Below are 55589 nucleotides of genomic sequence, written 5' to 3'. Positions count from 1 at the left end.
CGGCGAATTTCGCGCCGTGGACGCACGCTCAAAGCCGTCAACGCACGCGCGAGTCCCTGATCGCACGCTGACCGCCCTGAACGCACCCGCGAAGCCCAGCGCCGTACACCCGACGGGCTCAGCTGACGGACAAGCCCGTCAGCTGAGCCGCTCGATGATCATCGCCATGCCCTGCCCGCCACCGACACACATGGTCTCCAGACCGAACGTCTTGTCGTGTGTCTGCAGGTTGTTGATCAGCGTGGTCGCAATCCGCGCGCCGGTCATGCCGAACGGGTGCCCCAGCGCGATCGCCCCGCCGGAGACGTTCAGCTTGTCCTCGTCCATGCCCAGCTCGCGCGCCGAGCCTAGCACCTGCACCGCGAACGCCTCGTTGATCTCGTAGAGGTCCATGTCGTTGATCGACATACCCGCCCGCGCCAACGCTTTCTTGCACGCCTCGATCGGGCCCAGGCCCATGATCTCCGGCGAGAGACCGCTGACGCCGGTGGACACGATCCGCGCCAGCGGCGTCAGACCGAGCTCCTTGGCCTTGGTGTCACTGGTGATCACCAACGCGGCGGCGCCGTCGTTCAGCGGGCACGCGTTGCCCGCGGTCACGGTGCCGTTGGGCCGGAACACCGGCTTGAGCTCGCTGACCTTCTCGTAGGTGGTGCCGGCACGGGGTCCGTCGTCGGTGCTGACGGTGCTTCCATCCGGCAGGGTCACCGGGACGATCTCGCGCTCGAAGAACCCGCTCTTGATCGCTTCCTCGGCGCGGTTCTGGCTGCGCACGCCCCAACGGTCCTGGTCCTCGCGGCTGACGCCGGTGAGAATGGCGACGTTCTCGGCGGTCTGCCCCATCGCGATGTAGACGTCGGGCAGGTTCCCATCGGCCCGCGGGTCGTGCCATTCGTCGGCGCCGCCCGCCGCGGCGGCGGTGCGCTCCTCGGCCTCGCCGAACAGCGGGTTCTTGGTGTCCGGCCATGAGTCGGAGTTGCCCTTGCCGAACCGCGACACGGTCTCCACACCGGCGGAGATGAACGCGTCGCCCTCGCCGGCCTTGATGGCGTGGAACGCCATCCGGGTCGTCTGCAGCGACGAGGAGCAGTACCGGTTGACGGTGGTGCCGGGCAGGAAGTCGTAGCCGAGTTCGACGGCGACGACGCGCGCCATGTTGAAGCCGGACTCGCCGCCGGGCAGGCCGCAGCCCAGGATGAGGTCGTCGATCTGGTGGGGGTTGAGCGCGGGCACCTTGTCGAGTGCCGCCCGCACCATCTGGGCGGCCAGGTCGTCGGGCCGCATGGACACCAGCGACCCCTTCATCGCGCGACCGATCGGCGAGCGGGCGGCGGAGACGATAACGGCTTCAGGCATGACGGTTCCCTTCAAATCCTTCCCGGATTCCGGCGGGCTCGCTTCACAAACCGTTGACTCGACGCCGGCGGACTACGACAAATCTAGTCGTTGCGAACCGGCGGGCACGAGGACGGGGCGGGTCCTGGTGCCGGCCGCCGCCACAGCCGTGACATCACGCTGGTTCGGGTGTGCCGCTGACCCAGCACCGGCGGGGTCGTCGACGCCGCCAATTCCAACGGCGGGATGTCGACTTTCTCGCCCAGCGCCTCACATAGCGCCCGCAGCAGCGCGTCGGCCGCGATCGCGTAGGCCGGGGCGGACGGATGGAAGCCGTCGGGGGAGAACATCACCTGCGGCGTCGACCGGAACTGCGGTGTCATCAACTGCCCGAGCGGTACCGGCATGCCGCCGGCGGCCCGCACCGCTGCCGCCTGGGCGCGCGCCAATTGCGAGCAACGCTCGTGTGCCAGCGACCGAAGCGGTTGGGGAATGGCGGTGATGACGCCCAGGTCCGGGCAGGTGCCGGCGATCACCACCGCGCCGCGGGCGCGCAGTTTGCGAACGCTGAGCCCCAGGCGCTGCGCCGACTGGCTGACGCCATTGAGGGCCGTCACGTCGTTGGCGCCCACCATGATCACCGCGGCGTCCGGCGGCGCCCCGGCCACGAACATCGCATCCACTTGGCCGCACACGCCTTTCGACGTGGCGCCAACGATGGCCTTGGTGCTCAGCCGGATTCGCTTGCCGGTCTGTTCGGCGAGGCCGCGCGCGATCTGCACCCCGGGCACTTCCTCTGCGCTCACGCAGCCGTACCCGGCGGCCGTGGAATCACCGAAGATCATCAGATGCAGGTCGACGGGCATGCCGCGGTGCCACCGCTCCACCGGCCCGCCGCCGCGGGTGTACACGCCGTCGGCGCGCGGCGGGATCTCCCATGATTTGGGGATGACGGTGCGCGCGTGCGTGGCCTGGCCGACGAGCAGGTTGCGCGCGCCCAGATAGGCAGTTCCTGTCGAGGCGAGGGCGCCTGCGGTGGCCAGGGCGATCGCCGAACGACGGGGCACCCGCATGGTCACGGATTCCAGTTTAGATGGGCTTGCATGTTTGCGGGGTCGGCCAGCCAACAATCCGGTCACAGCCCGAATCGAACTTGGTAACAAATCGGACTCTTTAAATGTTCTCTTAAGAAGTGGCTGTCAAGCTGAGTCCGCGGGGTTGGCTGAGTGCCTTGAGCGCACGGCTGAACCAGACTCTCAGCTGCCTCGTCACATGCTGTATCGCACTACGACGGCGTAGGAAGTGTTGAGCATGAGCGCACCCGGTAACGTATCCGGCTCGCCCTGGACTGCCCTTCGTCCTTATCAAGTTCTCAAGGCGCGTCGCGCCGAGACGCGCCGATACGCGATGAGCGACGGCGCGCCGGTCGAGGTCCTCGAATCCGGGCCCAGCGTTGCTGCGCGGTTGGCCAACCTGACGTCGCGGGTGACCATCCGGCCGGTGCTGTCCGTCGGCAGCCACGCCCCCAACTTCCCCTGGCCCTGGGGGCTGATCGACCTGGCGGCCCGGGTGGTGCTGCCGGTGTCGGCCACCGTCCGCGAGACGGTGAAGCTGCCCAACGCCTCGGCGCAGCTGGTGCGAGCGCCCGGCGTGCTGCCCGCCGACGGCACCCGCCGGGTGGTGGTCTACTTCCACGGCGGCGCGTTCCTGACGTGCGGGGCGAACTCGCACGGCCGGCTGGTCGAGGCGCTGTCACAGTTCGCCGATTCGCCGGTCCTGGTGGTCAACTACCGGCTGCTGCCCAAGCACTCGATCGGGATGGCTCTCGACGACTGCCACGACGGCTACCAGTGGTTGCGGTTGCGGGGATACCAGCCCGATCAGATCGTGCTGGCCGGCGACTCCGCCGGTGGCTACCTGGCGCTCGCGCTGGCACAACGCCTCCAGGAGGAAGGCGAGGAGCCCGCGGCGCTGGTGATGATCTCGCCACTGCTGCAGCTGGCGAAGGACGACAAGCAGGCCCATCCCAACATCAACACCGACGCGATGTTTTCGCACCGGGCGTTCGACGCGCTGGCCGAACTGGTCGCCAGCTCGGCCGACAAACACAAAGTCGCGGGGAAGCCCGAGGAGATCTACGAGCCGCTCGAGCACATCAAGCCCGGACTGCCGCGCACGCTGATCCACGTCTCGGGGTCCGAGGTATTGCTGCACGATGCGCGGCTGGCGGCGAGCCGGTTGGCCGCGGTCGGGGTGCCGGCCGAGGTGCGGGTGTGGCCCGGCCAGATTCACGACTTCCAATTGGCCGCGCCGATGGTCCCGGAAGCGGTTCGGTCGCTGCGCCAGATCGGCGACTATATCCGCGAGGCCACCGGCTAGCGCAACCGCCATGGCGCCAAGGGCAAGCACGTCGTGCACCCCCGGAACGTGCCTGACACGATGAACGCATGCGGATCGCCCAGCACATCAGTGAGCTCATCGGCGGCACGCCGCTCGTTCGCCTGAATTCCGTCGTTCCCGAGGGCGCCGGCATCGTGGCGGCCAAGGTCGAGTACCTCAACCCCGGGGGCAGCTCGAAAGACCGGATCGCGGCCAGGATGATCGATGCCGCCGAGGCGGGCGGCCTCCTAAAGCCCGGCGGCACCATCGTCGAACCCACCTCCGGTAACACCGGCGTCGGCCTGGCGCTGGTCGCGCAGCAGCGCGGGTACAAGTGCGTGTTCGTCTGTCCCGACAAGGTCGGCGAGGACAAACGCAACGTGCTGCTCGCCTACGGCGCCGAAGTGGTGGTCTGCCCGACCGCCGTGCCGCCCGAGCACCCGGACAGTTACTACAGCGTTTCCGACCGGCTGACCCGGGAGATCGCCGGCGCGTGGAAGCCAGACCAGTACGCCAACCCGGAGGGCCCAGCCAGTCACTACGCCACCACCGGCCCGGAGATCTGGGCAGACACCGACGGCAAAGTGACCCATTTCGTCGCCGGCATCGGGACCGGCGGCACGATCACCGGCGCGGGCCGCTACCTCAAAGAGGTATCCAACGGGTCGGTGCGGATCATTGGCGCGGACCCCGAAGGGTCGGTGTATTCGGGTGGTACCGGCCGGCCCTACCTGGTTGAGGGCGTGGGCGAGGATTTCTGGCCGGACGCATACGACCGCACGGTGCCCGACGAGATCATCGCGGTGTCCGACTCCGACTCGTTCGACATGACCAGGCGGCTGGCCCGCGAGGAGGCGATGCTGGTCGGGGGGTCGTGCGGGATGGCAGTGGTGGCCGCGCTGAAGGTGGCCGAGGAGGCCGGACCCGACGCGCTGATCGTGGTGTTGCTGCCCGACGGGGGCCGCGGCTACATGGCGAAGATCTTCAACGACGCCTGGATGTCCTCCTACGGGTTCCTGCGCAGCCGCCTCGACGGCTCGACCGAACAAGCCAGGGTCGGTGAGGTGCTGCGGCGCAAATCGGGCGAGCTGCCCGATCTGGTGCACACGCATCCGTCCGAGACCGTGCGGGACGCCATCGGCATCCTGCGCGAGTACGGCGTGTCCCAGATGCCCGTCGTCGGCGCCGAACCGCCGGTGATGGCCGGCGAGGTGGCCGGCAGTGTCTCCGAGCGCGAGCTGCTGTCGGCGGTCTTCGAGGGTCGGGCCAAATTGGCCGACGCGGTCTCGCAACACATGAGCCCGCCGCTGCCGATGATCGGCGCGGGGGAGTTGGTCAGCGCGGCCGGCAAGGCGCTGCGTGACTGGGACGCGTTGATGGTGGTCGAGGAGGGCAAACCGGTCGGGGTGATCACCCGGTATGACCTGCTCGGCTTCCTTTCGGACGGGCCTCGTGGACCGGCGGGGCGACGCTGACGACGCGGCCGTTCGGCGCGCGGCGATGTCTCGCCGGGCCGCTGTGCGCTCGGGTACTGTAATGCCGCCTGGCTCAGCTGGTCCGCAGTGGAAGGGGTGCTCATGACCGATCAACCGCCGCCCGGCGGCGCCTACCCGCCACCTCCGCCCGGATCATCCGGCGGTCAGGAGACCCCGCCCCCGGCACCGGCCGGCGCTTCCTACCCGCCGCCTCCGCCGCCGCCCGGTGGTGGCTCCTATCCGCCGCCCCCGCCGTCCTCCGGTGGGTACGCCCCGCCCCCTCCCGGGCCGGCGATCCGCACGTTGCCGACGGAGTCCTACACGCCGTGGCTGAGCCGATTCCTGGCGTTCGTCATCGACATCCTTCCGTACGCCGTCGTGCACGGCATCGGCACCGGGATTCTGGTCGCCACGCAGCAGACGGCCTGCGTCACCGACGTCACGCAGTACGCCGTCAACCAGTACTGCGCGACGCAGAACTCGGCGCTCGGCCTGGCCGCGCAGTGGCTGGCGTCGCTGGTGGGGCTGGCGTATCTGATCTGGAACTACGGCTACCGCCAGGGCACCACCGGGTCGAGCGTCGGTAAGTCGGTGATGAAGTTCAAGGTGGTCAGCGAGGTCACCGGCCAGCCCATCGGGTTCGGAATGTCCGTGGTGCGTTCGCTGGCGCACTTTGTCGACGCGATCATCTGCTTCATCGGTTTCCTTTTCCCGCTGTGGGATTCGAAGCGGCAAACGCTGGCGGACAAGATCATGACGACCGTCTGCCTGCCGCTCGACGGAACCGAGCAGCAGCCGGGCTAGTCGTGCGGGCGCGGTAGCCCAGGCGGCCGTCGCCTAGGCTGATCGTCGATGAGCGCCGACCGCACCGGACACTTCACCGGACTCGCCACCAAAGCGATTCACGCCGGCTACCGGCCGGACCCGGCGACCGGGGCGGTCAACGCACCGATCTATGCCAGCAGCACCTTCGCCCAGGACGGCGTCGGCACGCTGCGCGGCGGGTTTGAATACGCGCGCACCGGAAACCCGACGCGCGCCGCGCTCGAAGCGTCGCTCGCGGCCGTCGAAGAGGGCAGCCACGGGCGGGCGTTCGGCTCGGGCATGGCCGCCACCGACTGCGCCCTGCGGGCGATGTTGCGGCCCGGCGACCACGTGATCATCCCCAACGACGCGTACGGCGGCACCTTCCGGCTGATCGACAAGGTGTTCACGCAGTGGGGCGTTCAGTACACGCCGGTCGCGCTCTCCGACCTGGACGCCGCCCGCGCGGCGATCACGCCGCGGACCCGGCTGATCTGGGTGGAGACGCCCACCAACCCGCTGCTGTCCATCGCCGACATCGCGGCGCTCGCCGAAATCGGTAAACAGTCCTCGTCGAAGGTGTTGGTGGACAACACTTTTGCCTCGCCGGCGCTACAGCAGCCGCTGACGCTGGGTGCCGACGTGGTACTGCATTCGACCACCAAGTACATCGGTGGCCACTCCGACGTGGTGGGCGGCGCGCTGATCACCAACGACGCCGAGCTGGACGCGGCCTTCGCGTTCCTGCAGAACGGCGCCGGCGCGGTGCCCGGCCCGTTCGACGCCTACCTGACCATGCGCGGCCTGAAGACCCTGGTGCTGCGGATGCAGCGACACAGCGAAAACGCCTCGGCCGTAGCGGAATTCCTCGCCGGGCAGCCGGCGGTGAGCGCCGTGCTGTATCCCGGCCTAGCGGGCCACCCCGGGCACGAGGTCGCCGCTCGACAGATGCGCGGGTTCGGCGGCATGGTGTCGGTGCGCATGCGTGGCGGCCGCCAAGCCGCCCGGGACCTGTGCGCCCGCACCGAGGTGTTCATCCTGGCCGAATCGCTCGGCGGCGTGGAGTCGCTGATCGAGCACCCCAGCGCCATGACGCACGCGTCGACGGCCGGTTCGCAACTGGAAGTGCCCGACGACCTGGTGCGGCTGTCGGTCGGCATCGAAGACGTGGCGGACCTGCTGGCCGACCTGGAGCAGGCCCTGGGCTAACCACGCGAGCAGACGCAAAATCGCACGCGCAGGGCGCGATGGATGCGATTTTGCGTCTGCTCGCAAGTGGGTGGCGCCCCCAACTCGCAAGGGGGAGGTGCCCCCGCCCGCGGCTGGGTTAGGAGTGGTAGGGCTCCGCGCTGACGAGCGTGACTTCGACGGTGTTGCCGTTGGGCACGACATAGCTGCGGGTCTCGCCCACCTTGGCGTCGATCAGGGCGCCGCCCAGCGGTGAGTTGGGCGAGTACACCTCGAGCTTGCCGTCGTTGACGCCCTCCTGGCGGGTGGCGATCAGGAACGTCTCGGTGTCCGACTTGTCGCCGTTGTAGTAGACCTTGACCACCGAACCGGGCAACGCGACGCCGGACTGCTTGGGCGCCTCGCCGACCTTGGCGTTGTTGAGCAGGTCCTGCAGCTGACGAATGCGGGCCTCCTGCTGGCCCTGCTCCTCGCGGGCGGCGTGGTAGCCGCCGTTCTCGCGAAGGTCGCCTTCCTCCCGGCGGTCGTTGATCTCCGCGGCGATGACCGGACGATTCGCGATCAGTTGATCGAGCTCCGCCTTCAGCCGGTCATGTGACTCCTGGGTCAGCCACGTCACCGAAGTGTCCGTCATCTCGTCGCGCTCCTCGTTTTGTTGTTCCGCGTAACCGCGTAAGCGTGTTGAACCCCACTGCCGGAGGTATCCGGGTTCTCTGCCCGAGTGCTGCCGATCCGTTGTGCTCACGGCCTTAATGCAGCAATACACGGTCCCATCAGGAACCGTGCATTCACCCATGTTACCACCGCGCAAACACTTGATGACCCCAAATTCGCAGTTCGGCTGTTGTTAGGGGCTCACGCCGGCCGCAGATAGCCGGGCACGTCGGTGCCGCATCCGTAGATGTCGGCCGTCACCGGCGGTTTGCTGGACTTCACCGTGGTGGTCAGCTGCACGGTGGCCGCCTCGGACGGGGGGACCAGCACCTCCCGCCGGCCGGTCTCGCTGCCGTCCTTCGCCCGGACCCGCACGATGCAGTCCACCGGCCGCGACGGATCGGATCGGGTCACGCTGATCGTTACCGACGCGGTCTGGTCGTCGATCAGCCGATAGCCGGCCAGCGTGCCCGTCACGGGGCTGGTGCCGAACCGGTGGTAGCCGACCACGGCGATCACCAGGCCGGCCGCGACCACCAGCGCGCCGAGGCCGACGATCACCCAACGCCGGGGCACCCGGGAGCGGCCGTAGCGGCTCTCGGGACGTGAGGCGGAGGTTTCGGTCATTTGGTGGGTATGCCTGGATGGTCGGCTGCCGGAGGCTGGCCGGCAGCATGCAACGATCTGAAGAACTGGAATTATAGGTTCGCAACCGGCGACCAGTTGACCGACAAGGGGGCACGTGAGCGAGCTGCGGTTGATGGCGGTGCACGCCCACCCCGACGACGAGTCCAGCAAGGGCGCGGCCACGCTCGCCCGCTACGCCGACGAGGGCCACCGGGTGCTGGTGGTGACGCTGACCGGTGGCGAGCGGGGCGACATTCTCAACCCGGCGATGGACCTGCCCGAGGTGCACGGCCACATCGCCGAGATTCGCCGCGACGAGATGGCGAAGGCCGCCGAGATCCTCGGTGTCGAGCACACCTGGCTCGGCTTCGTTGACTCCGGCTTGCCGCAAGGGGACCCGCCGCCCCCGCTGCCGGAAGGCTGCTTCGCGCTGGTGCCGCTGGAGGAGTCGGTCGAGGCATTGGTCCGCGTGGTCCGCGAGTTCCGCCCGCACGTGATGACGACCTACGACGAGAACGGCGGCTACCCGCATCCCGACCACATTCGCTGCCACCAGGTTTCGGTCGGCGCCTTCGAGGCGGCCGGGGACTATCGGCGTTTTCCGGACGCGGGCGAGCCGTGGACGGTGTCCAAGCTCTACTACATCCACGGGTTCCTGCGGGCCCGCATGCAATTGCTGCACGACGAGGCCGTCAAACACGGTCAGGAGCCTCCGTTCAAGAAGTGGCTCGAGCATTGGGACGCCGCGCACGATCCCTTCGAGTCCCGGGTGACGACGCGCGTCGAATGCTCGGCGTATTTCAGCCAACGCGACGACGCGCTGCGGGCGCACACCACTCAGATCGACCCCGAGCACGACTTCTTCGCCGCGCCCATCGAGTGGCAGCAGCGGCTGTGGCCGACGGAGGAATTCGAGCTGGCGCGCTCGCGAGTCCCCGTCCGGCTACCCGAGGACGACCTGTTCGCCGGAATCGAGAGTGACCGGTGAACCACCTAGTTGCGGTGGCGAGCGCGTTGGCGGACGGCGCGCCGCAGCACACCGGGCCCGACTTCGGCAAGGCCAGCCCGATCGGGCTGTTGATCGTCGTGCTGCTGTTGATCGCCACGCTGTTGCTGCTGCGGTCGATGAACCGGCAGCTCAAGAAGGTGCCTGAGTCGTTCGACCCCAAGCACCCCGAGCCCGACCAGGCTGCCGACGAGGGCACCGACGCCGTCGACCCGGCCGACGGGCGCACCCCGGGCCAACCTAATCCTGCGGAGCGGCCCCCGGGACCCGGCGATGAGCCCGGCTGACGCCGCCACGACGAACACCCTGGGGTTGGCCACCAGCCCGTATTTGCGCCAGCACGCCGACAACCCGGTGCACTGGCAGCAATGGACCCCGCAGGCCCTGGTGGCCGCGGCCGAGCGGGACGTGCCGATCCTGCTTTCCATCGGCTATGCGGCCTGCCACTGGTGTCACGTCATGGCCCACGAATCGTTCGAGGACGACGAGGTGGCCGCCGCCCTGAACGCCGGATTCGTCTGCATCAAGGTCGACCGGGAGGAGCGCCCGGATCTCGACGCCGTCTACATGAACGCCACCGTCGCCCTCACCGGGCACGGTGGTTGGCCGATGACGTGTTTCCTGACGCCGGACGGCCGGCCCTTCTTCTGCGGCACCTACTATCCGAAAGATAGTTTTCTGCAACTACTTTCGGCTGTCTCCGCCACCTGGAGCCAGCGCCGTGGCGAGGTGGAGGAGGCGTCCGACGCGATCGTCGGCGAGTTGCGTGCAATGGCGGCCGGCCTGCCTTCCGGCGGCCCGGACATCGCGCCGGCGCTGTGCGACCACGCGGTGGCCGCGATCCTCGACGACCAGGACACCGCGTGCGGCGGCTTCGGCGGTGCGCCCAAATTCCCGCCGTCGGCGATTCTCGAGGCGCTGCTGCGCAACTACGAGCGCACCGGATTGCCGGCGGCGCTGGACGCGGTCGCGCGCACCGGCGATGCGATGGCCCGCGGCGGCATCTACGACCAGCTCGCCGGTGGCTTCGCCCGCTACAGCGTCGACAACGCTTGGGTGGTACCGCATTTCGAGAAGATGCTGTACGACAACGCGTTGCTGCTGCGCGCCTACGCGCACTGGGCCCGGCGCACCGGGGACCCGTTGGCGCGCCGGGTCACCGCCCAGACCGCGCGATTCCTGCTCGACGACCTGGCCGACGGCGCCGTGTTCACGTCGTCGCTGGACGCCGACGCCGACGGCCGCGAGGGCTCGACGTATGTGTGGACGCCCGAGCAGCTGACCGAAGTGCTCGGCCCCGACGACGGACCCTGGGCCGCAACCGTTTTCGCGGTCACCGCGACCGGAACCTTCGAACACGGAACTTCGGTGCTGCAAGCCCCCGCCGATCCCGGTGACCCGCAACGGCGGGAGCGGGTGCGGGCCGCCCTGTTGGCCGCCCGCCTGACCCGAACCCAGCCCGGGCGTGACGACAAGGTCGTCACGTCCTGGAACGGCCTGGCGATCACCGCGCTGGCCGAGGCCAGCGTCGCGTTGGGAGACCCCAAACTCGCCCGGGCCGCGCGAGAGTGCGCGACGGCGCTGCTGGGCTCGCACCTCGTCGACGGACGGCTGCGGCGGGTCAGCCTGGGCGGGGTGGTCGGCGACAGCGCCGCCGTCCTCGAGGACCACGCGATGCTGGCCACCGGCCTGCTCGCGCTCTACCAGCTGGATGCCGACGCCGCGTGGCTGACGGCGGCGGCCGAGCTGCTCGACACCGCGCTGCGGCACTTCGCCGACCCGCAGCAACCGGGTCGCTGGTACGACACCGCCGACGACGCCGAGCGGCTGATGGTGCGGCCCGCCGACCCGCTGGACGGCGCAACCCCGTCGGGCGCGTCCTCGATCACCGAGGCGCTTTTGACGGCCGCGCATCTGGTCGACGGGGAGCGTGCGGAGCGGTACCTGCGCGCGGCGGCCGGGGCGCTCGGAGCGCACTCGCTACTGCTGGAGCGCGCGCCGCGTTCGGCGGGACACTGGCTGGCGGTGGCCGAAGCAGCGGTTCGCGGGCCGCTGCAGATCGCGGTCGCCTGCGATCCGTCGCGGTCACCGCTGCTGGCGGAGGCGCGCCGGCTGGCGCCCGGCGGGGCGATCGTCGTGGGCGGCGAAAAGGACTCGTCGGCGTTGCTGGCCGGCCGGGACCGGGTGGCCGGCGCAGACGCCGCCTACGTGTGCCGCGGCCGGGTGTGCGACCTGCCGGTCACCACCGCCGAAGACCTCGCGGCGGCGCTGGCGGCGCCACGGTAGCGTGAGGTTTCATGCCGAGCGTCGAACACATCACCGATGCGGTCAACCGTTACCTCGAACTGGTCGCCAAGGGCGGCGCCGACGATGTGGTCGAGCTCTACGCCGATGACGCCACGGTCGAGGATCCCGTCGGCGGCGAGGTGCACATCGGGCGCCAGGCGATCCACGGCTTCTACTCCGCCGTCAACGACGTTCAGCGCGAATGCGAGCTGGTGACGCTGCGGGTGGTCGGCAACGAGGCGGCCTTCCATTTCCGCGTGACGATCATCGCGGCGGAGCACCGCACGGTGATCGAGCCGATCGCCGTGATGGCGTTCGACGGGGACGGCAAGGTCGCTCACATGAAGGCCTACTGGTCAGCCGCCGACGTCACCCACCTGTAGCTGCCAGCCAGGCGCCGGTCCCGGTATAGAAGACGGCGAACCACATGGCGATGTAGTGCAGGATCGCCGCGACGACGGTGAAGGCGTGGAAGATCTCGTGGTAGCCGAACGTGCTGGGCCACGGGTCGGGCCAGCGCAGCGCGTAGAAGATGCCGCCGACGCTGTAGAACACACCGCCGGTGGCCAGCAGCACCATCGCGGCCACACCCGCCTCGTGCAGGATCGTGGGACAGAACCACACGGCCACCCACCCGAGCACGATGTACAGCGGTACGCCCAGCCAGCGCGGCGACGTCGGCCAGCACACCTTGAGCAGGATGCCCGCCGCCGCACCGCCCCAGACAATGCATTCGACCAGCATCCCCGTCTTCTGCGGCATCGCCAGGCGGGCGAACGGCGTGTAGCTGCCGGCGATGAAGACGAAGATCATCGAGTGGTCGAGCCGCTTCATCAGGTTGCGGGCCGCGTCGGACTTCCACTGCACCCGGTGATAGGTGGCACTGACGGCGAACATCGCCACCGTGGCCGCCGCATAGACCAGCGTCGAGTGCCCGGCGCGCGGTGAGGACGCCGCCCACGACACCGAGACCAGGGTGGCGCCGGTGATGATCGCCAGCCACGCCGAGTAGAAGTGGATCCAGCCCCGCATGCGGGGCTTGGTTAAGACCTTGGCCGCGCTTTCGACAAGCTGTTCGACCGTATTGCCGGGCGTGATGGCCTCGGCTCCGCGCTCTGGGGTGGCGGGCGTCCTCGTCTGGCTGCTCATATCTCCTGGGGCCTCGTTGTGCAGGTCAAGAAACTGCCAGTGGGCTAATTACCCGCCACAGTAATCGGCAACCGCCGTCCGGTGGTGAGCGCAGCGCGGTGAGATCGCCGAATTGGCAGGGGGGATTTGGTGTAGCTCACAGTAGGCTGGGTCTCCGTGGAAATTATCCCGCCGCGTCTCAAAGAGCCGCTGTATCGCGTCTACGAGCTGCGATTGCGGCAGGGTCTGGCGTCGTCCAAATCCCACCTGCCCCGCCACATCGCGGTCTTGTGCGACGGCAACCGGCGGTGGGCGCGCGACGCCGGCTACACCGACGTCAGCTACGGCTACCGCATGGGCGCCGCCAAGATTGCCGAGATGCTGCGCTGGTGCCAGGAGGCCGGCATCGAGATGACCACGGTCTACCTGCTGTCCACGGAGAACCTGCAGCGCGATCCCGAGGAGCTGGCCGGGCTCATCGAAATCATCACCGACGTCGTCGAGGAGATCTGCGCACCGGCCAACCGCTGGAGCGTCCGCACCGTCGGCGATCTGGAGTTGCTCGGTGAGGAACCAGCCCGGCGGCTGCGCGGCGCGGTGGAGTCGACGCCGGTCGTGGCGCCGTTCCACGTCAACGTCGCGGTCGGTTACGGCGGCCGCCGCGAGATCGTCGACGCGGTGCGGGCGCTGTTGAGCAAGGAACTTGCCAACGGTGCGTCCGGCGATGAGCTCATCGACGCGGTCACCGTCGACGGCATCTCCGAAAACCTTTACACCTCCGGGCAACCGGATCCTGACCTGGTGATCCGCACGTCGGGCGAGCAGCGCCTCTCGGGATTTCTGCTATGGCAGAGCGCGTATTCGGAGATGTGGTTCACGGAGGCGCACTGGCCCGCCTTCCGCCGGGTCGATTTCCTGCGTGCGCTGCGTGACTACAGTCAACGGCACCGTCGGTACGGCAAGTAGCACGTGCCGATCGCAAGCGCGGCGGAGCCGGGCGCAGCGGGTCGGCACGCATTAGATCCCGTGCCGATCGCAAGCGCGGCGGAGCCGGGCGCAGCGGGTCGGCACGCATTAGATCCCGTGCCAGACTGGGTGCATGGCTGCGCTGTCGGCGGTGGTTTTCACGCTGAGCGGGTGGCTCGGGCTGTACCTGCTCGCGCGCGATCCGCGGAAGCCGGTGCTGGTTTTGGCGGCGATTGGGCTGTGCGGTTTTGCGCTGGTGGTCGCGCTGGACGCGGTGCGGACCGTCGGTCCGGAGTGCGCGCACCTGCTCAGCCGCGTCGAGATCTACCTGGTGGCAATCCCCGGTGTGGCGTGGTTCGCCGTTCTCCTCGAGCTGTCCCGGCCCAGCGACGGTGCGAGGGCGCGCACCCGAGAGGTGCTGCTGGTGGCCGGCGTTGCGACGCTGACGCTATTCGGGGCGATGCTGGCCGGCAGCGTCGAGGGGCCACTGCGCACGGGCCACTGGGTGATGTTCGCGGCGATCTCGGTATCCACCTTCGCCGCGATGGCCGTCGCGCTGCGGCAGCCCCGCCGGCCGCGGTCGGCCGTTGGGCTCGCGGTCGTCGCGACCCTGTTCTTCGCGCTGGGCAACGCCATCCTGATCATTCCGCTGGGTCTGGTGCCCAGCTGGGTGGCGCTCGCGTCGACGAGCATCGACGTCTTCTCCCTCGGGATCGCCGTCGCCCTGTGGGACGCCTTCGACGAAGGCCAGGCGTTGCGCGCCGACATGCTCCGCTCGTTCGCCGGTTCGGTGGCGGTTGCGGTGTTGTTCGGCGCCCAGGCGCTGATCGGCCTCGCGCTGACCCGTGACGACCGCGCCGCGCAGACCGCGCTCACCGTGCTGCTGTTCACCAGCCTGGGGGTCGCGATCGCCGTGCAGGTGCTCGCGGATCCGCTGGCCGGGGTGCTCGACCGGCTGGCATTCGCGAAATCGCCTGCGCTGCGCGAGGATCGGGCGGCGCTGCGCAACACCGGCGCGGCGTTGCCGCTGCGCTCGGCGGATCCGCTCGTCCACGTCGACGACGCCACCTTCGCCAGGCTCACCCGCCGCGCCTTGGCGCATTACGCTGACCTGAGCAAGCTGGTCGCCAGCCCATTGACCGCGCTGCCGGTGATCGACGAGCGGCTCGCCGCGCGGGGCGCACCCGACCATCCGCTGGAGCGGGCCAACGAGCTCAAGGCGGTTCTCGCCGAGGCGATCGGGCGGCTCAAACCACGCGACGCCGGCGATTTCGGGACCACCGAGCAGTGGCGTCACTACAACTCGCTGTACTTCCCCTACGTCGCCGGAGTGCGCGCTTATGCGCAGAGCGCCACCGCCGCGGGGCTGGATCCGATCGCGCGCCAGGCCTGGCAGTGGTTGGTGACCGAGGTGCCGCAGCGCTCGCTGCACAACTGGCAGAATGCCGCCGCCCGGCTGATCGCCGCCGACCTGCGGGCCCGCGTCCCGGTGCCCAGCGACTAGCAGCTGACCCTTGCGTCGCGTCGGTCACTCCCGCCACCCAGATCGTCATGCCCACAGAATCTGTGACTGCTGTGGCTGTTGAGCGCCAGACTGGCGTCTGTCAAATAACAATCGGGGTTCGGACCCCAGGACGGGAATAGCCGAGTGAACTCGATGGTCGGTGTATGCGTGGCAGTAGTTGGCAGTGTCACGAGTCGATATGGCAGTGGGCCGGCGGCACGCTGATGTTCGACCCCAATGGCCATCGCGAGGAGTAATCACATGATGTATGCATCTGGCGCAGCCGGTCTGGCAACCCGACCCCTGTACGACGCGACCGACTCGCTGCTGCGTTTCGCCATGCGCGCCGACGCCACTTTTACGGGACTGTGCGGTTTGGCCATCGCCTTTCTCGCCGACCCACTTTCATCGCTGACGGGCCTGACGTCGTTGCAGGAGTACACCCTCGGCGCGCTCTTCGTGCTCAGCGGCTTGGCCGTGTTCGTCGTTGCGGCGGCGCCGAACCTGCGCCGCGTCGGCATCGGCGTCATCGCGGCCAACAGCGTGTTCACGCTGGCAGCAATCGCGGCCGCGGGCGCGCTGCCGCTGTCCGCGACCGGAATCGCCGCGACGCTGGCCGTCGGCCTGTACACCGCGGCGTTCGCCGGGCTGCAGTACCTGGGGGTGCGCCGCCTCGAAACGGCGTGACCGCTAGAGCTTGCGCAGCCGGAGCCGGTTGATGGAATGGTCGGCGTCCTTGCGCAGCACCAGGGTGGCCCGGGGCCGCGTGGGCAGGATGTTCTCGACCAGGTTCGGCCGGTTGATGGACCGCCAGATCTCGCGCGCCGCGGCGACGGCCTTGGTGTCGTTGAGCGCGGAGTAGTGGTGGAAGTGCGATTCCGGGTCGGCGAAGGCGGTGCCGCGCAGCGACAAGAACCGCGACACATACCACTGCTCGATGTCCTCGATCCGGGCGTCCACGTACAGCGAGAAGTCGAACAGGTCCGACACCATCAGCGTCGGGCCGGTTTGCAGGACGTTGAGCCCCTCCAGGATCAAGATGTCGGGATGGCGGACGACGTGCTTGGCGTCGGGGATGATGTCGTATTTCAGGTGCGAGTAGACCGGCGCGCACGCGTAGTCGGAGCCGGATTTGATTGACGTCACGAACCGCATCAGCGCCCTGCGGTTGTAGCTTTCCGGAAAACCCTTGCGGTGCATCAGGTTTCGCCGACTGAGTTCGGCGTTCGGGTATAGGAAGCCGTCGGTGGTCACCAGGTCGACCCTCGGGTGGTGATCCCAGCGGGCCAGCAGGGCCTGCAGCACGCGGGCGGTGGTGGATTTGCCCACCGCGACGCTGCCGGCCACGCCGATCACGAACGGCACCGGCCGGTCCGGGTTTTGCTGCGGCTCCCCGAGGAACTCCGCGGTGGCGGCGAACAACCGCTGGCGAGCGGCGACCTGGAGGTGGATGAGTCGGGCCAGCGGCAGGTAGACCTCTTCCACTTCGAGGAGGTCAAGCTGCTCGCCGAGACCGCGCAGGCCTACCAATTCCTCTTCGGTCAGGGCCAGCGGCGTCGACATGCGAAGCGCGCGCCATTGCTTTCGGTCGAACTCCACATAGGGGCTCGGCTCGCTAAGCCGCGGCATAGTGCAAGTGTTGCAGGGGCGGACGCGCACCCGACGGCTGGGCTGGCTAAACCGTCGCTGGATAGACTGGCGCCGTGACTGCTGCACCCGACGCCCGGCCCGCTCGCGCCGGCACGGCCTCCCTCATGTCCTCCCCGCTCGCCGAGGTCGACCCCGACATCGCCGAGCTGCTCGGCAAGGAGCTGGGCCGCCAGCGCGACACGCTGGAGATGATCGCCTCCGAGAACTTCGTGCCGCGCTCGGTGCTGCAGGCCCAGGGCAGCGTGCTCACGAACAAATACGCCGAGGGTCTGCCCGGCCGGCGGTACTACGGCGGCTGCGAGTACGTCGACGTCGTGGAGAACATCGCCCGCGACCGGGCCAAGGCGCTCTTCGGTGCCGACTTCGCCAACGTGCAGCCGCACTCCGGCGCGCAGGCCAACGCCGCCGTGCTGCACGCGCTGATGACGCCGGGGGAGCGCCTGCTGGGCCTCGACCTGGCCAACGGTGGCCACCTGACACACGGGATGAAGCTGAACTTCTCCGGAAAGCTCTACGAAACCGGTTTCTACGGTGTGGATCCGACGACGCACCTGGTCGACATGGACGCGGTGCGCGCCAACGCTCTTGAGTTCCGCCCCAAGGTCATCATCGCCGGATGGTCGGCCTACCCGCGGATCCTGGACTTCGCGGCCTTCCGCTCGATCGCCGACGAGGTTGACGCCAAGCTCTGGGTGGACATGGCGCACTTTGCCGGTCTGGTCGCCGTCGGCCTGCACCCCTCGCCGGTGCCGCACGCCGACGTGGTGTCCACGACGGTGCACAAGACGCTCGGCGGCCCGCGTTCCGGCCTGATCCTGGGCAAGCAGGAGTATGCCAAGTCCATCAACTCCGCGGTGTTCCCCGGCCAGCAGGGCGGCCCGCTGATGCACGTCATCGCGGGCAAGGCCGTCGCGCTCAAGATCGCCGGCACGCCCGAGTTCGCCGACCGCCAGCAGCGCACCCTGTCCGGTGCCCGCATCATCGCCGACCGGCTGACCGCACCCGACGTCACCAAGGCCGGCGTGTCGGTGGTCAGCGGCGGCACCGACGTCCACCTGGTGCTGGTCGACCTGCGCAACTCCCCGCTCGATGGCAAGGCCGCCGAGGACCTACTGCACGAAATCGGCATCACGGTCAACCGCAACGCGGTCCCCAACGACCCGCGCCCGCCGATGGTGACGTCGGGCCTGCGGGTGGGCACGCCCGCGCTGGCGACCCGCGGCTTCGGGGATGCGGAGTTCACCGAGGTCGCCGACGTCATCGCCACCGCGCTGGCAGCGGGCGCCGCGGCGGACCTGTCCGCCCTGCGGCAGCGGGTGACCCGGCTCGCCCGTGACTTCCCGCTGTACGACGGCCTGGAGGAGTGGACGCTGGTCGACCGCTGACCCGGGTGGGGACCAAAGTCACCAGTTGTCACGACACGGGCCGGGTGATTTCACGAACCTGTGTACGGGAGTTACAGTAACCGCATGGCACAGAAACCTGTAGCTAACGCGCTGACCCTGGAACTCGAGCCGGTGTGCGAGGCCAACATGGACCGCCACCTCAACACCGAGGAACTCTGGTTCGCCCACGACTACGTGCCGTTCGACCGGGGCGAGAACTTCGCCTTCCTCGGCGGACGGGACTGGGAACCGTCGGATGCGACGCTGCCGCGCGAGTACACCGACGCCTGCGAGATCCTGCTGCTGCTCAAGGACAACCTGGCCGGGCACCACCGCGAACTCGTCGAGCACTTCATCCTCGAAGACTGGTGGGGCCGCTGGCTGGGCCGGTGGACTGCGGAGGAGCACCTGCACGCCATCGCGCTGCGCGAATACCTGGTGGTCACCCGTGAGGTCGACCCGACCGCCAACGAGGAGGCCCGGGTCTCCTACGTCATGAAGGGCTACCGCGCGGACACCTACACGCAGGTGGAAACCCTGGTTTACATGGCCTTCTCCGAGCGCACCTACGCCGTATTCTGCGAGAACCTGGCCGCGAAGCTCGAAGAGCCCATCCTGGCCGGGCTGATCGACCGCATCGCGCGCGACGAGCGACGGCACGAACTCTTCTTCTCCAACCTCGTCGAGCACTGCCTGCAGTACACCCGCGACGAAACAATCGCCGCCATCGCGGCCCGCGCCGCCGACCTGCAGGTGCCCGGCGCGGACATCGACTCCTACCAGGACAAGCTGCGCAACGTCGCCGATGCGGGCATCTTCGACCAGCGGCAGCTGCGGCAGGCGATCTCGGACCGCATCACCGCGTGGGGTGTGGCCGACGAGCCCGCCCTCAAGCAGTTCGTCATCGGCTAGCCGATTCTCGCGCGTGACCGTGTAAACGTCGGCGCGCCTGCGCTGCTGCAAAGCGGCGACGAGAGTAGCGTCGTTCTCGATGGTCAGCGTCATGCTCAGCTGCCAGGGCGGCACCTCCCGTCATCACAACGGAAGGACCGGCCCCGGTCCTGGTGTCGCAGTTCCCGCCGACATGCCTGTGCGGGTCCGCGCGGGCTTTTCCCGCTCGAGGAGCGCTACGTGACCGAAATCCGGACCTACGTGATCGACACCTCCGTGCTGCTGTCCGACCCGTGGGCGTGTAGCCGGTTCGCCGAGCACGAGGTGGTGGTGCCGCTGGTGGTGATCAGCGAACTGGAGGCCAAACGCCATCACCACGAGTTGGGGTGGTTCGCCCGTCAGGCGTTGCGGCTGTTCGACGATCTGCGGCTCGTGCACGGACGCCTCGATCAGCCCATTCCCGTTGGGGCGCAAGGCGGTACGCTTCACGTCGAGCTCAACCACACAGATCCGGCGGTGCTGCCCGCCGGTTTCCGCAGCGACAACAACGACTGCCGGATCTTGAGTTGCGCCGCCAACCTCGCCGCCGAGGGCAAGCGAGTCACTTTGGTGAGCAAGGACATTCCGCTTCGCGTCAAGGCCGCTGCGGTCGGCCTGGCCGCCGACGAGTATCACGCCCAGGATGTGGTGGCCTCCGGGTGGTCGGGCATGCGCGAGATCGAGACCGCCACCGAGGACATCGACGCGCTGTTCGCCGAGGGCGAGATAGACCTGGCCGAGGCGCGGGATCTGCCCTGCCACACCGGAATTCGGCTGCTCGGCGGAAGCTCGCACGCGCTGGGCCGGGTCAACGCGGACAAGCGTGTCCAGCTGGTGCGCGGCGACCGCGAGGCGTTCGGCCTGCGCGGCCGGTCCGCCGAGCAGCGCGTGGCGCTCGATCTGCTGCTGGACGAATCCGTGGGCATCGTGTCGCTCGGCGGCAAGGCGGGCACCGGCAAGTCGGCGCTGGCGCTGTGCGCCGGTCTGGAAGCGGTGCTGGAACGGCGGACCCAGCGCAAGGTGGTGGTCTTCCGCCCGCTCTACGCCGTAGGTGGCCAGGAGCTGGGCTACCTGCCCGGCAGCGAGAGCGAGAAGATGGGGCCCTGGGCGCAGGCCGTCTTCGACACGCTCGAAGGGCTGGCCAGCCCCGCCGTGCTGGAGGAAGTGCTCTCCCGGGGCATGCTCGAGGTGCTGCCGCTGACCCACATCCGGGGCCGGTCACTGCACGACTCGTTCGTGATTGTCGACGAGGCCCAATCGCTGGAGCGCAACGTCCTGCTGACGGTGCTGTCCAGGCTGGGTGCCGGGTCGCGGGTGGTGCTGACGCACGACATCGCCCAGCGCGACAACCTGCGGGTCGGCCGGCACGACGGGGTCGCCGCGGTGATCGAGAAGCTCAAGGGTCACCCGCTGTTCGCCCATATCACGCTGCTGCGCAGCGAGCGCTCGCCGATCGCCGCGCTGGTCACCGAGATGCTCGAGGAGATCGCCGGGCCGCAGTGAGAGCGCCTCGAGGTGGATCGGATGCGTATCCAGGGCTTTTAGTGTGCGGCCAGGGCGGGAAACCGCGCCGAGCCCGACCCTGAGCGCACACTCAACGCCGTGCGCGCACCCTCGACCCCCGCTCGACGCCCCGGTCGCAAAACCACCGGCAGGTAAACTTCGACGGTGCCGAAACGACCCGACAGCCAGGCCTGGCGCTATGGGCGCATGGTGGTCGGTGTCGTCGCGGCCGTCGCGGTGCTGGTGATCGGCGGGCTCACCGGTCACGTGACCCGCGCCGACAACCTCAGCTGCTCGGTGGTCAAGTGCGTCGCGCTGACGTTCGACGATGGGCCTGGGCCGTTCGACGAGCGACTGCTGCAGATCCTCAAGGACAACGACGCGAAGGCGACCTTCTTCCTGATCGGTAACAAGGTCGCCGCCAACCCGGCGGGCGCCAAGCGGATCGCCGACGCGGGCATGGAAATCGGCAGCCACACGTGGGAACACCCCAACATGGCGACAATTCCACCGGAAGACATCGCCCCCCAATTCGCCAAGGCCAACGACGCGATCACCGCCGCGACGGGGCGGACGCCGACGTTGTATCGCCCCGCGGGTGGGCTGTCCACCGATGCCGTCCGGCAGACCGCGGCAAAGTTTGGCCTCGCGGAAATCCTTTGGGACGTAATCCCTTTCGATTGGGCCAACGACTCGAACACGGCGGCGACGCGCTACATGCTGATGACGTACATCAAGCCGGGTTCGGTGGTGTTGTTCCACAACACCTACTCGAGCACCGTCGACTTGGTCTACCAGTTCCTCCCGGTGCTCAAGGCCAACGGCTACCGGATGGTGACGGTCAGCGAACTGCTCGGCACGCGGGCGCCCGGGAGCAGCTACGGCAGCCGCGAGAACGGGCCACCCGTCAACGAGCTGCACGACATCCCAGCGAGCGACATTCCCACCCTGCCGAACACGCCGTCGCCCAAGCCGATGCCCAACTTCCCGATCACCGACATCCCGGGCCAGAACTCGGGTGGCCCGAACAACGGTGCCTAGCACCAGCGTTGGGGCGCGGGCGGCCACCTGGCTCCGGAATGGTCGACGTCCCGGAGCGGCGGCGGGGCAGCGAAAGTCCGTCCGCGGATTGGCGATTGAATACGGGGCATACCTCGCCCTGTCCTACGTCCTGGCCGTCGTCGAGGCGGCCGCCATCTTGATCCCGCTGCGGGGCCACACGTCCATCGGCGCCAACTCCGACTTTGCGCAAACCAACACGGTGGCGGTCGTGGTGCTCGTCCTGTTGGGCATCACCGGCGTCGCAGTGGCCGGGATGCTGAGCGCGATCCCGACGCTGCGCTGGTATGCCGCGGGCGCCGAACCCGACCAGGCGCAGCGGGAAGCCGCGATGAAGCTGCCGGGGCGGCAGTCGGCGACCCTGTTCGGGGCCTGGGCGGTGACGGGCGGCATCTTCATGTTGCTGAACCTGGGCGACGGCGCGCAGCTGTTGCTGCCGATCTTCCTCGGGGTGCTGCTCGGCGGGTTGGCCGCCGGCGGCACGGCGATGCTGCTGGCGCAGCGTGTCCTGCAGCCGATCATGCGCGCCGCCACGCTGGGCTGCGAGCCGCGGATGGCCGTGCCGGGCGTGTACGCCCGGCTGGTCCTGCTGTGGTTTCTGTGCAGCGCCTTCCCGATCGGGGTGATCGCGACGCTGGTCGTCCTGCGCTCGTACGGCTGGCTGATTGAGAAGTCGACGTCGCTGGACGTCCCGATCCTGGTGGTCTCGCTGGCGGCGCTGGTGCTGGGGCTGCCTACCATGCTCTTGACCTCGCGATCCATCTCCGATCCGCTCGGCGAGGTCGTCGACGCGATGGCGGAGGTCGAGCACGGTCGCATCGGAACCTACGTCGGGGCCTACGAACGGTCCCAGATCGGGCGGCTGCAAACGGGTTTCAATCGGATGGTGGCCGGGCTGGCCGAGCGCGACCGGCTGCGCGACCTGTTCGGGCGCCACGTCGGGGCGGACGTCGCCCAGCGCGCCATCAGCGAGGGCGCCTCGCTGTCGGGAGACGTGGTCGAGGCGGCGGTCCTCTACATCGACTTGGTGGGTTCGACGCAGCTGGCCGAAAGCCGCCCGCCCCAAGAGGTCGCCGAGATCCTCAATGACTTCTTCCGGATCGTCGTGCACGCCGTGGACGAACACCAAGGGCTGATCAACAAATTCGTCGGCGACGCCGCGTTGGCCGTCTTCGGAGTGCCGTTGCCCAGCAGCGAGCCGGCGTCGGCCGCCCTGGCGACCGCTCGCGCCCTGGGGGCCCAATTGCGCCGCCTGCCGGTCGATTTCGGCATCGGTGTGTCGGCGGGCCGTGTCTTTGCCGGCAACATCGGCGCCGAGAACCGGTACGAGTACACGGTGATCGGCGATGCGGTCAACGAGGCCGCGCGGTTGGCCGATCTCGCCAAGACCGCCGATCGGCGGATCCTGTGCGCGGCAGGGGCAATCGAGCGGGCCGGGGAAGCCGAGCAGACGCATTGGGCCCAGTGCTATTCCACCGTCCTGCGGGGACGCTCGGAAGCCACCCAGGTCTCGGCGCCCGCGTCGAGCTAGGACCCGGGAAGCCGCGTCAGGACTTGTTGACCTTGAGCGCGGCGATGATCTTGGCCATGATGCCCGCCGACGCTGCGTCACCAATCGGGGTGCTGCCGATGAAGGCGGTGACCGGCTTGGTGTCGACGGTGATCACGGTGACGGAGTCGCCCTTGACGTTGCGGCTGGTGTCGGCGATCGTGACGTCGGCGTCCACGCGGGCGGCCTTGGTTCCGTCAACGGTGATCGACGAGGACTTCGCCGGACCGAGAGTGGGTTGCGCGTTCGCGTAGCCGGGGCCGTTGGCGATGCACTGCAACAACTTCGACGCCTGCGCGGTGAGGTCCATGCTGGTGACGAAGTTGGTGACGCCGACCTCGGCCGTCATCATCCACTGGCTGGCCCCGGGCACTTCCTGGGCGACGCCGACGGCGCCGATCAGGTTCGGGTTCTGGTCGTCAGAGAACACCGTCCAGTTGGGTGGCACCGAGCTGGCCGGGAACGAGAGCTTGCCCGCGGCGATCGAGTCGGTTCGCGGAATCTCACCGCCGGACACGTTCGGGGTGCAATCGGTGGCGGTCTGCTGGCCCCTCGGTTGGCTGCTGGTGCTGGTGGACGTCGAGGGCGCGGCGGTCGGGGACTTGCCGTGGCTGCCGCCGCGCATCACGATCAGGGTCGCCACCAATGCGATGACGGCCAGGATGACGAGGCCACCGATGATCAGCCAGGGCAGCTTCGAGCCGGGTCCGCGCGGCGGCGGCCCCGGCGGATAAGGCCCGGGCGGGAAGGGCTGTCCCGGTTGCGGATACCCCTGAGGCGGGTACTGGTAGGGGCCAGTCGGCGGATACGGCTGCGGACCGCCCGGCTGCGGACCGCCCGGCTGCGGACCGCCCTGCGGCGGACCGCCCCAATAGGGCTGCTGCCCATAGGGGTTTCCGTAGGGCCCCTGACCGTAGGGGCCGCCGGGGGGAGCCGTCATCGCTACAACACCCGCCTACTTCGCCGGCTTGACCTTGGCCATCGCCAAGACGTCGAGGCGGCGGTCCAGTTCTTCTTCCGACAGCTTGTCGCCGATTAGCCCCCGGTCGATCACGGTCTGACGGATCGTCTTGCGTTCCTTGAGGGCCTGCTTGGCCACCGCGGCCGCCTCCTCGTAGCCGATCGCCGAGTTCAACGGTGTCACGATCGACGGCGACGACTCGGCCAACTCCCGCAGGTGGTCGACGTTGGCCTTGAGCCCGACGATGCAGCGCTCCGCGAACAGTCTGGACACGTTCGTCAGCAGCTTGAATGACTCCAAGATATTGCGGGCCATCATCGGGATGTAGACGTTGAGCTCGAAGGCGCCCGACAAGCCGCCAACGGCGACCGCGGCGTCGTTGCCGATGACCTGCGCGGCCACCTGCGTAACTGCTTCGGGCAGAACGGGATTGACCTTGCCCGGCATGATCGAGCTACCCGGCTGCAGGTCGGGCAGCTGGATCTCGGCCAGGCCGGTCAGTGGGCCCGAGCCCATCCAGCGGATGTCGTTGGCGATCTTGGTCAAGGACACCGCGATGGTGCGCAGCGCGCCGGAAGCCTCGACCAGGCCGTCGCGCGCCGCCTGCGCCTCGAAAGAGTTGCTGGCCGTGCGCAACTCGCCCAGCCCGGTGGAGGCGATCAACGTCTCGACCACCCTGGCGCCGAAGCCGTCGGGGGCGTTGAGGCCGGTACCGACCGCCGTGCCGCCGATCGCCAGCTCACCCAGCCGCGGCAGCGTGGCGCGCACCCGCTCGATGCCCGCCTCGATCTGGCGGGCGTACCCGCTGAACTCCTGGCCGAGCGTCACCGGGACGGCGTCCATCAGGTGCGTGCGGCCCGACTTGACCACCGTCTGCCACTCGCGGGCCTTGCTCTCCAGCGCTTCGTGCAGCACCTCGAGCGCCGGGATCAGGTGGCGCACCGCGGCCTCGGTCGCCGCAATGTGGGTGGCGGTTGGGAAGGTGTCGTTGGACGACTGCGACATGTTGACGTCGTCGTTGGGGTGCACCGTGACACCGTTGGCGGCGGCGATGCTCGCGATCACCTCGTTGGTGTTCATGTTGGAGCTGGTGCCCGAACCGGTCTGGAAGACGTCGATGGGGAACTGGTCGTCGTGCTGTCCGTCGGCGATTTCCGCCGCCGCGGCGATGATGGCGTCCGCCTTCTCCGGTGCCAGCAGCCCCAGGTCTTTGTTCACCTGCGCGCAGGCGCCCTTCAGCAGGCCCAGCGCGCGGATCTGGGTGCGCTCCAGGCCCCGGCCCGAAATGGGGAAGTTCTCCACGGCACGCTGGGTTTGCGCGCGCCACAACGCCTTTGCGGGCACCCGGACCTCGCCCATGGTGTCGTGCTCGATGCGGTATTCGGTATCGGTGGCGCTATCGGCCATAGGTAGCAGTCCTTGTCTTTAAGGCGTGGTTCTCGGTCTAGGGCAGGGGATAGGCGGCAGTGCTGTCGCCGGTGAAGTCGATGGCGGAGTACTCGTTGAGTTTTGAGAGCCGGTGGTAGGCCTCGATCATGCGCACGGTGCCCGACTTCGACCGCATCACGATCGACTGCGTGGTGCAGCCGCCGGGGTAGTACTGCACGCCCTTGAGCAGGTCGCCGTTGGTGACGCCGGTGGCGCAGAAGAAGACGTTCTCGCCGGACACCAAATCCTCGGTGGTCAGCACCCGGTCGACGTCGTGGCCGGCGCTGATCGCTTTCTGGCGTTCGTCGTCGTCCTTCGGTGCCAGCTGCGCCTGGATGGCACCGCCCATGCACCGGATCGCGGCGGCGGCAATGATGCCTTCCGGCGTGCCGCCGATCCCGGCCAGCATGTCGGTGCCCGAGTTCGGGCGGCAGGCCGAAATCGCGCCCGCGACATCGCCGTCGGTGATGAGCCGAATGCGGGCGCCGGTCAGCCGGACATCTTCGATCAGCTGCGCGTGCCGCGGCCGGTCCAGGATGCACACGGTCATGTCCCGCACCGACAGCGCCTTCACCTTGGCGACAGCCTTGATGTTCTCGGCGATCGGCGCGGTGATGTCGAGCACGTTGGCGGCCTCCGGCCCGACGGCGATCTTGTTCATGTAGAACACCGCCGACGGGTCGAACATCGCGCCACGGTCGGCCACCGCGAGCACCGAAATGGCGTTGGGCATGCCCTTGCTCATCAGGGTGGTGCCGTCGATCGGGTCGACGGCGAAGTCGCAGTCGGGCCCGTCGCCGTTGCCGACCTCCTCGCCGTTGTAGAGCATCGGCGCGTGGTCCTTCTCGCCCTCGCCGATGACCACCACGCCGCGCATCGACACCGTGTTGACCAGCTCACGCATGGCGTCCACGGCCGCGCCATCGCCGCCCTCTTTGTCACCGCGGCCCACCCAGCGGCCCGCAGCCATGGCCCCGGCCTCGGTGACACGCACCAGTTCCAATGCCAGGTTGCGGTCCGGGGCTTCACGACGTGGCCGCCCGGCCGGGCGGTCGCGCTCAATTGTCATGGTTGGTGATTGTCCCAGAAGCGGATCGGTCTGCCGGAACTGGGATACTCGGAGGATGACCGAAGAGCCGCCGCTGAATGCCGAGGTAGCCGGCGAGCCGGCCCCGGCGGCCGGACCTGCCGCCAGGCCGGCCAAACCGCGGTTGCTGCAGGACGGTCGCGACATGTTCTGGTCGCTGATGCCGTTGGTGCTGGGCTGCATCCTGCTGGCCGGCCTGGTGGGCATGTGCTCGTTCCAGCCCGGCAGTCACCAGGGCGCGGTCCCGTCCTACGACGCGGCCGGGGCGCTGCGGGCCGACGCCGCGACCCTGGGCTTCCCGATCCGGCTGCCCAAGCTGCCCACCGGCTGGCAGGCCAACTCCGGCGGCCGGGGCGGGATCCAAGGCGGCCGCCTCGACCCCTCGACCGGTCAGCGGGTGAACGCGGCCACCTCGGTCGTCGGCTACATCAGCCCGGCCGGGATGTATCTGAGCCTGACGCAGAGCAACGCCGACGAGGACAAACTGGTGGGCTCGATCCACCCGTCGGCCTATCCCACCGGAACGGTCGACGTCGCCGGCACCACCTGGGTGGTCTACAACGGCGCCGGACAAAGCGGGGCGGACGCCGAGCCGGTGTGGACCACCCGGCTCTCCGGCCCGGCCGGGGCCACCCAAATCGCGATAACGGGCGCCGGTGACACCGATCAATTCCGTACGCTGGCTTCGGCGACGCAATCGCAACCGCCGTTACCGGCGCGCTGAAGAAAGGCCGAGCGTGACTGCACCCCAAGCGGATCTGTCCGGATGGTCGGTGGCGCCATTCACCGGTGGCGGCTACACCCATGACGTCTACCGCAAAGGCAGCGGCCCAGGCGTCGTGCTGATTCCCGAGATCCCGGGGATCCATCCCGGCGTGCTGGCCCTGGGCAACCACCTGGTGGACAACGGCTTCACCGTCGCGATGCCGTCGCTGTTCGGCGAACCTGGCAAACCCAAGACGGTCGGCCACATCGCTTCCGCGGTCAGCCGGGCGTGCGTGGCAAAGGAATTCGCGGCCTTCGCGACGAACAAGCAGCGGCCCGTGTCGATGTTCCTACGCGCGCTCGCCCGTGACCTCAACGCGTCGACCCCAGGCAAGGGTGTCGGCGTGATCGGCCAATGCTTCACGGGCGGTTTCGCGCTGGCCGTCGCGGTCGACGACGTCGTCCTGGCCCCGGTGCTTTCCCAGCCATCGGTACCGCTGCCGCTGGGGCGCGCGCGGCGCCGCGACCCAGGCCTGAGCGAATCCGAACTGGCCACCGTGGCCGATCGCTGCGCCAACGACGGCCTGTGCGCGATGGGTCTGCGGTTCAGCGAGGACCGCGCCGCGCCGCGCGAGCGGTTCGCGGTGCTCAAGGAGCGCCTCGGTGACGCGTTCGAAGTCATCGAGATCGACTCGAGTCCGGGCAATGCGGGCGGTTTCGGCAAGATGGCGCACTCGGTGTTGACCGACGAGGTCCGCGAAGTCGACGGCCAGCCGGCGTACGAGGCCCGCAAGCGGGTGGTCGAGTTCCTCACCCAGCGCCTTGGTTAGGAAAGCCCCACACGCATGACGACTACGACCAGTGCCCGGGTGATCGAAACCACCTTCGGCCCCGTCCGCGGCGCCGATGACGGCCGCGTCAGCTCCTGGAAGGGTGTCCGGTACGCCGCCCCGCCCGTCGGTGCCCTGCGCTTCCGGGCGCCGCAACCCCCCCAGCGGTGGACCGAGGTCGCCGACGCCACCCGCTACGGGCCGGCCTGCCCGCAGCCGGTCTTCCCCAACATGCCGCTCGACCTGGGCGCGCCGCAGGGCGAAGACTGTCTGCGGCTCAACGTCTGGGCGTCGTCCGACACGCAGCCGGGTGACCGAAAGCCCGTGATGGTGTGGCTGCACGGGGGCGCCTACGTCCTGGGATCGGGCAGCCAGGCGCTGTACGACGGGCGCCGGCTGGCAGGCGGCGGCGAGGTCATCGTGGTCACGCTCAACTACCGGGTCGGGGCGCTCGGTTTCCTGGACCTGTCGTCGTTTAACACGTCGCGGCGGCGGTTCGACTCCAACGTCGGGCTGCGCGACGTGCTGGCGGCACTGAGCTGGGTGCGCGACAACATCGCGGCTTTCGGCGGCGATCCCTGCAACGTGACACTGTTCGGCGAATCCGCGGGCGCGGGGATCGTGACGACCCTGCTCGCCAGCCCGTCCGCCGAGGGACTGTTCGCCCGCGCGATCGCTCAGAGTTCACCGGCCACATCGGTATACGACCGGCGCAGAGCTGAGCGCGTCGCCGAAACCGTCCTCGACCGCCTTGACGTCGACGCGGACCGGTTGCCCAACGTGCCTACCGCCGTGCTGCTTGCCGCGTCCCAAGAAGTCTTTGACGAAGTGCCCGTGCGTAATCCCGGCCTCCTGGCGTTCGTCCCGATCATCGACGGCGACTTGCTGGACGACTACCCGGTCAAGCGCGTGCAGGAGGGCCGCTCGCTGCCGGTGCCTTTGATCATCGGGACCAACAAGCACGAGGCGGCGCTCTTCCGATTGATGCGTTCGCGGCTGATGCCGATCACGCCTGGGGCGATCACCTCGATGTTCGACCAGATCGCGGCCGAACAACCGGACCTGCAATTGCCCACCGACGAGCAGATCGGATCGGCCTATTCGCGGTTGCGACGCAGGGCAAGGAGTTTGAGCATCGCCACCGATGTCGGGTTCCGGATGCCGTCGGTTTGGTTGGCCGAGGGGCACTCCCACGTGGCGCCCGTCTACCTGTACCGGTTCGATTACGCGACCCCGTTACTGAAGCTGCTGTTGGTCAATGCCGCCCACGCCACCGAATTGCCTTATGTCTGGGGCAATCTCGGGGCGCCGAAGGATCCCACGCTGAAATTGGGCGGCAGCAAGACCGCCAGGGCGGTTTCCAAGCGAATGCGGACCCGGTGGATCAATTTCGCCGCGCGGTCAACGCCGACGGGCCCGGCCGGCGAGCCGGACTGGAGGCCCTACCGGGAGGACGACCGCGCCTGTCTCATCATCGACGCGAGCGACACCGTCGCGCACGATGTCGACGGGAAGATCCGCGCCGCGTGGGGTAGCCAGATGGTGGGTTTCCGGTAGCTGTCATTCCGCGCCGGACTGCGCGGCGCGTGACTTCGCCTGCCGGCGAAGCCGATTGCGGCGGACGGGTGGCGCATCGGGCGGGTTCGGTTCGGCGCCCTTGAACACCATCAGATACACCTCGACGGTGGTGACGATCAGGATCATCAGCACAGGCCCGATGACAATGCCCCAGGGGCCGAACATGGTTATGCCCGAGAACACCGACAGCAGCATGAGCGCCGGGTTCAGCCGGGCGTCGCGCGGAACGAGGATCGGGCGCAGGAAGTTGTCGATGTTGGTGACCGCGACGAGGTGCCAGAGGACGACGAACACGCCGCCCGCGATGTTGCCGTAGAAGATCATTCCGATGCCGAATGGGATGGTCACGATCCCGCCGCCCAGCGGGATGATCGACAACGCGGTCAGCAGGACCGCGAAGATGAAGAATCCGTGGTGAAAGCCGGCGACGTAGATGGACGCGGCGCCCGCGACACCTTGGCACAGTGCAATCACGAACTGGCCACTGACGGTGCCGCGCACCATAGCTCCGGCTTTGGCCAGGTACAGGTCGGTGACCTCGTCGCCCAGGGGGTTGAGCTCGGCGATCAGTCTCCGCACCCGCTCGCGGTGCACCAGCAGTGCGACGAAGACATACAGGAAGATGATGGCCGACGTGACCGCGCCGGCGATACCGCCGACGGCGCCCTGCAAGAAGTGCAGGGCCCATTCGCCGACATTGCGGCCCACCGTGACCATCGCCTTGCGCAGGGTTTCCGCCGTTACCGTCATGTGCGCGAAGGGAACCCGGGACAGCAGCTCGTTCACCGCGTGCAGCGTGCGGTCGCCAAGCCCGCTGAGGTCGGTCGTCTTGACCCAGTCGGTGATGCTGTCGATCATGCGTGAGATCTGAACGACCGCCAGGATCACCAGGAGCGTGACCGGCACGATGACGGCCACCAGCGCGCACAACAGGGTGCAGGTCGCGGCCAGACCGGTGCCCAGCCGCCTGCCGAACCAGTTGAACAGCGGTGTGAACAGGTAGGCACCCACCGCGGCCACGACGATCAGCACGAAGTAGTTGCGCAGGAAGTACGCACCGAAGAGCATGGCGATCGCCGTCAGGATCGCCAGGGCGCGCTTCTGGTTGAGCGTGAATTCGGTATTCATGCCACCGGGGCCGTCCTCCGCGTCGTCGCCGCTGAGGGAACCTTAGCCCCGGCGCGGTGTTTTCGTCAGCGTCCCCGCACTCGCGGTCACTGCCCCCCGCTGGCCGACTGCTTCGGGGAGCCAACCTCCGCTTGGCTTTTCATGCGCTGGAACATGTCGACGTAATACGGGAGGCATTGCGACATCGCCTGTTGGGTGGTGAACAAGGGTTCATAGCCGAGGTCGCGACGCGCCTTGGCGATCGAGAAGTAGTTGTCCAGATAGAGCCGCTCGACGGCCAGCGGCTCGAGCAGTGGCGCCGGGATGCCGAAGCGGAAATGCAGCCGCTGCCAACCGGTCATCGCCACGCGGACCAGGGGGCCGTTCACCCTCACCCGGGGCCAGTTCACCCCGCAGGCCTCGACCACCGGCCGGGCGAACTCGAACATGTTGATCGGTTCGCCGTCGTTGATGAAGTACGCCTGACCGGGCGCGGTGCCGCCGGGGACGAGGTGCTGGGCGGCCAGGATGAAACCGTGAATCAGGTTGTGCACGTAGGAGTTATCCAGGCGGGCCGATTTGCGGCCGATCAGCGCCTTGACGTGGCCGGCGATCACGCTTTCGAAGAGTCTGCGGAACATCGTCTGATCGCCGCGCCCCCAGATCCCACTGGGCCGAATCGCACACGTCAGCATGCCGCCATTGCCGTTCTGCGACAGCACGAATCGCTCCGCGACCACCTTCGTTTCGGTGTAGAGGTCGTTGAAGCGGGTGGTGTAGGGCAGCGTCTCGTCGCCGCCGGGGATGTTCTGGCCGCCCATCACGACGCTGTTGGACGACGTGTAGACGAATCGCTTCACCCCGGCGGCCTGTCCGGCGTGCACCAGGTTCTCGGTGCCGCCGACGTTCACCGCGAAGCTGCGCTGCCGGTATGTGTCGGTCACCGACGCACCGCCCATCAGCTCGATGATGGCCGCGGTGTGGAAGACGGTGTCGATGCCGTCCACCGCCTGGGCGCAGACGGCGGTGTCGGTGATGTCGCCCTCGAGCACCTCCAGCTGCGGGTGCTCGGGAAGCGGTGACGGTGCGCGGTCGAACGAACGCACCCGGTACCCGCGGTCCAGGAGGGTGGTGACCAGGTTGGCGCCGACGAAGCCGGAGCCGCCGGTGACCAGGACCCGGCCGAGTTCGGCGGTCAGTGCTGCGTCAGCCATGGGCCGAAGCATAACTGAAACGTGTTCCAATTTCGAGCAAGATCACGGCTTTGGCTCCCGTAGAGTGGCGCAATTCAGGCGTCGTCCGCCTGGCCGGCAGCTAACGCATCCTCGATGCGCTTGCGGGCGCCAGCTAAATGCTCCTCGCACCTTTTAGCCAGCTCTTCGCCCCTTTCCCACAATTTCAGCGACGCATCTAGGTCCAGGTCGCCCTGCTCCAGGAGGCGCACCACTTCGATCAGCTGATCCCGGCATGCCTCGTACCCGAGCTGACTAATAGGTGTAACTGACTGCGGGTCTTCAGTGGCCATCGGTCTGCCCTTCGCTCACCGCGGCGATCGCGCCGTCGGCAACCCGCACCCGCAGCCGGCTGCCCACCGGCGCGTCAGCCACCGACCGCAGCACCGCCGGGGGCCCGGAGTCGGGCACCGCCTGTACCACCGCGTAGCCGCGGGCCAGCGTGGCCGCGGGGCCCAGCGTCGCCAGTCGCGCGCTCAGGTGGCCGACGCGTTCCGTCTCGGCGGCGGCCAGACGGGTGACATCGCGGCGGATCGCCGACCGGGCGCGGTGGATTTCGTCGGCGCGGGCCGTCAGCGCCGTCAGCGGTTCGGCCAGCACCGGCCGGCTGCGGATCTGGGCCAACGCGCGTTGCTCGCGAAACACCCAGCTGCGCAGCGCTTGCGCGCTTCGCCGACGCAAGTCGTCGATCAGCCGGAGTTCGGCGGCGGTATCGGGAACCACCTTCTTGGCGGCGTCGGTCGGGGTGGCCGCGCGCAGGTCGGCGACCAGGTCGCACAGCGGGTTGTCGGGTTCGTGACCGACCGCGCTGATCACCGGGGTGCGGCACGCGGCAATGGCGCGGCACAGCGTCTCGTCGGAGAACGGCAGCAAATCCTCCACGCTGCCACCGCCGCGCGCCACCACGATGACGTCCACCTCGACGTGGCGGTCGAGTTCGTACAGCGCCTCGACGATCTGCGCCACCGCGTTCGGGCCCTGGACCGCGGTGTTGCGCACCGCGAACCGGACCCCGGGCCAGCGTCCGGTGGCCACCGTCGTCACGTCGCGCTCGGCGGCGCTGGCCCGGCCGGTGATGAGGCCGATCATGTTGGGCAGGAAGGGGATTGGCCGCTTGAGCCGGGGGTCGAAGAGCCCTTCGGCATCCAGCAGCCGGCGCAGCCGATCGATGCGCGCCAGCAGCTCACCGACACCGACGGCGCGAATCTCGGACAGGCGCAACGAGAAGGTGCCGCGACCGGTGTAGAAGGAGGGCTTTCCGCAGACCACCACCTGCGTGCCCTCGGCCAGCTTCACCGGCGCGTTGGCCACCAGGTCGCGCGAACACGTCACGGTCAGCGACATGTCGGCGGCCGGGTCACGCAGCACCATGAACACCGTTTTGGAGTCGGGCCGGGCGCTGATTTGGGCCAGCTGGCCCTCGACCCATACCGTGCCGAGTTTGTCGATCCAGCCGGCGACGCGAATGGCCACCGCGCGCACCGGAAATGGGTTCTCGGCGGAGTTCGGTTCGGACTGTGCGGCCGGGGTCACTTCGCGTTCGCGCGGGTGATCCTGTTGGCGAGCAGCGTCTGAAAAGGCGCGCGCGCCTTCGTGGCCTGCTCGTAGGCCAGCAGGGCTTCGAGTTCGTCGACGCTGAGCGATTGCAGGCGGGCCCGCAGCTGCGCCAGCGTCAGCGTCGCATAGTCCAGCTCGGCCACCACCGACGGCTGCGGAACCGACGGCGTGTCCGCCGATTTCCCGCCCTGTTTCAAGGGGGCGGCATCGGACGCGGCGTCGGCGAGCGAATACAGCGCGAACCGTCCCTGGCTACGGCGATCGCCGTCGACGACACCGGCCGGGCCGGGCGCATCGACCTCCTCGGACAGGTCCTCGTCGAAGGTCGCCCATTCCGGCTGCTCGTCCTTCGGCGGAAAGATGTTCTCCAGGGTGCTGTCGCCTTTGATCGCCAGCTCGGCGAGGTTCTGCTGAAATCGCATCACAAGGTGCGCCGCCTGACTGGCTAACGTCATGGGGTACATCAAGATGGTTTTCGGCAGCTTCATGGTCTCCTCGACGGCGACTGTCGCCGCGCCGACCAGTAGCCGAACTCCATACGGTGCAGTAGCCATGGGTCCAAGATTGCCTTAAGCGACCGCTAACTCCAAGCCCGCCGGCGCGAGCTGGCAAGCCCGCGCGGGCAGAACGTACCCTGGTGTCATGCCGCCGACTGTTGACATGGGGATTCCCGGCGCGTCCAGCTCGGTAGCCAGCGATCCAGCCCGCAAGCGAGTGCTGCTGGCCGAGCCGCGTGGTTACTGCGCGGGCGTGGATCGGGCCGTCGAAACGGTCGAACGTGCGCTGGAAAAGCACGGCGCCCCGGTCTATGTGCGCCACGAGATCGTGCACAACCGGCACGTGGTGAACACGCTGGAGCAGGCTGGCGCCGTGTTCGTCGAGGAGACCGACGAGGTGCCCGAGGGGTCCATCGTGGTGTTCTCCGCGCACGGGGTGGCGCCGACGGTGCACGTGGCGGCCGCCGAACGCAACCTGCACACCATCGACGCCACCTGCCCGCTGGTGACCAAGGTGCACAACGAGGCCAGACGATTCGCCCGCAACGACTACGACATCCTGCTGATCGGCCACGAGGGCCACGAGGAGGTCATCGGCACCGCCGGGGAAGCCCCGGACCACGTGCAGCTGGTCGACGGGGTCGCCGCCGTGGACAACGTCACGGTGCGAGACGAGAACAAGGTGATCTGGCTCTCGCAGACCACGCTGTCGGTCGACGAGACGATGGAAATCGTCGAGCGGCTGCGGATGCGGTTCCCGAAGCTGCAGGATCCGCCCAGCGACGACATCTGTTACGCAACGCAGAACCGGCAGGTCGCCGTCAAGGCGATGGCGCCCGAGTGCCAGCTGGTGATCGTCGTCGGGTCGCGGAATTCGTCGAACTCGGTGCGCCTGGTCGAGGTGGCGCTGGGCGGCGGCGCCGCGGCCGCCCACCTCGTCGACTGGGCCGACGACATCGACCCGGCCTGGCTGGAAGGGGCGACCACCGTTGGCGTCACCTCCGGTGCGTCGGTGCCCGAGGTTTTGGTGCGCGGTGTGCTGGAGCGGCTGGCCGATCACGGCTACGACGTGGTGCAGCCCGTTACGACCGCGCAGGAGACCTTGGTGTTCGCCCTGCCGCGCGAGATCCGGTCACTGCTCTGACAGCGCCCGGCGGCGCTCAGGCGTCGTATTCCCATTGCGTCGGGGGCCGCTGAGGCCGGCCCTGCGTCCGGGAGCGGTTGCGCCGCTGAGCCGCGGGTTCGTCGTCCGCGCCCCGGTAACGGACCTGCGAGATGGGGTGATGCGTTCCGCCGTTGCCGTTCGGCGACGGGTGGCGACGCCTCGGCTCGTAGGCGGCCTCATGCCGGTCGTAACTGTCGAAACGGCCGAACTGCTCCCCGGACAGGTCGTACGGGTCCCCGAAACGGCTGCTCCGCGGCACGGGCCGCTCGTAAGGCGGCTCGTAAGGCCGCTCGTAGGGGTTGCGCCGGGTGCGCGGCTCCCGGCGGCCTTCACGGGCCGATTGGCCACGTGGGTCCGGATCGGCCTCGGGCCGGGGACGGCGGCGCGACCGGCGGGGCCGTTCCGCGTCGTCGTAGTCCCGGGCGGCAGTCGAGCCTTTCCGGCTGCGCCGCTCGACCGGTTCGCCAGCGTCGCTCAGCGGTGCGCGGGACCGTCGGGCGGAGCGGGTGGCGGACCGGTCGCCGCGCGCCGTCCGGCGGGCCCGCGCCGAGGAACCGGCCCCGCGGCCGCGGCGCGCCTTGGCGGGCGTCGCCTCGTGGGCATCGTCCTCGCCGGCTTCCGGGCGCAGCAGCGACTGCAGTTTGGCGCCGAGGCCGCCGAGGCCGGACTTGGTGGATTCCGCGTCGTCGGAGGTGGGCGATTCCGCGGCCGGCCGCTGCGACATGCCGAAATACCACCTGACCAGCCCGATCAAGAGCACGACGCCGGCGGTTCCCAGCATCAGCGGGAAGCGCTCGATCAGTGGATAGCCGCAGTTGATCAGCAGATCTTTGAGATGGCCGACCTTGGCGTCGTGGAACAACCAGTACGCGCCCGGTACCGCGCAGAAAAGGATCAGCGGGGGCTGGATGATCGCGGTGAACAGCCCGTCCTGGCGCACAGCGAGCACCGCCGCCACGCAGCCCGCTATATAGAAGCCGGCGAAGACGTGGGTCAGCTCCTTGTGGCCGGCGTCAATTCCATATCCGATCGCGGTGGCGGTGACGGCGAGGAGCAGGGCGGCATACCACGGCACACCTGGGATATTTGGGTGGATCGACCGGTGGGAGGCTTCCACCGTCGACGTTGCCCGCTGTCCTGACACATGTAGACCGTACCGGCAATGGGCCGAAAGCCCCGTAAATACCTTTGTAGCGATCCGGGCGTGCCACGGCGCGGAGGCTGGAGGCGCTGGAAAAGGTCCACGGCAACCCGCGGGGCCGCGGACCCCTAGACTTGGGTCCCTGTGAGCCTGAGCCTGGGAATCGTGGGTCTGCCCAACGTCGGCAAGTCGACTCTGTTCAACGCGCTGACCCGCAACGACGTCGTGGCGGCCAACTATCCGTTCGCGACGATCGAACCGAACGAAGGCGTCGTTCCGCTTCCTGATCCGCGGTTGGACAAGCTGGCCGAGCTGTTCGGGTCCGAGCGCATCGTGCCGGCGCCTGTGACATTCGTCGACATCGCCGGCTTGGTCAAGGGCGCGTCCGAGGGGGCGGGCCTGGGCAACAAGTTCCTGGCCCACATCCGCGAATGTGACGCCATCTGCCAGGTGGTCCGCGTGTTCTCCGACGACGATGTGACCCACGTGGCCGGGCAGGTGGATCCCAGATCCGATATTGAGGTCGTCGAGACCGAGCTGATCCTCGCCGATATGCAGACCCTGGAGCGCGCGCTGCCGAGGCTGGAGAAGGAGGCCCGCACCACCAAGGAGCGCAGGCCGGTGTACGACGCGGCGGTCGCCGCCCAGGAGACGTTGAACGGTGGCACGACGCTGTTCGGCGCTGGGGCGGATGCGTCGCTGCTGCGGGAGCTGAACCTGTTGACCACCAAACCGTTTCTGTATGTCTTCAACGCCGACGAGGCGGTGCTGACCGACGCGGCGCGCATCGCCGAGCTGCGCCGGCTGGTCGCGCCCGCCGACGCGGTATTCCTAGACGCGGCCATCGAAGCCGAGCTGAACGAGCTCGACGACGAGTCCGCCGCCGAACTGCTGGAGTCCATCGGGCAGACCGAACGGGGGCTCGACGCGCTGGCCCGCGCGGGCTTTCACACCCTAAAGCTGCAGACCTTCCTCACCGCGGGCCCAAAAGAGGCGCGCGCGTGGGTGATTCACCAAGGCGACACCGCGCCGAAGGCCGCGGGGGTGATCCACACCGACTTCGAAAAGCGCTTCATCAAGGCCGAGATCGTGTCCTACGACGACCTGATCGCCGCCGGTTCCATGGCCGCGGCCAAGGCGGCCGGCAAGGTCCGGATGGAGGGTAAGGACTACGTCATGGCCGACGGGGACGTGGTCGAGTTCCGGCACGGATAACGTCTACGTCGAAGTAGAGAGCGTTCTTCGAGGACGTCTCACGTGACGGCCCGGGCGATGAGCAGATGCGGTGCGTTGGTGTTGTCACTGATTCGACGGTGTTCGACTGGGAGGCCGGTGCTGCGCAACGTGTCGATCACGTCCGGCACCGGACGGAGCTGGAACCCGTTTCCAGTGAACGGCAATTTTGCCATTACCTCGGGTTCGGCCAATCCGATGACCAGTCGCCCCCGGCTGTTTATCACCCTGGCAAGCTCTCGGAACGCTCTGCCGAGCTCGGCGACGAAGTAGATGGTGTTGACCGTCATGACCCCATCGAATGCGCCAGCGGCGAAGGGGAGCTGCGTCATGGACGCGGAATGCAAAGATAGCCGCCCATTTTGGATGTCTGAGCGATATCGACCGGCGGCCTGGCTGAGCATCGTCTCCGACACCTCGACACCGTGAACACTGCCCGTCGGACCGACACTGTCGAGTAGGAATTTCAAGCCCACTCCGCCTCCGAATCCGACATCGGCCACCACGGATGCTTCTTTTGGTTGCAGCGCCTGCGCGGCGCTCTGGATCAAGCGTCGGTTGCCCCGGTTGAGCGCGGCACCAACGAGGCGCCCGCGTAGACCGCTCGGATGACCGAGTTGCTTCGCAACGCCGGTCATGACGGAATCCCGAAACCTCATCCCACCTACGGTAGGGCACGCATTCGAAGCAGTGCGAATACCGACATGAACTTACCGAGACCAGGCGAGTGCGGCATGATTTCGTGGCCGACGGCGGCGTGGTGGAGTTCCGGTTCGACCTGTGATCGGGAACCCTGGCGTCATGGGACGAACTGATACCGCCTCGTTGGTGATTGCCGCCCCGCTGAGTCGGGTGTACACCGCCCTGGTCGAACCGCAGGCGCTCGTCGAATGGCTTCCGCCGCAGGAGATGTCCGGGAAGCTCGAATACTTCGACGCACGCCCGGGCGGCTCTTACCGGATGAGACTGACCTACGCCCACCCGCCCGAGTCGGGTGGCAAGTCGAGCAACGACTCGGATGTCGTGGAGGCTCGGTTCGTCGAGATCGTGCCCGACGAGCGGGTCGTCCAGGCCGTCGACTTCGAATCCGACGACCCATCGTTCGCCGGAACGATGACGATGACATGGGCGATCACCGCGTTGAGCGCCGGCAGCACCCGCGTCGAGATCCGGGCCAACGATGTCCCACCGGGCATCTCGGCAGGCGATCACATCGACGGTCTGCGGTCGTCGTTGGCTAATCTCGCGGCGTATCTGGCTCCGGACACGTGATTGACGGCGACGTCGAAAGACTAGACGAGGCTTCATTGAGTGCGCCGCCGGTACTACATTGTGTAGTAAGACTATCTTCAGAGGTGCACGATGCGGTGGCGGGGCGTCTGTCATGTTGAATTTGCCGTCTTGGACTACGGCGACTCGATCAGGTTCTATGACTCGCTGTTCGGCTGGCTGGGCTATAGCAGCTTCTCGTCGCTGAACATGGAGTACCAGTCGACATATTACATGACTCGGCATGTCAATCCGCACAGCTACATCGGTATTCAGCCCGCGCATACCGGAGCAAGGCTGGTACACCGCGATCAGGCGGTCGGCATCAACCACATCGCGTTGTGGGCGCGGAGCAGGGGAGAGGTCGACCGCTTCCATCGCGAATTCTTGATCGGGCGGAATATCCCCGTCACTGACGAGCCGAAGGAGTACCCTCAGTACTGGCCCGGTTACTACGCGGTGTTCTTCGACGACCCGCTCAACGGGATCCACTGGGAGTTGGCGTGGGTGCCGAAAGTTCCTACTCCACGCCAATTTTGGTCGTTTTATCGCGCAATTCAAGGGTTCGCGCGGAGTCGGCCAGACCTGGCGAAGACGGTGCCGGGCGTTGTATTGCAGGCGAGGAGAACGCTACCGGTCCGGTAGGCGCGCGGCGCACGCTTCGCGAAGCGGGTGCAGGCGTCGGAAATCACGGAAACGCAACGCATTTCAGCATCGGCGGCGGAGAGGTGAGCGGGCTCTCATGATGCGCGCCGGGCGGGACCCGGCGCTAGCGCGATTCCAGTCGAAAGATCGGAATGTCGCGGCTAGCGGGCGCCGCCTTGTCCCGGTACTCGGCGTATCCCGAGTAGATGCGGTTGGCCAATTCGAATAGTCGGGCGTGCTCGTCGGGATCAGTGACTTGCCGCGCGGTGAATCGCTCGCCGCCGAATTCGCAGTCCGGATGCGCCTTCAAGTTGTGGTACCACTGCGGGTGTTTGGTGCCGCCGAAGTTGGAGGCCAGCAGGATGACGTCGGGACCGTCATGGAAGTAGGTGAGTTGTACCTCGCGCTTCTGACCGGACTTCGCGCCGGTGGTGACGAGCGGCGCGTTGATGATCGAGCCCATGTTGACCCGCCCGCCGGTGAGGCGGAACAGGTACGGATCGGTATGGCGTGCGATGTGGCGGGCGATGAACTGCCCCGCCCGCGAACGTCCGAAGCGAACGCTTGCCCGATACAGCGGGCCCCGGCGCTTGTGCGGGTCCACGTACCTCAGCGGCATATCCCGACCATACTGGCCGCAGCAAGCGTGGGGGCTTGCTTGGATGCTGGTCGGGGGAAATGCTCTAGGGATGGGTGAACGCGTGAGGCCGTGCATCCGGCGGTTCGGGCAAACCTTGATGGCCGGCACGCTGGCGTTGTCGTCCCCGCTCGCGCTGGCCGGCCTGGCAGACGCGGCCCCGAGCTCGCACTGGTGCCCGGGCACTGCCTGGGACCCGAGCTGGGGCACCGTTTACAACTGGGGCTGGGGTAAGTGCCACGACTGGCAAGGCCCGGCCGGTCAAAGTTTCCCGACGGGTGCGGGGCCATGGGGACCTGCGCCGATATGGGCGCCGCCGCAACCGCCTCCGCCGCCGTGGGCGCCCGGGGCGAAGCTGATGTGGAACCCGACCGGGCCCGGCAACTGGGGATTCTGGAATGACGGCATCTGGACCCCGGTCTAGTCGACCCGCTGTCCTTGTCGGTGGTGCTTCATAGCATGCCCTCGTCACACGAGCTTGCACGTCACCGCAGTCAGGAGGGCCCCATGAAGTTCGTTTCCACCCGCATCATCACCGCCGATGTCGGGCGGCTCGTCGATTTCTACGAGACGGTCGCCGAGGTTCCCGCGGTATGGGGCAACGAGCTTTTCGCCGAGATCCCCACGCCGGTGGGCACGCTCGCGATCGGCAGCGACAAGACGGTGCCGCTGTTTGCGGCCGGATCCGCCGAACCAGCGGCCAACCGCAGCGCGATCGTGGAATTCCTGGTCGACGACGTCGACGCGCAGTACGAGCGGCTGCGCGAACACGTGAGGGAGGTCGTGACCGAGCCGACCACTATGCCGTGGGGAAACCGTGCGCTGCTGTTCCGGGATCCGGACGGGAACCTCGTCAACCTGTTCACCCCGGTGACCGAGGAGGCTCGCGCCAAGTTCGGAATCTAGTCGGGACGCAACAGATTTGGATGACGACGTGGCGACGGAACCGGAAATGGTGAGACCGCCTCGGCCGATGCGCCCCGCGCATCCGTGCGCGCAGGGTCGTCGCGGCGCTATGGTTTAGCTCGTGGCCGTTGAGGACCGCCCCGACACTCCCGGGGAATTCGAACGCCAAGCCGAGGCGCTCGATAAGCGCGAGGAGGCGCTCGAAAAGCGCGAGGCCGAAGTTAGAAGGCGCGAGTTTCTGGCGGGTAGACGAGATCGGCTCGCCGACCAGCGAGATCGAATCGCCGACGACCGCGAGCGTCAAGCGGACGAGCGGGAGCGGCGCGCGGACGAACGCGAGGGCACGGCCGAACAGCGTGAGCGTGCCCGGCTCCGGCGGCTGGACGAACAGGCCATGCGCAAGGAGGCGACGGCCCGGCGAGAGCAGGCCGACATCGACCGGGAGATGGCGCAAACCGAACGCGGTCCCGACTACACCTGAGTCCGTGCGTTTGCTGCTGGCGGGATCTGGCGCGGCACCAGGTTTGCTGGAAGTGCGGCGGACGTCATTGTCCGCGTTGCGAATGACCTAGGCCACAAATTTTGGTGAACAATACCCGCCATTGTTAGCGTCCCCGGCCATGGTAGTACTTGCAACATTGATGTCATTGATTAATCAGGTTTCCGGGACTCCCTATATTCCGGGTGGAGACTCTCCCGCTGGAACGGATTGCTCAGGACTCGTTTCGTGGGTGGCCAACGCAGCATCCGACCGGCCGGTCTTCGGCAACCGGTTCAACACCGGAAACGAGGAAGCGGCGTTGTTGGCGCGGGGTTTCCAGTATGGGACCGCCCCCAACGCTCTCGTGATCGGATGGAATGGCGGTCACACGGCCGCGACGCTGCCGGATGGGACCCCGGTCGCCAGCGGTGAGCGCGGTGGCGTGCATATTGGTGGCGCGGGCGCCTACCAGGCCGGGTTCACGCATCACATGTTCCTGCCGATGCCGCCGGATGGCGAGGGCGCACTTCCGCCTCCGCCGGACGCGCCGCCTCCGCCGGACGCGCCGCGTCGGCCGCCGGAGGCGCCGCCTGTGTTGGTCGACGCGGCGGCCCCAGCACCGCCCCCACCGCCGGCGCCGCAAGCGCCTCCGCCCGGCGATCCCGGAATTGCGAATCCCTAACGAATTGAATTCGCGCAGGATTCGATTGGACGCACAGATTATTTCCGCGGTACATATCTCCGGCTTCAATGGAGTGAAATAGCGCAGAACGCGCGGGATTTGTGATCCAGACCACTTGGCGCGCAGATCGGAGCTGCCGAAAGACTGGTGAACGACCGTGAAGTGTGCCCCCGGGCGTCGATCAGGATGCCCGGGGGCAACTTTGCTGGCCCGCCTGCGGCGTCCCACCGATATGCTGGCGCTGCTCGCCCATGTCGAGCCGACGCAGCGTCTCCCAGCGAGCAAGGCGGAAACCGGCCATGATCTTCATCGTCGTCAAGTTCGAGACCAAGCCCGAGTGGACGGACCGGTGGACGGATCTGGTCAGCTTGTTCACCGCGGCCACGCGCGCCGAGGACGGCAACCTGTGGTTCGAGTGGTCACGCAGCCTGGACAACCCGGCGGAGTACGTCTTGGTGGAGGCTTTCCGTGACGACGAGGCGGGCGCCCTCCACGTCAACAGCGATCACTTCAAGCAAGCGATGCAGGAGCTGCCGCAGGCCCTGGCGTCCACCCCAAAGATCATCAACCAGACCATCGACGCCACGGGATGGTCGGAACTGGGCGAGATGTCGGTCGGCTAGCCGACTTCGCCTACCGTCACGGTGATTTCGCCGCCCAGGTGGTAGCCCGGCGCCAGCGGAAGCGTGTCACCGCTCCAAAACTTGCCGGGATCGAACCAGTTCGCGTCCTTGTCCGTGTTGAGCAATCCCATTTCCTCGTAGGTGATCGCCACCGTCTCCGCGCAATAGGCGGTGGAAAGGCTCATCTTGCGTTCCTCCCGGCGACGCCGGGTCTGCTCGCGAACCTTGCTGTCCACCACCGGGATTCCCCGTACCCAGTCGTTGATGGTCGGGAGCCGGCCGCGGAACCAGCGACCGGTCAGCCGCGCGGTGGTGGGAAACGCGGTCCCGTCCATCCGCGCGATCACCCGCAGCAGCTTATTCTCCTGCTCGCGGGTGGGGTTGGGCGTCAGCTGGCGCAGCCAGCACCTCTGCTGGTACCGCTGCGTCCACTGCAGGACGGCCTGACGCAGATCGTTGAGCTGCACGCCCCGGTGGTTGGTGCCCGTCCACATGTCGACGAGCTTGTCGCCCAACTCGGCGTGCCAGATCAACGGCGGCAGGTCGTCGATGGCCACCGTCATGCCCACGTGGTTCACCGGTGCGTTCGTCAGCGTCTGAATGGCGCGGTCGGGCCGCGAGCGGCCGCGAAACAACCAAAGATCTCCGGTGCGAGTCTCGTTCAGGGCCTGATCGAGGGTCAGCGTCATGAGCGTGTCGATGCCTGTGTCCGGTTGCAAGAGCACACAAGTTAATCACAGCCCGCATACGCTGTGTCCATGCGCAGAGTGTGGAAGTGGGTTGGGCTGGCCGGCGTCGCCGGTGTCGTCGCCGGCGGCGCGCTGGTCGCTCGTGACCAACGCAAACGACGCGCCTACACCGCGGACGAGGTCCGCTCGCGGCTGCACCAACGGCTGGCCGAATTCGACGCGGAGGGCTTTCAGTCCAGGTCGGGATCGGCCGGGGCCTCCACGGCGAACAGCGAATAGGCGCCCGAAAAGCCCTTCAGCTCGACCTCACGCCCCTTGTCGAAGCGGATGTCGTCGCAGTCGGAAAGGGCGTCCCGCACAGGCTGACTCACCAGGATCTCGCCGCCGGCGGCCTGGGCCGCCACCCGAGCGGCCATCGCGACGTTGCGGCCGAACAGATCGTCGCCCCGGCGCACTGACCGGCCCATGTGGATACCGATCCGCACGCGAATCTCCTCGTGCCGCTTGCGTTTTGCATCCTTGCGCAGCGCGCGCTGCAGGTCGATGCCACACCGCACCGCCTGGTCGGCGCGAGAAAAGGCGATCATGAAGCCGTCACCCTGGCTCTTCACCACATGACCGGATCGCCGCTGCACCAGGTCCGACACCAGTTTGTCATGTGCGCCAATGAGTTTGACCCAGGCGCGGTCACCGATCCGCTCGTTGAGCGCGGTGGATTCCTCGATGTCGGAGAACAGGATCACCACGCGGCCGTCCGGGGTGACCCTGGCCAGATCGGGTCGTTCCACCTCCGCCCAGTCGGCGAGATCCTCGATCGAACCGCGTACGGCGGCCCCGAAGCCTTCTTTGCGAACGACGTTGGCGGTGTTCCAGACGGTCTTGAGGGCCTCGCGCCCGCCCGACAGGAGCCAGCTACGGGTGTCGGTCCGGTGCCGCAATTCGTCGATCTCCTGGCGGCTGCGCACCAGCAACCGCGAAAGTACGGCGAGCGCGACGGCTTCGATCACGGCGATACCGGCCAAGCCGTACACCGTGATATGCAGTGCATCACCCACGCAAGCATCCTGCCAAGGCCGCGACGGCGTGCGGTTGTCGGGCCTGTGTGCGGTGTCTAGTGTTAGGTCCGACCGCCGCGGGTAGTGAAATCTAAAGAGCCAACGACTTCGGAGGTACGGGCTTGGCCGACGGCGGCGACAACTCTTCCAACAAGCTGGTGATCTTCGGCATCACCGGCGATCTGGCGCGCAAGATGACCTACCGCGCCTTGTACCGGCTCGAGGCACGCAAGTTGCTCGACGTCCCGATCATCGGCGTGGCCAGTGACGACATGCCGCTCGAGAAGCTGGTCGAGCGCGCCCGCGAGGCCGTCCAGGCCTCCGGCGAGGAGTTCGACGACGCGGTCTTCGATCGGCTCGCAGGGCGGTTGTCCTATCTGCACGGTGACGTCACCGACGAGGAGTTGTACGGCCGGCTCGCCAAGGAGATCGGCAAGGACTGCCGGCCGCTGTTCTACCTGGAAATGCCGCCGTCCCTGTTCGCGCCGATCGTCGAAAACCTTGCCAAGGCCGATCTGCTGGAGTGCAGCCGTGTCGCGGTGGAAAAGCCGTTCGGCCATGATCTGGCCTCGGCGCGCGACCTGAACGCCCGGCTGCGTGCGGTGCTCGACGAGGACCAGATCCTGCGGGTGGACCACTTTCTGGGCAAGCAGCCCGTCGAAGAGCTGCAGTATCTGCGCTTCGCGAACAACGCCCTGGCCAAGCTGTGGGACCGCGACAGCGTTTCCGAAATCCACATCACCATGGCCGAGGATTTCGGCATCGAGGACCGCGGCAAGTTCTACGACGCGGTGGGCACCCTGCGCGACGTCGTGCAAAACCATCTGCTGCAGGTGCTCGCGCTGGTCGCGATGGAGCCCCCGGTCGGTCCCAGCGCCGACGACCTCAACGACAAGAAGGCCGAGGTGTTCCGGGCGATGCCGGCGCTGGATCCCGAGCGGTGCGTGCGCGGCCAGTACCGCGGCTACACCGACGTCGACGGGGTGGCGAAGGATTCGCAAACCGAGACCTACATCGCGCTGCGAACCGAGATCGACAACTGGCGCTGGGCCGGTGTGCCGATCTTCCTGCGTGCCGGAAAGGCGCTGCCGGAGAAGGTGACCGAGGTGCGGATGTTCCTCCACCACGTTCCGGGATTCTCGTTTCTACCGAACCGCCGGCCACCCGAGCCCAACCAGATCGTGCTACGCATCGATCCCGACCCCGGGATGCGGCTGCAGTTGTCCGCCCAGGTTGGCGACGGATGGCACGACGTGCACCTAGACTCGTCGTTCGCCGAGGATCTCGGGGAAGCCGTGCGGCCCTACGAACGGCTTCTGTACGCCGCGCTCACCGGCGACCGGCAGCTGTTCGCCCGCGAAGACGCCATCGAGGAGACGTGGCGGATCGTGCAGCCTGTGCTGGACAAGCCGAGCCGCATCCACCACTACGAGCAGGGTTCGTGGGGGCCCGAGGCGGCGCAGTCGCTGCTCCACGGCCATCGCAGCTGGCAAGAGCCGTGGCTGCCCAAGCGCACGTCGTCACAGTAAGGAGAACGGGAAGAGATGCAGCTCGGGATGATCGGACTCGGCCGGATGGGCGCCAACATCGTCCGCCGGGTCGCCAAGGATGGACACGAATGCGTGGTCTACGACCACAACCCCGACGCGGTTAAGGCGATGGCGGGGGAGGAGCGGACCACCGGTGTGTCGTCGATGCAGGAGCTCGCCGAGAAGCTGACCGCTCCGCGGGTCGTCTGGGTGATGGTGCCGGCGGGCACGATCACGACGGGCGTCATCGAAGAGCTGGCCAAGACGCTGGAGTCCGGCGACATCGTCATCGACGGCGGCAACTCCTATTACCGCGACGACATCAGCCACGCAAAGACATTGTCCGAGAGGGGTATTCACCTGCTCGACTGCGGCACCAGTGGCGGGGTGTGGGGCCGGGAGCGCGGCTATTGCCTGATGATCGGCGGCGACGACGAAGCCTTTCTACACGCCGAACCGATCTTCGCCAGCGTCGCGCCCGGCGTGGACGCGGCGCCGCGTACGCCGGGCCGGGACGGTGAAGTGGAGCGGTCGGAAAAGGGTTACCTGCACTGTGGGCCGTCCGGCGCCGGGCACTTCGTCAAGATGGTGCACAACGGCATCGAGTACGGCATGATGGCCTCGCTTGCCGAGGGACTCAACATCCTGCGCAACGCCGACATCGGCAAGCACATCCAGCAGGGCGACGCCGAGACGGCGCCGTTGTCCAACCCGGAGTTCTACCAATATGACTTCGACATCCCCGAGGTTGCCGAGGTGTGGCGCAGGGGCAGCGTGATCGGCTCCTGGCTACTGGACCTGACCGCGATTGCGCTGCACGATTCGCCGGATCTCAAGGAGTTCTCCGGACGGGTGTCCGACTCCGGCGAGGGACGGTGGACCGCCATCGCGGCGATCGATGAGGGGGTGCCTTCGCCGGTGTTGACGACGGCGCTGCAGTCCCGGTTCGCGTCGCGGTCGCTCGATGACTTCGCCAACAAGGCGTTGTCAGCGATGCGCAAGCAATTCGGGGGGCATGCCGAGAAGCCGGCGAACTAGATTGTGGCGATCGCGAGGGCGGCGTAGCCGGGTGATGCGGGTCGCCACCATTGGGCTTGTGGCGATCGCGAGGGCGGCGTAGCCGGGTGATGCGGGTCGCCACCATCAGAACTAGTGGCGCTTGACGAATTTCACCACGGCGTCGCTGAACGCATCGTTGTCGTCGCCGGCCGCGGTGTGCCCGGCATTGGACAGCTCGACGAACTCCGCCCGGGGCACCGTGGCCAGAAAGTGCCGAACGCCCTCGGGGCTGACGACGTCGGACAGCTTCCCGCGGATCAGCAGGACCGGAATCGACAGGCTCTTCGCGGCCTGTTCGAAGTTCTCCGTGCGTAACTCGGGATCGTCGCCCGGTTTGGTCATGAACGCCGGATCCCAATGCCAGAACCAGCGGCCATCGCGTAGGCGCAGGTTCTTCTTCAACCCCTCGGGGCTGCGCGGCTTGTCCCGATACGGCAGATAGGCGGCGACGGCGTCGGCGGCCTCCTCCAGCGAGTCGAAACCGTCGAGGCCGCTGATCATGAAATCGCGGATCCGGGCGCTGCCGCCCTTCTCGAAGCGCGGCACCACGTCGACCAGGACCAGCCGCGTCACCCTCGCGGGCCCGGCCCGATGGGCGGCGAGGATGCCGGTCAGCCCGCCCATGCTCGCTCCGATGATCATCACCGGCCGGCCGATCGCCTCGATCACCTGCAGGACGTCGGCCGTCAGGGTTTCGATGTCGTACTCCGCGTCGGGCGAGCGATCGCTGTCACCGTGTCCGCGGCTGTCGGGCGCTACCACGTGCAGGCCCTCGTCGGCCAGGGCTTGACCGGTGTTTTTCCACGAATGCCGGTTCTGGCCGCCGCCGTGCAGCATCAGGACGCTGGGCCGGCCCGCGCCGTCCGTCCCCCGATTCCATTCGTCGGCGACCAGGGTGATTCCGCCGGCGCCGGAAAACTCGACCGTCTCGGGGCTGTTGGTGACGGTGCTCATGCGACCTGACGTTACATAGCGCGTATATGCACCGTTCGCCGGGGCGACAAGGCGATGAGTTTCCGCGCTGGCGGGGGTCTATCTGAACGACACCCATCAGCCAGTAAGGAGGCGGCCGTCCTATGCCATCGATCACCCCGTCGTTGTGGTTCGACCACGACTTGGAGGAGGCAGCCGAGTTCTACACCTCGATATTCCCGAACTCCCACATCGAGGGCTTCAACCGAACCACCGAGGCCGGCCCCGGCGAACCGGGCACGGTCCTGTCCGGCAGCTTCGTCCTGGACGGCAGCCGGTTCATCGGGATCAACGGCGGCCCGCACTTCCAGTTCAGCGAGGCGGTGTCCTTCACGATCCACTGCAAGGATCAGGACGAGGTCGACTACTACTGGCAGCGCCTGACCGACGGCGGCGAGGAATCGCAATGCGGCTGGTGCAAAGACCGCTTCGGGCTGAGCTGGCAGATCGTCCCGGACCGGTTGTATGAGTTGATCGGTGATCCCGACCGCCGGCGCGCTGCGGCGGCCACGCAAGCGATGTACGGCATGCGCAAGATCATCATCGCCGATCTGGACCGAGCCGCCGCCTGGGTATAGCGAAATTCCCTGTCTTAGAAGCAGTTTGACCGCTTAGGGCATGCGGTCAGTGTGCCGTGGACCCACACGCGTTAGGTTGGTCCGTGCGGACGCGCCGAGCAGGGAGTGAACATGGGTGAACCTGGCTGGATCGACGTACCGAGCCCTGCCGGGAACCTGAAGGCACTCACCTGGGGGCCCCGCGACGCGCCTCTCGCGTTGTGCCTGCACGGATTCCCCGACACACCCTACGGATTTCGCAAAATCGCTCCCCGGCTCGTGGAGGCGGGCTGGCGGGTGGTGGCCCCCTTCATGCGCGGGTACGCGCCGTCCTCGATTCCGGCCGACGGCAGCTACCACGTCGGCGCGATGATGGACGACGCCCTGCGAGTCCGCTCCGCGGCGGGTGGCACCGACCGTGACGTGGTGATCGGTCATGACTGGGGTGCGATCGCCACCACCGGTCTGGCCGCCATGCCCGACAGCCCTTTCACCAAGGCGGTGATCATGTCCGTGCCCCCGTCGGCGGCCTTCCGTCGCCGGGCCGGCGTCGGCGAGCGCGCCCGGCTGGTCGCACACCTGGCGCGCCAGCTCTTGCGCAGCTGGTACATCATCTACTTCCAATTACCTGGGCTGCCAGAGCGTTCCGAGTCGTGGGTACTGCCGTTGCTATGGCGTCGATGGTCGCCGGGATATCGCGCCGACGAGGATCTGCGTCACGTCGACGCGGCAATCGGGACGCCGGAGAGCTGGCGCGCGGCGCTGGGACCTTACCGCGCCACGATCCGCAATACCCGCCCGCCCGCGCGGTATGCCGAGCTCAACAACCTGTGGACCGAAGAGCCCGTGTGGCCGTGCCTGTACCTGCATGGTCGCGACGATGGCTGCATGACACCGGCTTTCGCCCGCTGGGCGGAGAAGGTGTTGCCGCCGGGCAGCGAGGTGGACATCGTCGAACACGCCGGGCACTTCCTGCAGCTCGAGCAGCCGGACAAGGTCGCCGACCTGGTGCTCGGGTTCATCGGCTCACCCGCCTGAATGGCCGCGCAGCGGATGGCCGCCGTCGATGCGCAGTTCTATTGGATGTCGGCCAAGATCCCCAGCGACGAGTTCCTGCTGTATGCGTTCGACAGCGAGCCCGCCGACTATCCGGCCGCGGTCGAGCAGGTCTGCCAGAGGGTCGGCGCGGAGCCGGCGCTGACGCTTTGCGTCCGAGAAGGCAGTCCTCTGACCTACCCGCAGTGGGTGCGCGCCGCCGTCGCGCCCGAGTGGGTGGTCCGCCACGACCTCGACGACCGGACGTGGGCCGGCTGCCTCGCGGCGGTCGTCGCCCTGGCCGGTAACCAGCTCGACGTGCGTCGGACGCCCTGGCGGCTGCACGTCTTTACCCCGGTGCTGGGCATCCCGGGCGTAACCGGGACGGGTTGCGTGGCGGTATTGCAGGTCCCGCACGCGATGGCCGACGGGGCGCGAGCAGCGGCCATGGCAGGCTGGCTGTTCGGCAGGCCGGACCCGGTTCCTCGGGTGCAACGCCTGCGGTCCGGGTTCCTGCCCTGGCGAGCCGCCCAGGCGGCGCGGGCCCATCGCCGGCTGGTGGCCGAGACCCGCGCCGGGCTGCTGTCCCCCCGGCCGGGTCCCCGTCCCCTGCTGTCGACGAACGCGCGTCCCGGCGCGGTCCGCTCGGTGCGCACGCTGGTGCGGCACCGCAAAGACCTGCGCGGTCCCACCGTTACCGTGGTCGCGCTGTCGGCGATCTCCACGGCGCTGGCCAACCTCTTGGGCGATGCGGCCGATACGCTGGGGGCCGAAGTTCCAATGGCCAAACCCGGTGTGGCGCACGCGCACAATCACTTCGGGAACGTCGTGGTGGGCCTGCACCCGAGGCTGGCGCCAGAGGCACGCGCCGAGCGGATCGCGACGGAGCTGGCCGGTGGTCGGTGCCGCTTCGCGCACCCGGCGACGCGCTACGCCGACCGGGCTTTTGCCGCGGTGCCCGCGCCCCTATTGCGTTGGGGAATAGCCCAATTCGACGCTGACATTCGTCCGGAGCAGGTGTCCGGCAACACCGTCGTGTCCAGCGTCAACCGCGGGGCGGCCGACCTGACCTTTGGCGGCGCCCGAGTGGTGTTGACCGCCGGCTACCCGGCGTTGTCACCGGCGATGGGGCTGACGCACGGCGTGCACGGCATCGGCGACACCATCGCGATCAGCGTGCACGCGGCCGAGACGGCCGTTCCCGACATCGACGCGTACGTGGAGTTGCTCGACGCGGCGCTGTAGCTATTGCCCGTCGCCGGACCGGGCCGCTTCCTCACGCGTCAGGCCGACGGCGGAAATCAGCTCCTCGTGCAGTTCGAACCACACGGTGTGGTAGGAGTCGATCAGTGGCCTGGTCAGCCAGGCGGTGTCGCCGTCCCGCACTTTGTCCAGTGCGACAGTCAGTTTCGTCCCGTATGCGTTAAGCCGGGGCAGTTGTGCCGCGGCCGCCGCGATGATCGGCCGCACGCGCGCGTGCACGTCGTCGAGCCGCGCCAGCACCGCGGCGTCGTATTCCGCGTCGTCGTGGGCGTTGGGCGTGCCGCCGGGGCCGTCCTTGAGCTGCCAATCGGTCACCAGGGCTTTGAAATCGGCGTTGACCGACCGAAAGTCGTCATAGGCGGCCGCGATCACCGCCCGGTCGACGCCCCTGCGCTCCTCGTCGAGCAGCGCCGCGAGCCTGTCGCGCCCGCCGGGGGTGATTCGCACCGTCGCACCGGCGCATCCCCTCGATGCCGTAACCCTTGTTGCCCAACAGCTCCCGCGGGAGATTCGCTGTGCCGTCCAGTAACACCACCGATTGCCTGGCAGAAGCGGCCCCGGGCGTTTGACGGCGGGCACCGCGTGCGATACGAGCCGTGGTGCACCCCCTTGTGATCAGCTGTCGAAAGGCCAACGTCCGAATGCCCGCAATGTTTCCACATGGGTCGGCGGAGTTAGCTGCTCGGCGGTCCTGTTCTCCGGTCCGCCCCATGATCTAGGTTTGCAGGTATGACTCCCTACGACGTCGGGTTACTCATCCTGCGGCTGGTGCTGGGCGTGACTTTGGCCGCGCACGGCTACAACAAGTTCTTCGGTGGCGGACGTATCCCTGGCACCGCGCGGTGGTTCGAGAGCATCGGCATGAAGCCGGGCAAGTTCCACGCCACCGTGGCCGCCACGACCGAGATGGCCGCCGGGCTGGGCCTGGCCGCCGGGCTGCTGACACCGATCCCGGCGGCGGGCTTCGTGTCGTTGATGCTGGTGGCGGCCTGGACGGTGCACCGGGCCAACGGGTTCTTCATCGTCAAGGAGGGCTGGGAGTACAACCTGATCCTGGCGGTCAGCGCCATCGCCGTGGCCACCCTGGGCGCCGGCAAGCTCAGCCTGGACTACGTCGTGTTCGGCCACAACTGGATGGACGGCTGGCGCGGCCTGCTGATCTCGGTGGTGCTCGGCCTTGCCGGCGCGATCGGCCAGCTCGTGATCTTCTACCGCCCGCCCGCTAAGCAGGCTGGTTAGCTGGGAGCCGCGCCCTAGGCGACCGCGGCCGTCTCGGCGTCCCGCACCTCGGCCGCCGCCCGCTCACCCGAGCGAATGGCGCCGTCGATCCACCCGCACATGATGGCCGAACTCTCGGTCCCGGCCCAGTGGATGCGGCCGCACGGCTCGCGCAGGGTGTAGCCGAATTCGGTCAGCACGCCGGTCGGGGCGTGGCCGATCATCCCGCCGCCGGAGTAGCGCTCGATGGTCCAGTTCTGCTCGTGGTACTCCTGCGGCATCCTCGCCTTCTCGCCGAACCGGTCGACCAGCTCGCCGATGAGCGCCGCCCTCCGCTCGGCCTCGTTGAGCTTCGTCAGCCGGCGCGCCGCTGCCCCTTCGGTGATGACGCACATGATGCCGGGGTCGCCGGTGTCCGTGCAGGCGTCGATCGTCAAAGTGGCCGGGGATCCCGGTGCTGCCGACTGACCCGACAGCCCGTCGGCGCGCCAGAAGGGCTCGTCGTAGACGATCGACGTCTTGATGACCGCGCCGCTCGGCATGCGCTGGTGCAGCATCGCCCGGTCCACCGGCAGCATCGGGTCGTAGACGATCGAGGGGGCGATGGCCAGCGGTATCGCCACGATGACCCGCCGAGCGCGCACGGTCAGGTCGGCCGCTGTCACCGTCACGCCGTCGGCGTCCTGGGCGATTTGGCGCACCGGTTGCGAAAGGTGCACTGCGGCGCCCAGTTCGGCCGCGATGGGACCGTAGACGGCGCCCATTCCCCCGACCGGGCGGGCGTCCTGGGAGCCGCCCTTGCCCGAGATCGCGAACGTCAGTCCGCCCGCCGACGCCGTCTGTAACAACCCCCACAGCAACGACGTCTCCGACGCCGCCGAGGTGTAGAGGCCGGCAAAGGCCATGTCCAGCATCTCGCGGGCCTGCTTGGACATGGTGTTCTGTTCGATCCATTCCCCGATGCTGATGCGGTCCCACTCGTCCGCCTGCTTGGCATCCCAGGGGGCTTCCCGCGGAAGCGTTTTGGCCATCTTCTCGATCGACAACAAACCGACGCCGAGGTTGGCAACGGCCCACGGGCTCATCGTCCAGGGGACGGTGCCGCCGTAGCGGTGCTTCCTGCCGTCGACGATCATCATCGCGTCGCCGTCGTTGTGCTGCTTGTACTCGGCCACGCCGAACTCGTCCATCAACGCGTAGATCCGGTCCTGGCCCGGCCCGATCCACGCGCCGCCGCGGTCGACCCACGTGCCGTCGGGACGGTATTCGGTGAAGGTGCGGCCGCCGACCCTGTCGCGCGCCTCCAGCAAGGCCACCGAATGGCCGGCCCGTTTCAACCGCAGGGCGGCCGTCAGGCCCGCGAATCCGGCTCCGACCACGCAGTAATCGACCTCTGACACGGCTGGCTCCTCAACCTATGCCCCACCCCAGCAGCAAACTACACCGCGGGTGGCGCCGGCGGTGGTGGGTTAACTCAGATTTCTGCGCCCGTTCGTGCCGGCCATAGGCTGCGGGTTTGTGTTGACGCATACGGTTCGCGCGCGGCGCAGCTCCGACGACTTCCCCCGCGCCCACCATCTGGCGGCCAAGATCGCCGAGGTCGCCGCCGACCCGGTTGCCGTCGAGCCGGAAGCCGCGGAGATGGTGGCCAACCGGATCATCGACAACGCGGCCGTCAGCGCTGCGGCGGTGCTGCGCCGGCCCGTCACGGTGGCGCGGCAGCAGGCGCTGGCCCATCCGGCGCGGCGGGGAGCCAGGGTTTTCGGCGTCGACGGGACCTATTCGGCGGAGTGGGCGGCCTGGGCCAACAGCGTCGCCGTGCGCGATCTCGACTTCCACGACACGTTTTTGGCCGCCGAATACGCCCATCCCGGCGACAACATTCCTCCGCTGGTCGCGGTGGCCCAGCAGCTGGGACTGCCGGGCGCCGACCTGATCCGTGGTGTGGTCACCGCTTATGAGATTCAGATCGACCTGGCCCGCGGAATCTGCTTGCACGAGCACAAGATTGACCACGTCGCACATCTGGGCCCGTCGGTGGCCGCCGGCATCGGAACCATGCTGCGGCTGGACACCGAGACGATCTACCAGGCGGTCGGGCAGGCGCTGCACCTGACCACCAGCACCCGCCAGTCGCGCAAGGGGCTGATCTCCAGCTGGAAGGCCTTCGCCCCCGCCCACGCGGGCAAGATCGCCATCGAGGCGGTGGATCGCGCGATGCGCGGCGAGGGATCGCCGGCGCCCATCTGGGAGGGCGAGGACGGGGTGATCGCTTGGTTGCTGGGCGGACCCGACCGCGAGTATCGGGTGCCGCTGCCCGCTCCAGGCGAGCCCAAGCGCGCCATCCTGGACAGCTACACCAAGGAGCACTCGGCGGAATACCAGAGCCAGGCGCCGATCGACTTGGCGCGGCGGCTCCGCGAGCGGATCGACGACCTCGGCGAGATCGCGACCATCGTGCTGCACACCAGCCACCACACCCATGTCGTGATCGGGACCGGCTCCGGCGATCCGCAGAAGTTCGACCCGGACGCGTCGCGGGAGACGCTCGACCATTCGCTGCCCTACATCTTCGCCGTCGCGCTGCAGGATGGGAGCTGGCACCACGAGCGGTCCTACGCCGCCGGGCGGGCCCACCGGCCCGACACCGTCGAACTGTGGCACAAGATTTCGACGCTCGAGGATCCGGAGTGGACCCGCCGCTATCACTCGGCGGATCCGGCGGACAAGGCGTTCGGGGCGCGCGCCGAGGTCACGCTCAAAAGCGGGGACGTGATCGTCGACGAGTTGGCCGTCGCGGACGCCCATCCGTTGGGCGCGCGCCCGTTCCGGCGCCCGCAGTACGTCCAGAAGTTCACCGAGCTCGCCGGCGACGTTGTGGACGCGGCTGAGCGGGAGAGGTTTTTGGCCGCGGTGAGCACGCTGGCCGACCTGCGGGCGGGCGACCTCGGCGCGCTGAATCTCAGGGTGGACGCCCGGGTGCTCGAGCGGGCGCCGGCGATTGCGCCGGGCATCTTCGA

58 protein-coding genes and 1 pseudogene are annotated in these 55589 nt (G+C 68.0%); 36 read left to right on the top strand and 23 right to left on the bottom strand.

Annotated elements, in window-relative coordinates; genetic code table 11:
• Positions 1 to 138: 138 nt before the first annotated feature.
• Both A5695_RS19930 and A5695_RS19925 read right to left on the bottom strand, forming a co-directional pair.
• Complete coding sequence (locus tag A5695_RS19930) at positions 139 to 1356, bottom strand: acetyl-CoA C-acetyltransferase (protein WP_068086035.1); 1218 nt, start codon at positions 1354 to 1356, stop codon at positions 139 to 141.
• 83 nt (positions 1357 to 1439) lie between these two features.
• On the bottom strand, positions 1440 to 2402 hold the full coding sequence (locus A5695_RS19925) for an SGNH/GDSL hydrolase family protein (protein ID WP_156749764.1): 963 nt from the start codon (positions 2400 to 2402) through the stop codon (positions 1440 to 1442).
• Positions 2403 to 2646: 244 nt separating this feature from the next.
• Between A5695_RS19925 and A5695_RS19920 the strand changes: the two genes are divergently transcribed.
• The 4 genes from A5695_RS19920 to A5695_RS19905 all read left to right on the top strand — a co-directional run bounded on the left by A5695_RS19920 (position 2647) and on the right by A5695_RS19905 (position 7202).
• Complete coding sequence (locus A5695_RS19920; protein ID WP_068086029.1) at positions 2647 to 3714, top strand: alpha/beta hydrolase fold domain-containing protein; 1068 nt, start codon at positions 2647 to 2649, stop codon at positions 3712 to 3714.
• 68 nt (positions 3715 to 3782) lie between these two features.
• Positions 3783 to 5189, top strand: a complete 1407-nt coding sequence (locus A5695_RS19915; protein WP_068086027.1) for a cystathionine beta-synthase — start codon at positions 3783 to 3785, stop codon at positions 5187 to 5189.
• A 102-nt stretch (positions 5190 to 5291) separates the two neighbouring features.
• Complete coding sequence (locus tag A5695_RS19910) at positions 5292 to 5993, top strand: RDD family protein (protein ID WP_068086231.1); 702 nt, start codon at positions 5292 to 5294, stop codon at positions 5991 to 5993.
• A gap of 48 nt (positions 5994 to 6041) precedes the next feature.
• Positions 6042 to 7202 carry a cystathionine gamma-synthase gene (locus A5695_RS19905; RefSeq protein ID WP_068086024.1) on the top strand — a complete coding sequence of 387 codons (1161 nt, stop codon included), beginning with the start codon at positions 6042 to 6044 and terminating at the stop codon, positions 7200 to 7202.
• Between the two features lie 118 nt (positions 7203 to 7320).
• On the opposite strand, the gene greA is transcribed toward A5695_RS19905, so the two are convergent.
• A complete protein-coding gene (greA, locus tag A5695_RS19900; RefSeq protein ID WP_007168983.1) occupies positions 7321 to 7815 on the bottom strand; it encodes a transcription elongation factor GreA in 495 nt (164 codons plus the stop codon).
• 221 nt (positions 7816 to 8036) lie between these two features.
• Positions 8037 to 8462 (bottom strand): DUF4307 domain-containing protein, encoded by a 426-nt coding sequence (locus tag A5695_RS19895; protein WP_068086014.1) that lies wholly within the window; start codon positions 8460 to 8462, stop codon positions 8037 to 8039.
• A gap of 115 nt (positions 8463 to 8577) precedes the next feature.
• Between A5695_RS19895 and mca the strand changes: the two genes are divergently transcribed.
• From mca to A5695_RS19875, 4 genes are read left to right on the top strand one after another with little or no spacing between them, the layout of a single operon-like run.
• Positions 8578 to 9450, top strand: a complete 873-nt coding sequence (mca, locus tag A5695_RS19890; protein ID WP_068086011.1) for a mycothiol conjugate amidase Mca — start codon at positions 8578 to 8580, stop codon at positions 9448 to 9450.
• Positions 9447 to 9755: a hypothetical protein gene (locus A5695_RS19885; RefSeq protein WP_068086008.1), complete on the top strand. Its 309-nt coding sequence runs from the start codon at positions 9447 to 9449 to the stop codon at positions 9753 to 9755. The genes mca and A5695_RS19885 overlap by 4 nt, the downstream gene beginning before the upstream one ends.
• Entirely contained in the window at positions 9742 to 11754 is a 2013-nt protein-coding gene (locus A5695_RS19880) for a thioredoxin domain-containing protein (protein ID WP_068086005.1), read from the top strand. The genes A5695_RS19885 and A5695_RS19880 overlap by 14 nt, the downstream gene beginning before the upstream one ends.
• Before the next feature lie 11 nt (positions 11755 to 11765).
• On the top strand, positions 11766 to 12137 hold the full coding sequence (locus A5695_RS19875; protein ID WP_068086002.1) for a nuclear transport factor 2 family protein: 372 nt from the start codon (positions 11766 to 11768) through the stop codon (positions 12135 to 12137).
• On the opposite strand, the gene A5695_RS19870 is transcribed toward A5695_RS19875, so the two are convergent.
• Positions 12124 to 12903: a hemolysin III family protein gene (locus tag A5695_RS19870; protein ID WP_068085995.1), complete on the bottom strand. Its 780-nt coding sequence runs from the start codon at positions 12901 to 12903 to the stop codon at positions 12124 to 12126. The two genes, A5695_RS19875 and A5695_RS19870, sit on opposite strands and share 14 nt — an antisense overlap.
• 156 nt (positions 12904 to 13059) lie before the next feature.
• Between A5695_RS19870 and A5695_RS19865 the strand changes: the two genes are divergently transcribed.
• From A5695_RS19865 to A5695_RS19855, 3 genes are all read left to right on the top strand, one after another.
• A complete protein-coding gene (locus tag A5695_RS19865) occupies positions 13060 to 13848 on the top strand; it encodes a (2Z,6E)-farnesyl diphosphate synthase (protein WP_068085994.1) in 789 nt (262 codons plus the stop codon).
• 133 nt (positions 13849 to 13981) lie between these two features.
• Complete coding sequence (locus tag A5695_RS19860; RefSeq protein ID WP_068085992.1) at positions 13982 to 15352, top strand: hypothetical protein; 1371 nt, start codon at positions 13982 to 13984, stop codon at positions 15350 to 15352.
• Between the two features lie 261 nt (positions 15353 to 15613).
• On the top strand, positions 15614 to 16039 hold the full coding sequence (locus A5695_RS19855) for a hypothetical protein (RefSeq protein ID WP_068085988.1): 426 nt from the start codon (positions 15614 to 15616) through the stop codon (positions 16037 to 16039).
• A 3-nt stretch (positions 16040 to 16042) separates the two neighbouring features.
• Here the strand turns inward: A5695_RS19855 and coaA are convergent, their stop codons facing one another.
• Positions 16043 to 16981: a type I pantothenate kinase gene (coaA, locus tag A5695_RS19850; RefSeq protein WP_068085985.1), complete on the bottom strand. Its 939-nt coding sequence runs from the start codon at positions 16979 to 16981 to the stop codon at positions 16043 to 16045.
• Between the two features lie 125 nt (positions 16982 to 17106).
• Here coaA and glyA point away from each other — a divergent pair, with 125 nt between their 5' ends.
• The 5 genes from glyA (at position 17107) to A5695_RS19825 (ending at position 23410) form a co-directional block, all read left to right on the top strand.
• Complete coding sequence (gene glyA, locus A5695_RS19845) at positions 17107 to 18387, top strand: serine hydroxymethyltransferase (RefSeq protein WP_068085982.1); 1281 nt, start codon at positions 17107 to 17109, stop codon at positions 18385 to 18387.
• Positions 18388 to 18471: 84 nt separating this feature from the next.
• Entirely contained in the window at positions 18472 to 19299 is an 828-nt protein-coding gene (locus tag A5695_RS19840) for an acyl-ACP desaturase (protein ID WP_068085979.1), read from the top strand.
• 219 nt (positions 19300 to 19518) lie between these two features.
• The gene (locus A5695_RS19835; RefSeq protein WP_055404939.1) at positions 19519 to 20820 is read left to right on the top strand and encodes a PhoH family protein; all 1302 of its coding nucleotides are present in this window, start codon (positions 19519 to 19521) and stop codon (positions 20818 to 20820) included.
• 165 nt (positions 20821 to 20985) lie between these two features.
• Positions 20986 to 21861, top strand: a complete 876-nt coding sequence (locus A5695_RS19830; RefSeq protein ID WP_068085976.1) for a polysaccharide deacetylase family protein — start codon at positions 20986 to 20988, stop codon at positions 21859 to 21861.
• 88 nt (positions 21862 to 21949) lie between these two features.
• Positions 21950 to 23410 (top strand): adenylate/guanylate cyclase domain-containing protein, encoded by a 1461-nt coding sequence (locus tag A5695_RS19825; RefSeq protein ID WP_068085973.1) that lies wholly within the window; start codon positions 21950 to 21952, stop codon positions 23408 to 23410.
• Positions 23411 to 23426: 16 nt separating this feature from the next.
• Here the strand turns inward: A5695_RS19825 and A5695_RS19820 are convergent, their stop codons facing one another.
• Genes A5695_RS19820 through glpX form a run of 3 tightly spaced genes read right to left on the bottom strand, consistent with a single transcriptional unit; the run spans position 23427 to position 26886 of the window.
• A complete protein-coding gene (locus tag A5695_RS19820; RefSeq protein ID WP_068085970.1) occupies positions 23427 to 24368 on the bottom strand; it encodes a hypothetical protein in 942 nt (313 codons plus the stop codon).
• Between the two features lie 15 nt (positions 24369 to 24383).
• Positions 24384 to 25796, bottom strand: a complete 1413-nt coding sequence (locus A5695_RS19815; RefSeq protein ID WP_068085967.1) for a class II fumarate hydratase — start codon at positions 25794 to 25796, stop codon at positions 24384 to 24386.
• A gap of 37 nt (positions 25797 to 25833) precedes the next feature.
• Positions 25834 to 26886: a class II fructose-bisphosphatase gene (gene glpX, locus A5695_RS19810; RefSeq protein WP_068085964.1), complete on the bottom strand. Its 1053-nt coding sequence runs from the start codon at positions 26884 to 26886 to the stop codon at positions 25834 to 25836.
• A 55-nt stretch (positions 26887 to 26941) separates the two neighbouring features.
• Here glpX and A5695_RS19805 point away from each other — a divergent pair, with 55 nt between their 5' ends.
• From A5695_RS19805 to A5695_RS19795, 3 genes are read left to right on the top strand one after another with little or no spacing between them, the layout of a single operon-like run.
• A complete protein-coding gene (locus tag A5695_RS19805; RefSeq protein WP_068085960.1) occupies positions 26942 to 27628 on the top strand; it encodes a DUF4245 domain-containing protein in 687 nt (228 codons plus the stop codon).
• A gap of 13 nt (positions 27629 to 27641) precedes the next feature.
• Positions 27642 to 28439, top strand: coding sequence for a dienelactone hydrolase family protein (locus A5695_RS19800; protein WP_068085957.1), 798 nt, complete (start codon positions 27642 to 27644; stop codon positions 28437 to 28439).
• A gap of 15 nt (positions 28440 to 28454) precedes the next feature.
• Positions 28455 to 29996, top strand: a complete 1542-nt coding sequence (locus A5695_RS19795) for a carboxylesterase/lipase family protein (protein WP_068085954.1) — start codon at positions 28455 to 28457, stop codon at positions 29994 to 29996.
• 3 nt (positions 29997 to 29999) lie between these two features.
• Here A5695_RS19795 and A5695_RS19790 read toward each other — a convergent pair whose 3' ends face one another.
• The 5 genes from A5695_RS19790 to A5695_RS19770 all read right to left on the bottom strand — a co-directional run bounded on the left by A5695_RS19790 (position 30000) and on the right by A5695_RS19770 (position 34467).
• Positions 30000 to 31145: an AI-2E family transporter gene (locus tag A5695_RS19790; protein WP_068085951.1), complete on the bottom strand. Its 1146-nt coding sequence runs from the start codon at positions 31143 to 31145 to the stop codon at positions 30000 to 30002.
• Between the two features lie 86 nt (positions 31146 to 31231).
• Positions 31232 to 32350: an NAD-dependent epimerase/dehydratase family protein gene (locus tag A5695_RS19785; RefSeq protein WP_068085944.1), complete on the bottom strand. Its 1119-nt coding sequence runs from the start codon at positions 32348 to 32350 to the stop codon at positions 31232 to 31234.
• Between the two features lie 62 nt (positions 32351 to 32412).
• The gene (locus A5695_RS19780) at positions 32413 to 32649 is read right to left on the bottom strand and encodes an exodeoxyribonuclease VII small subunit (RefSeq protein ID WP_068085942.1); all 237 of its coding nucleotides are present in this window, start codon (positions 32647 to 32649) and stop codon (positions 32413 to 32415) included.
• On the bottom strand, positions 32639 to 33889 hold the full coding sequence (gene xseA, locus A5695_RS19775) for an exodeoxyribonuclease VII large subunit (protein ID WP_068085940.1): 1251 nt from the start codon (positions 33887 to 33889) through the stop codon (positions 32639 to 32641). The genes A5695_RS19780 and xseA overlap by 11 nt, the downstream gene beginning before the upstream one ends.
• Positions 33886 to 34467 carry a lipid droplet-associated protein gene (locus A5695_RS19770; RefSeq protein ID WP_068085937.1) on the bottom strand — a complete coding sequence of 194 codons (582 nt, stop codon included), beginning with the start codon at positions 34465 to 34467 and terminating at the stop codon, positions 33886 to 33888. Before A5695_RS19770 ends, xseA begins: the two co-directional genes overlap by 4 nt.
• A gap of 88 nt (positions 34468 to 34555) precedes the next feature.
• On the opposite strand from A5695_RS19770, the gene A5695_RS19765 reads away from it, so the two are divergent.
• The gene (locus tag A5695_RS19765; RefSeq protein WP_068085934.1) at positions 34556 to 35554 is read left to right on the top strand and encodes a 4-hydroxy-3-methylbut-2-enyl diphosphate reductase; all 999 of its coding nucleotides are present in this window, start codon (positions 34556 to 34558) and stop codon (positions 35552 to 35554) included.
• 16 nt (positions 35555 to 35570) lie between these two features.
• On the opposite strand, the gene A5695_RS19760 is transcribed toward A5695_RS19765, so the two are convergent.
• Complete coding sequence (locus A5695_RS19760) at positions 35571 to 36719, bottom strand: DUF6542 domain-containing protein (RefSeq protein WP_197515560.1); 1149 nt, start codon at positions 36717 to 36719, stop codon at positions 35571 to 35573.
• A 141-nt stretch (positions 36720 to 36860) separates the two neighbouring features.
• Here A5695_RS19760 and ychF point away from each other — a divergent pair, with 141 nt between their 5' ends.
• Entirely contained in the window at positions 36861 to 37931 is a 1071-nt protein-coding gene (ychF, locus tag A5695_RS19755; RefSeq protein ID WP_068085928.1) for a redox-regulated ATPase YchF, read from the top strand.
• A gap of 38 nt (positions 37932 to 37969) precedes the next feature.
• Here ychF and A5695_RS19750 read toward each other — a convergent pair whose 3' ends face one another.
• Positions 37970 to 38587: a class I SAM-dependent methyltransferase gene (locus A5695_RS19750; protein ID WP_231974910.1), complete on the bottom strand. Its 618-nt coding sequence runs from the start codon at positions 38585 to 38587 to the stop codon at positions 37970 to 37972.
• Positions 38588 to 38750: 163 nt separating this feature from the next.
• On the opposite strand from A5695_RS19750, the gene A5695_RS19745 reads away from it, so the two are divergent.
• Together A5695_RS19745 and A5695_RS19740 are read left to right on the top strand one after the other, a co-directional pair.
• Positions 38751 to 39221, top strand: coding sequence for an SRPBCC family protein (locus A5695_RS19745; protein ID WP_068085921.1), 471 nt, complete (start codon positions 38751 to 38753; stop codon positions 39219 to 39221).
• 90 nt (positions 39222 to 39311) lie between these two features.
• The gene (locus A5695_RS19740; protein WP_068085916.1) at positions 39312 to 39863 is read left to right on the top strand and encodes a VOC family protein; all 552 of its coding nucleotides are present in this window, start codon (positions 39312 to 39314) and stop codon (positions 39861 to 39863) included.
• 124 nt (positions 39864 to 39987) lie between these two features.
• Here A5695_RS19740 and A5695_RS19735 read toward each other — a convergent pair whose 3' ends face one another.
• On the bottom strand, positions 39988 to 40482 hold the full coding sequence (locus A5695_RS19735) for a nitroreductase family deazaflavin-dependent oxidoreductase (RefSeq protein WP_068085913.1): 495 nt from the start codon (positions 40480 to 40482) through the stop codon (positions 39988 to 39990).
• A 118-nt stretch (positions 40483 to 40600) separates the two neighbouring features.
• On the opposite strand from A5695_RS19735, the gene A5695_RS27850 reads away from it, so the two are divergent.
• The 4 genes from A5695_RS27850 (at position 40601) to A5695_RS19720 (ending at position 42569) form a co-directional block, all read left to right on the top strand.
• The gene (locus A5695_RS27850; RefSeq protein WP_369830214.1) at positions 40601 to 40924 is read left to right on the top strand and encodes a hypothetical protein; all 324 of its coding nucleotides are present in this window, start codon (positions 40601 to 40603) and stop codon (positions 40922 to 40924) included.
• A gap of 83 nt (positions 40925 to 41007) precedes the next feature.
• Positions 41008 to 41406 (top strand): VOC family protein, encoded by a 399-nt coding sequence (locus A5695_RS19730; protein ID WP_068085909.1) that lies wholly within the window; start codon positions 41008 to 41010, stop codon positions 41404 to 41406.
• A gap of 121 nt (positions 41407 to 41527) precedes the next feature.
• Positions 41528 to 41887, top strand: coding sequence for a hypothetical protein (locus A5695_RS19725; protein ID WP_068085906.1), 360 nt, complete (start codon positions 41528 to 41530; stop codon positions 41885 to 41887).
• 139 nt (positions 41888 to 42026) lie between these two features.
• Entirely contained in the window at positions 42027 to 42569 is a 543-nt protein-coding gene (locus tag A5695_RS19720; RefSeq protein WP_156749751.1) for a peptidoglycan endopeptidase, read from the top strand.
• 181 nt (positions 42570 to 42750) lie between these two features.
• On the opposite strand, the gene A5695_RS30060 is transcribed toward A5695_RS19720, so the two are convergent.
• Positions 42751 to 42879 (bottom strand): hypothetical protein, encoded by a 129-nt coding sequence (locus A5695_RS30060; RefSeq protein ID WP_255398688.1) that lies wholly within the window; start codon positions 42877 to 42879, stop codon positions 42751 to 42753.
• On the opposite strand from A5695_RS30060, the gene A5695_RS19715 reads away from it, so the two are divergent.
• The gene (locus A5695_RS19715; RefSeq protein ID WP_068085901.1) at positions 42869 to 43192 is read left to right on the top strand and encodes a putative quinol monooxygenase; all 324 of its coding nucleotides are present in this window, start codon (positions 42869 to 42871) and stop codon (positions 43190 to 43192) included. The two genes, A5695_RS30060 and A5695_RS19715, sit on opposite strands and share 11 nt — an antisense overlap.
• On the opposite strand, the gene A5695_RS19710 is transcribed toward A5695_RS19715, so the two are convergent.
• Positions 43189 to 43881 carry a guanylate cyclase gene (locus tag A5695_RS19710; RefSeq protein ID WP_068085899.1) on the bottom strand — a complete coding sequence of 231 codons (693 nt, stop codon included), beginning with the start codon at positions 43879 to 43881 and terminating at the stop codon, positions 43189 to 43191. The two genes, A5695_RS19715 and A5695_RS19710, sit on opposite strands and share 4 nt — an antisense overlap.
• A 69-nt stretch (positions 43882 to 43950) precedes the next feature.
• Between A5695_RS19710 and A5695_RS19705 the strand changes: the two genes are divergently transcribed.
• Entirely contained in the window at positions 43951 to 44160 is a 210-nt protein-coding gene (locus A5695_RS19705; protein WP_068085897.1) for a hypothetical protein, read from the top strand.
• On the opposite strand, the gene A5695_RS19700 is transcribed toward A5695_RS19705, so the two are convergent.
• The gene (locus A5695_RS19700) at positions 44112 to 44936 is read right to left on the bottom strand and encodes an adenylate/guanylate cyclase domain-containing protein (RefSeq protein ID WP_068085894.1); all 825 of its coding nucleotides are present in this window, start codon (positions 44934 to 44936) and stop codon (positions 44112 to 44114) included. The genes A5695_RS19705 and A5695_RS19700 overlap by 49 nt on opposite strands.
• Before the next feature lie 122 nt (positions 44937 to 45058).
• Between A5695_RS19700 and A5695_RS19695 the strand changes: the two genes are divergently transcribed.
• Together A5695_RS19695 and gnd are read left to right on the top strand one after the other, a co-directional pair.
• Positions 45059 to 46465, top strand: coding sequence for a glucose-6-phosphate dehydrogenase (locus A5695_RS19695; protein ID WP_068085891.1), 1407 nt, complete (start codon positions 45059 to 45061; stop codon positions 46463 to 46465).
• Positions 46466 to 46480: 15 nt separating this feature from the next.
• Positions 46481 to 47503, top strand: a complete 1023-nt coding sequence (gnd, locus tag A5695_RS19690; protein ID WP_068085888.1) for a phosphogluconate dehydrogenase (NAD(+)-dependent, decarboxylating) — start codon at positions 46481 to 46483, stop codon at positions 47501 to 47503.
• 111 nt (positions 47504 to 47614) lie between these two features.
• On the opposite strand, the gene A5695_RS19685 is transcribed toward gnd, so the two are convergent.
• A complete protein-coding gene (locus A5695_RS19685; protein WP_068085885.1) occupies positions 47615 to 48478 on the bottom strand; it encodes an alpha/beta fold hydrolase in 864 nt (287 codons plus the stop codon).
• Between the two features lie 122 nt (positions 48479 to 48600).
• Between A5695_RS19685 and A5695_RS19680 the strand changes: the two genes are divergently transcribed.
• The 3 genes from A5695_RS19680 to A5695_RS19670 all read left to right on the top strand — a co-directional run bounded on the left by A5695_RS19680 (position 48601) and on the right by A5695_RS19670 (position 51333).
• Positions 48601 to 49074 (top strand): VOC family protein, encoded by a 474-nt coding sequence (locus tag A5695_RS19680; protein WP_068085882.1) that lies wholly within the window; start codon positions 48601 to 48603, stop codon positions 49072 to 49074.
• A gap of 111 nt (positions 49075 to 49185) precedes the next feature.
• A complete protein-coding gene (locus A5695_RS19675; protein ID WP_068085879.1) occupies positions 49186 to 50091 on the top strand; it encodes an alpha/beta fold hydrolase in 906 nt (301 codons plus the stop codon).
• Positions 50092 to 51333 (top strand): WS/DGAT domain-containing protein, encoded by a 1242-nt coding sequence (locus A5695_RS19670; RefSeq protein ID WP_068085876.1) that lies wholly within the window; start codon positions 50092 to 50094, stop codon positions 51331 to 51333.
• Here A5695_RS19670 and A5695_RS19665 read toward each other — a convergent pair.
• Positions 51334 to 51807 (bottom strand): annotated as a pseudogene (locus A5695_RS19665) (MarR family transcriptional regulator); the annotation flags it as partial.
• A 273-nt stretch (positions 51808 to 52080) separates the two neighbouring features.
• Between A5695_RS19665 and A5695_RS19660 the strand changes: the two are divergent.
• On the top strand, positions 52081 to 52590 hold the full coding sequence (locus A5695_RS19660; RefSeq protein WP_068085873.1) for a DoxX family protein: 510 nt from the start codon (positions 52081 to 52083) through the stop codon (positions 52588 to 52590).
• 14 nt (positions 52591 to 52604) lie between these two features.
• Here A5695_RS19660 and A5695_RS19655 read toward each other — a convergent pair whose 3' ends face one another.
• On the bottom strand, positions 52605 to 53969 hold the full coding sequence (locus A5695_RS19655) for an FAD-dependent oxidoreductase (RefSeq protein WP_068085868.1): 1365 nt from the start codon (positions 53967 to 53969) through the stop codon (positions 52605 to 52607).
• A 118-nt stretch (positions 53970 to 54087) separates the two neighbouring features.
• On the opposite strand from A5695_RS19655, the gene prpD reads away from it, so the two are divergent.
• Positions 54088 to 55589 (top strand): 2-methylcitrate dehydratase PrpD (prpD, locus tag A5695_RS19650; protein ID WP_082946196.1); only part of this gene is annotated, 1502 nt, incomplete at its 3' end.

The organism is Mycobacterium sp. E1747, assembly GCF_001667775.1.
In the GTDB taxonomy this organism is placed as follows: domain Bacteria; phylum Actinomycetota; class Actinomycetes; order Mycobacteriales; family Mycobacteriaceae; genus Mycobacterium.
This window is presented reverse-complemented; position numbering and strand designations above follow the sequence as displayed.

Bases quoted from the DNA above. Each gene is read 5' to 3' on its own strand.
- A5695_RS19930 (WP_068086035.1), bottom strand. From the start codon at position 1,356: ATGCCTGAAGCCGTTATCGTCTCCGCCGCCCGCTCGCCGATCGGTCGC.
- A5695_RS19920 (WP_068086029.1), top strand. From the start codon at position 2,647: ATGAGCGCACCCGGTAACGTATCCGGCTCGCCCTGGACTGCCCTTCGT.
- A5695_RS19915 (WP_068086027.1), top strand. From the start codon at position 3,783: ATGCGGATCGCCCAGCACATCAGTGAGCTCATCGGCGGCACGCCGCTC.
- A5695_RS19910 (WP_068086231.1), top strand. From the start codon at position 5,292: ATGACCGATCAACCGCCGCCCGGCGGCGCCTACCCGCCACCTCCGCCC.
- A5695_RS19905 (WP_068086024.1), top strand. From the start codon at position 6,042: ATGAGCGCCGACCGCACCGGACACTTCACCGGACTCGCCACCAAAGCG.
- greA (WP_007168983.1), bottom strand. From the start codon at position 7,815: ATGACGGACACTTCGGTGACGTGGCTGACCCAGGAGTCACATGACCGG.
- A5695_RS19895 (WP_068086014.1), bottom strand. From the start codon at position 8,462: ATGACCGAAACCTCCGCCTCACGTCCCGAGAGCCGCTACGGCCGCTCC.
- A5695_RS19880 (WP_068086005.1), top strand. From the start codon at position 9,742: ATGAGCCCGGCTGACGCCGCCACGACGAACACCCTGGGGTTGGCCACC.
- A5695_RS19875 (WP_068086002.1), top strand. From the start codon at position 11,766: ATGCCGAGCGTCGAACACATCACCGATGCGGTCAACCGTTACCTCGAA.
- A5695_RS19870 (WP_068085995.1), bottom strand. From the start codon at position 12,903: ATGAGCAGCCAGACGAGGACGCCCGCCACCCCAGAGCGCGGAGCCGAG.
- A5695_RS19860 (WP_068085992.1), top strand. From the start codon at position 13,982: ATGGCTGCGCTGTCGGCGGTGGTTTTCACGCTGAGCGGGTGGCTCGGG.
- A5695_RS19855 (WP_068085988.1), top strand. From the start codon at position 15,614: ATGATGTATGCATCTGGCGCAGCCGGTCTGGCAACCCGACCCCTGTAC.
- coaA (WP_068085985.1), bottom strand. From the start codon at position 16,981: ATGCCGCGGCTTAGCGAGCCGAGCCCCTATGTGGAGTTCGACCGAAAG.
- glyA (WP_068085982.1), top strand. From the start codon at position 17,107: ATGTCCTCCCCGCTCGCCGAGGTCGACCCCGACATCGCCGAGCTGCTC.
- A5695_RS19840 (WP_068085979.1), top strand. From the start codon at position 18,472: ATGGCACAGAAACCTGTAGCTAACGCGCTGACCCTGGAACTCGAGCCG.
- A5695_RS19820 (WP_068085970.1), bottom strand. From the start codon at position 24,368: ATGACGGCTCCCCCCGGCGGCCCCTACGGTCAGGGGCCCTACGGAAAC.
- A5695_RS19815 (WP_068085967.1), bottom strand. From the start codon at position 25,796: ATGGCCGATAGCGCCACCGATACCGAATACCGCATCGAGCACGACACC.
- glpX (WP_068085964.1), bottom strand. From the start codon at position 26,886: ATGACAATTGAGCGCGACCGCCCGGCCGGGCGGCCACGTCGTGAAGCC.
- A5695_RS19805 (WP_068085960.1), top strand. From the start codon at position 26,942: ATGACCGAAGAGCCGCCGCTGAATGCCGAGGTAGCCGGCGAGCCGGCC.
- A5695_RS19795 (WP_068085954.1), top strand. From the start codon at position 28,455: ATGACGACTACGACCAGTGCCCGGGTGATCGAAACCACCTTCGGCCCC.
- A5695_RS19790 (WP_068085951.1), bottom strand. From the start codon at position 31,145: ATGAATACCGAATTCACGCTCAACCAGAAGCGCGCCCTGGCGATCCTG.
- A5695_RS19785 (WP_068085944.1), bottom strand. From the start codon at position 32,350: ATGCTTCGGCCCATGGCTGACGCAGCACTGACCGCCGAACTCGGCCGG.
- A5695_RS19780 (WP_068085942.1), bottom strand. From the start codon at position 32,649: ATGGCCACTGAAGACCCGCAGTCAGTTACACCTATTAGTCAGCTCGGG.
- A5695_RS19770 (WP_068085937.1), bottom strand. From the start codon at position 34,467: ATGGCTACTGCACCGTATGGAGTTCGGCTACTGGTCGGCGCGGCGACA.
- A5695_RS19765 (WP_068085934.1), top strand. From the start codon at position 34,556: ATGCCGCCGACTGTTGACATGGGGATTCCCGGCGCGTCCAGCTCGGTA.
- A5695_RS19750 (WP_231974910.1), bottom strand. From the start codon at position 38,587: ATGACCGGCGTTGCGAAGCAACTCGGTCATCCGAGCGGTCTACGCGGG.
- A5695_RS19745 (WP_068085921.1), top strand. From the start codon at position 38,751: ATGGGACGAACTGATACCGCCTCGTTGGTGATTGCCGCCCCGCTGAGT.
- A5695_RS19740 (WP_068085916.1), top strand. From the start codon at position 39,312: ATGCGGTGGCGGGGCGTCTGTCATGTTGAATTTGCCGTCTTGGACTAC.
- A5695_RS19735 (WP_068085913.1), bottom strand. From the start codon at position 40,482: ATGCCGCTGAGGTACGTGGACCCGCACAAGCGCCGGGGCCCGCTGTAT.
- A5695_RS27850 (WP_369830214.1), top strand. From the start codon at position 40,601: ATGGCCGGCACGCTGGCGTTGTCGTCCCCGCTCGCGCTGGCCGGCCTG.
- A5695_RS19730 (WP_068085909.1), top strand. From the start codon at position 41,008: ATGAAGTTCGTTTCCACCCGCATCATCACCGCCGATGTCGGGCGGCTC.
- A5695_RS19720 (WP_156749751.1), top strand. From the start codon at position 42,027: ATGGTAGTACTTGCAACATTGATGTCATTGATTAATCAGGTTTCCGGG.
- A5695_RS19715 (WP_068085901.1), top strand. From the start codon at position 42,869: ATGATCTTCATCGTCGTCAAGTTCGAGACCAAGCCCGAGTGGACGGAC.
- A5695_RS30060 (WP_255398688.1), bottom strand. From the start codon at position 42,879: ATGAAGATCATGGCCGGTTTCCGCCTTGCTCGCTGGGAGACGCTGCGT.
- A5695_RS19710 (WP_068085899.1), bottom strand. From the start codon at position 43,881: ATGACGCTGACCCTCGATCAGGCCCTGAACGAGACTCGCACCGGAGAT.
- A5695_RS19705 (WP_068085897.1), top strand. From the start codon at position 43,951: ATGCGCAGAGTGTGGAAGTGGGTTGGGCTGGCCGGCGTCGCCGGTGTC.
- gnd (WP_068085888.1), top strand. From the start codon at position 46,481: ATGCAGCTCGGGATGATCGGACTCGGCCGGATGGGCGCCAACATCGTC.
- A5695_RS19685 (WP_068085885.1), bottom strand. From the start codon at position 48,478: ATGAGCACCGTCACCAACAGCCCCGAGACGGTCGAGTTTTCCGGCGCC.
- A5695_RS19680 (WP_068085882.1), top strand. From the start codon at position 48,601: ATGCCATCGATCACCCCGTCGTTGTGGTTCGACCACGACTTGGAGGAG.
- A5695_RS19675 (WP_068085879.1), top strand. From the start codon at position 49,186: ATGGGTGAACCTGGCTGGATCGACGTACCGAGCCCTGCCGGGAACCTG.
- A5695_RS19670 (WP_068085876.1), top strand. From the start codon at position 50,092: ATGGCCGCGCAGCGGATGGCCGCCGTCGATGCGCAGTTCTATTGGATG.
- A5695_RS19660 (WP_068085873.1), top strand. From the start codon at position 52,081: ATGACTCCCTACGACGTCGGGTTACTCATCCTGCGGCTGGTGCTGGGC.